This window comes from Tardiphaga sp. OK246 (assembly GCF_900188215.1).
In the GTDB taxonomy this organism is placed as follows: domain Bacteria; phylum Pseudomonadota; class Alphaproteobacteria; order Rhizobiales; family Xanthobacteraceae; genus Tardiphaga; species Tardiphaga robiniae.
This window is the reverse complement of sequence record NZ_FZOX01000001.1, coordinates 508209-562374: the sequence shown is the minus strand read 5'-3', so window position 1 is coordinate 562374 and position 54166 is coordinate 508209. Positions and strand designations below refer to the sequence as shown.

Here is a 54166-nt window from a genome sequence, read left to right as displayed (position 1 = left end):
TGTGATGATTGCCGCCATTCAGGCGAAGATGATCGCGCTGGGCGGCGGCGAGCACGATCATGACGACGACGTTCCACCGCCGGTGGCGGTGCCCAAGACCCGAACCGGCGTGGTCAATGTCGCCGCCAGCGATTTCCTCGTCGTGCGCGATGAAGCAAGCGGAAAATCGCCTGAAACGCGTCGGCTCCGCAAGGGCGACAAGGTCCAAATCACAGGCGAGGCCAAGAACGGCGACACCGCGTGGTTCAGAATCGTCGGCGACGATTACGTCGCTGCCAAATACGTCACCCTGACCTAATTCCGCCGCGCGACAACATCGGACTCGCGGCTTATTTGATGATCGACGCGATGGCTTCGAAAGAGATTCCGGCGAGCAAAACTGCCCCGTAAATCGCGATCATCGCCCGTTCAAGTTTTCTGCGCATCGGCTTTCTTCTGATTTCCAGCGCAGTCCGTACCGCGCTCGGCGGCCTCCGAGCAAATTGAAACCCTCAAAGGTGAAACTATGAAGCGCTTTGTTCTGGCGGCCCTGGCGGCTGCCCTCTTTGTCGTGGCTGCTCCGATGCTGGCATTCGCCGCCGACGGTGCCGCGCCGGAAACAGTGGCTCAATCAATCTCCGAGACCACCAAGGTGACGTGGGCTTGGGGCGCGACCGTCTCCCAGGCCGGGCAGGCGATCGCTTGGCTGCTGGCATCGGTGGCGATGGTGATGCTCCGGAAGCTGCCGGCGAACATCGTGGCGATCTTCGGCAATGCCCGGGTCGAGCTCTTGCTGAACAACGCCATCGGCTACGGCCTGAACGCCGTGCAGGGTGCAGTGAAGGACAAAACGCTGACCGTCGAAGTCGGGAACGAGGTGCTCGCCAAGGCGCTGCAGTATGCCGTCGATAACGCCCCGGGCTGGCTTCAGTCGTGGGCCGGTGGTCCCGAAGGCTTGGCCAAGAAGATCTGGGCTCGGCTGAACCTCGGCGAGGGCGCCAGTGACGCGGCGCTCCCGGCCGCCGTCAGCTCCGTCTCGGCAGGCTGATGTTCAGCGGGCTCGCAGGAGCCGCGCTGCTGAAGGTCCTGGAGGCGTTGTTCAACGCCTTCGGTACTTCGCTGAATACGTGGCTGGAAAAGCAGCGCACCGAGCAGGCGCTCAAGGACCTGGGCCGGGTCACGGCCGAGCGGGATCAGCAGACCGAAGCCCGTGAGGCGACGGAGCGCGAGCTCGAAGCTTCTCAAAACGCACCGCAGACGGTGGATGAAGCCATCGCGCGGCTTGAGGAGGGCTCGGCATGACGTTCACCTGCACGGGGTGGGTGCTGATCTATGCCCAACTGACCTGCACGACGCCGACGCCAGCGCCGGCCGTCGTCTGTCCGCCGGTTCGGACATGGTCGAAGGACTTTCAAAAACAGGTGGCGACCGAGTTGCGGGCCGCTCCCAATAGCGCGTTGGCCAAGATCGCCGTTCAGTCGATCGGCGATCGCGACATCGCGCGAGCGTGTCGGAGAAAGAAGTGAAGGCGGGAAATGACCACAAGGCCAGTCGACCTGACCGAGCCGCAGCGCGTGCTTCTGACGACGCTGACCGACCAGCGGGTGGCGAACCTGCTCAGCCTGGCAGACATCATCGGCGACATGAACGCCGACGGGCTGGAGTTTCTACGGCGCCTCGGCGATCCGCGGTTTGAAGCGCTCACGAATTTCCTGTCGCACACCAAGCCCGAGACGCTGACCTTCCTGACCGAGGCGCGGCCGGAGGAAGTCGCCAATCTTCAGGAGGGAATCCGCCTAGTCGTGGCGTTGCAACTGCTCGGGCGGATCAGCAAGTGGGGCGCGGTTACATTCTTCGGGGTCTTCGTCAGCATGGTTCTCATTTGGGAAAAGGTGTCGGCATGGCTCAAGGCACGGTGACATATCGGCTCGTGTTCTTCTTCGCGATCCTGTTCGCGGCCGTCATTGGCGGCGGGGCAGGGGTCTGGGTTATCGATCGCGAGATACCGACTATCATCATCGCGGCCGAGCCGGTGACGCCGGTGGTCGCAGCCGGCGGCGAACTGAGGATCGATTATGTTGTGCGCCGACACCGGTCGTGCGCCGTGTCCATCGACCGCTTCATTATCGACCGCTTCAACACTCGCTACGAGCTCGAAGACCTGAACGTGAACGCGGGCCTTCCGCTTGGCGAAGACCGCTTCGTTCAGCCGGTCAAGGTTCCTCAAGGCGTCGAGCCTGGCCCCGCGAAATATCGCACGGCGTCGACCTATACCTGCAACCCGCTGCAGAAGCTGTGGCCGATCACCGGTGGCACGCGGGACATCAACTTTCTTGTGAAGTAGACGGCCCGACGTCATTGGGGTGCCGTCGGGCCTGACCGGATGTTCTTGGACCTTGGAGGATCGGGCTATCCGGCTCTTCAAATAATCTAATCTGGTCGACAACGTTCCAGCCAGCATCCGCATGGCGGCGAATAGTGGGGCCGCCTGTGTGTACATCTGACATCAAGCGGCCCCGTGCCGCACGGTTGCAATGTCGGTACCCGAAATGACGGACCCGGCAACCTCGCGCGACGACCCGACGTATTAATGGGGAGCTCGGCGGCGTTGAGTTGGGGACAGGGAGACCGCCGAGCCAGCCAACAGCCTCTGCAAAAGATGCTGACCGGCGGGAAAAGAGACAATAACGATTCTCGTTCCAGCAGGCCTGGCAAATGAAACGGCCCGACGCTCAACCGAATCCATGAGCGCCGGGCCAAGCCCTGGCGTGCCTTCCGGGGTCACGCCGGCCATCGACGTCTAGCATCACAACCAAAGGAAACTCAATGATCCGCCTGTTCTCGGCGTGCGTTTTGCTGTGCGCATTTTACATTTCACCGACCTCTGCCCAGAACTTTCTCGAAGGCGTCGTCTCGATCAACGTCACCATGACCAAGGAGGAAACCTGCATCGCCAGCCAGTACGGCGTGGGTGACGGCTACCACGGGCGCCGGACGGCGTCGGGCGAACGGTTCAACACCTACGCATTGACGGCCGCGCACCGCACCAGGCGCTTCGGTAGCCACGTCACGGTGACGAACAAGGCCAACGGTCGATCGGTGAGGGTTCGGATCACTGACCGTGGACCGTTTATCAAAGGACGTTGCGTCGATCTGTCTCGAGCAGCAGCCAACGCAATCGGCATGGGCGGCATCGCGCGCGTCACCGTCCAATAATTCGAGCCGGGCTCGTCACCAGGCCCGAGGGCTTCCGCCCAAGACTTAGCCGCCGGTGTCCAATTGGATGCCGGCGGTTTTCTGCTTTGGGCTTATTGCTGCGCGCCCCGCATACAACGATTCACAAAGCGCTTGCGGCCGCCGTATTTTTCGGCAGCCATAAAGCCCCGTTGGTCCGCCATTTGAGTGCAGGCCTCGTATGTCCGCTGCTGTTTCGGCGCGGCCTGAGCGTTTGCGGAAAGCGCAACGACGGCTGATAAAAAGGCGCAAACAGTAAGCACGTTTTTCATGGATAATCCTTTGCTATGGAATAGGCACGAGGATCGAACTGCGAAACAATGCCGCCTTACCGAGCTTTCCCAACTATCAACTTGCTGAAAATAATGCCCTGCTCGGGTGTATAGATAATCACCGATTGCGGATTTTGGGAATTGCCCGATTTTTCAGTCCGGCGCGTTCCTCGACCCTCCGAGCTTTTTCCTGGTATTTTAGCGCCAGTGCATTTAGCTGATCGGACACTGATCGATACCCGACGAACCTCGCATACTCTTTGCACCTTCGAGATATCGCTCTCAGTCGAGCAGCTGTTGCGACCGCTTCTCGTTGGGGCTTCGTCAGTGCCATCGAGGCACCCGGCACAGCGCGACTAACCGATCCACCATCCCGAAAGTGGTTTTTTGCGCAGTTCGATACGCTCTCCACCTCAAAACGAAAAATATGATTGAACCGCTGTGTTGCGGTGCATAATATTTTCTTGCCGGGAAAGTCGCGTTGGCGTGGAGGATGGAAATGCCGCACGGATATCGGGCGTGGACAGATGATGATGTTGAAAAGTTAAAAGCTCTCGCCGGGAGCAAATCCCCGGACGACATTTCCCGAGAGTTGGGACGGACGCTCGCGGCAACGGTGTGCAAAGCCCACCTACTTGGTATTTCAATGCGTAGACCTGCAAATGCTGGACTTCCACGAAATTGGTATAAGCAGCCGCAGGAACGTTCACCTAGACTTTAGTTCACGATCGCCGGACTCGTCCTGAGTGACAGCCGGCGATTTTTATTTCACCAACCTCAATTCCCCATAGCCCTTCTGCAAGCGCTCCTGCGCGGCGACCACGTCTTCGTGGTCCAGTATCTCAAGCATGCGCTGAAGAACGAATTGCGGGCCCCGCGGACCCGGTCTGATGTAAGTGTGCAGCACCGCCCGAGCGTCTTCCATCGCCTTGTTGATGATGTCGATGTCGCGCATCACCGATCCCTCGCGAGCTTGGTACGGTTGCGCCACTGTGTATCCTTGTCGACTGAATGATAGACAGGCGTTCCTTTTGGGAAGAGTGCTTGCAGCATACCGAGCCGCGCGAACTCGATCGGCCCCTCGTACTCGGCGGCTTGAATCAAGACGTGCATCGCGTTTTGCCACGGTCGTGCATCGTGCGTCTGCTTTGGCAGGCGGGTGATATATTCGCCAGCATCCTGCAGGGTCGCAAGTTTACCGCCGTCGGGCAGGGCAATAGGATCTGGAAACGGGGTTGACCAGGACACAACGCAACTCCGCAACTGAACGGTGGATTCAAGCGGCGATAGGGCGATTTGTTCCTATCTTCTGCGAGCGGTAGCTGGCTCCGAGAACATGCCTTCTATCGGGGTTTCGAGCGCCTCACAAATTGCGAACAGCGTGCTGGCGCTGATCCGGTTCGTGGCCTTCTCGTACTTTTGGATCTGCTGGAATGATACGCCAGCTGCCTGCCCAAGGTCCGCTTGGCTCAGCTTCTTGGCGACGCGAGCTTCGCGGATACGTCGGCCAATGACGACGTCGACTTTCTTTGCACTGCGAGGGCTCAGAGGTTTTTTCATGCTTCAGAGAGTATCCCATGATCGGGGCTCTTCCACATGATGAAACCGCCGCACTCGTGCATCACGATGACCCCATCGGCGATCAGCTTGTCACGGCCGAGCGTGTATTCGGCGACATTGCCGCCGCCCTTCAGGAAGCTCCCGTTCCAGTCGCCGACCGACATGCGGCCTTCGTCGATACGGAGCGTCTTGGCGATCTCAAGCAGTCGGGCTGCTGCGGCGTCAGGCTGGGCGTAGGGGCGGGCTTGGACGTATTTTTCGGGCGGCTTGCTCATGCTGCCGTTCGATCCGATTCCAAACTCGGCGGTCAAGACTTGACGATGTTCTCTAAACGTCGGCTACGTGCCGCGGGAATTTGAGTAAGAGTGTTAACCTTTTGTTAACCAGATCATCCCAGCCTTGCCTCATGCGGTGGACTGGAGATCTTGGGGAACTGGTGACCGCATAGAGAAGCCGCCCGGCCCGGACCCGGGCGGCTTCTTGCCCAAGCCCCAGTGCGATGGTGTCTCTCACGCAGCAAAAAGCCCGCCGGGTGAGGGCGGGCTATTTCAGGCTCGGGTGCAGGGCGCGGGAGCAAACCACTCATTCGGTCGGTTTGGTCCATGTTTGCCGGAGAAATGCATAGACGATCGGAGCTATTGTTCCGCTACCGATAACCGTAGCGGCCCACGGCTGGTCAAAGAAGATTGCCAAGGCGGAGACACCTAGCCCGCTGAGCGCGAAGAGGCCCGCCAACAGCTGACCGATATGCACGTCCCGCACCACGAATTTAGATTCGCGACGCTCCATCTCGCGACGGTGGGCACCCTCAGCCTCGAATTGAGCAAAGATGCGCTCGGCGCCTCCAGGCACAATGCGATTGAATTCATCAAGCGCGGCGGGAGGCGGCAATGGTCCGCTCCATCCGGCAGACACTATCTGCCGCTGGACTTCGTGTTGATTCTGTTGAGGCTGGTGGCGTTCAACCGACCCTTGCCGGTTAGCCCTTGGCTTTTTCACCGCGGACCTTCGTCATGCCGCGCTTCATATCGCCACCCACGCGCTGCCAATCGTTTTTCATGGCTTCAGCGGAGTTCGATTTGGGGTAGCTGGTGATCGGTCCGGCGGACGCAAAAGACCCCATCTGCGCCAACCCGTGCACGAAGCCGGTGACGAATAACCCTGTCTGCGATCGGGTCAGCAATCGACGAAATTTGCTGTTGCGGGTCATCGGATCTTTCACTCTCATACGCAGGCAACACAGTTATTGCGTATTTTGTTCCAAAAATCAAGTGTCATTTCAGTGACTTAGGCTATGCGCAGTGCGGGAAAACCCGAACAAAATCAATAGTTATCCCCGGAACGCACATCAAGGCCAATCTCGCTGTTCCTCCCTTGGAAAACCTAGCCGCCTTGGTTTTTGGCCTGCCGTTTGGCGCCCTGCTCATTGCCGAGCCCGATCCTCGGCTCGTCCAAAATCTTGTCGAGCGGCGAAGCGGGCTTCTTGGACGCAGGCATGGTCTTCGCTGGTCGAGCAGATGACGGCACCTTTGCGATGATAGCCTCGGCCTCCTTCAGATTTCGATGGATCGCATCAACGTCGTCGATCTGAGCTGCTGCTCGGATGAGCGTTCGGACGTGCTTGAGGGCTTCGATCGGGTCCATTTCGAGGCTCCAGTGGTTCGAGCGTTTAACGTTGGGTCGTATCGAAAAATTCGCGCCAAGTCCGATATGACCGCTCACCCGTGGCCGCCGTCCAGGCATGCACCTTTCCATTCTTTTCGACGCGATAGCGCCAACCGTTAGCCTCGTTGGGGAAGCGTTCTGCGGTGGATGCCAAATCAACGTCGTCAACCACTGTGTCGCCGTCAACCGCCGCTCGAAACTGTTCGACGCTGCGGAAATTGACCAACCCGCCTGGCATCATCGCAGCAATGCGGCCGTTGGCTTGCACCGCATATGGCACTCCAGCATAGACGCCGTCTGGATTGAAGGCGCCGGCAGCTACGCGGTCGATCGTCACTGTCGACGACTTTCCGCCCAGACCAGCGCGACGGCCTTGGGGCCCGGCTAGGGTCCGCAGCAAATCCTCATGGCGCAAATTCGGAAGCACCAGAACGAACAATAGGCCCAGCAATGGCGAAAGTATTACGGAAAGAATGAACCATCCAAGGCCGCTCCGGCCCCGCGCGCTGGCCGCCACGCCGACGAGCACCGCAAATACCAACCAAACAAGAAAGATTTCCATCGCAGCAATCGTCCCCCAAGCCACAATGATCGAAGCGCAACTTACGGGTGAGGGCAACCCCAGCAATCGTCAAGGCATCTCTTAGGACGGCTTCCAACCTTTTAGATCTTCAATAATCTGCCGGAAGACCATTTTTACTTCCGAAACTTGTGCCATGTTTGGCAGTATGGTCTCGCCGGGTAGATCACCGCTGCCAGCGCTCCCGTACACTGCGAGAATGCTGTTATCGAAGCCGCCGATGTCGGCGTCTCCAGCAAGAAACTCGTGTTGGGGAAAGGCGGCGTCTAACTCTGCAATGACGCGTTCGACAGCGGATGCGGACGCGTCCGGCGTGAGCGTGAAGATGAACGTACCCATTTAGTTGATCTTCCGGTATCCCGCTTCTGTCAGTTTGACCTGGTCGTTCACGATCTCGACCAGACCCATCTCCAGGAGCTCGCTCAATTGGTCTTCCGTGATCGGCGACATCTTTAGCCGGTTGGCGTAGATATCGCGGAGCGTCCAGTCGAGATCGATATTGTCTTTCCAGTTTCGCATCCCTCACCACATCTTTCCGAAATCGCCCGCCGCATTCTGTCAGCTGCTTACATCCCGCATTTTACCCGATGGCGGGGAGAGCGTCATCGAGGATGCGTTGCCTAATTCAATTTTGATGCTGCCGCAGCTGGCTGCTGAGGTTGCTCCAACATGGAAAGCGAGTTCTGCAGGGCATTAATCAGGGCTTGGGCTGCCGCCGGGCTGCATCGCAAACGTCCACTCGTGGCGAACTTGACGTTTACGTCGTTACTGTCTGCTACCGGCACCAATATCCTTTGAGCAAGCTCGACCTGAACGGCACCGTTCATTACGCCATTGGCACCAACGACGTCGAAGTAAACCACGGGAGCGCTTGGGACATCTTCGTAAGGCGGCGAGGCAGGTGCGGTCGTTGGGTCTGTCATTATATCCTCCCGGTTTTTTCGATTATCAACCGCTTGCCAAGGTTAGTCCTTTTGCATCTCGTCATCTGCGTTTAGGTGACGCACGCGATCTCGCATGCTACTGTTAGCATACGGGAGACCTTACCGGGGCCGGTAAGATGGCATGCCAACCTATCTCGTTCGAATTATCGAGACCCGCGATCTCGTCGGGGTCTTCTCCGCCGACAATATTCATCAGCTCATCATCATCGTCGACGAATGCACCGAGCCAGACGACTGTGAATATACGCGCATGGGCCCGGGCGGCATCATGTGGACGAGCCCGGCGATACCAATTCCGATCGCGATCCCTGAGGATGCAGACGGTGGGGAGCCAGATCCTATGCCGTGGGGTGACGCCAGCGTCACTGAGTCCTGGTGGGACTACTTCTACGGATACGCTGCCTATCGCTGGAAGCGATTCTTTCCTGACGATCCGCCAAAGCCTAAACAGCCAGTGCCGCCCCAGCGTCCGGGGCCAGGGCATGTGGTGCCGTTTAAGAAGAAGCGAGAATGACGTTCATTGAAAGGCTGTGTCCATGACCGGCGACCAATCGAGAAAATTGAAAATCGGCGATCGCGTCCACTGGAAGAACGACGTAGGCGACGCCGGCACCGTTACTAATAACGCCTGGAGCGGTGTCGTGATCAAATGGGACAACCGCGGGCCTCAGACGATCATGCATAACGACATGGTCGATGTATCGCTGGGCGGTTGAGTCCGAAGCTACCGGACCAGCCGTCGGCCGCCCGGAAAGCACTTGTAGTCGGGTCCGTGTTCTTGCCTGCATGAGGTGTAGGTATCAGCCACGAAGAAGCCGGCCATCAGTACAATCAAGATCAGACAAGCGATGGCTATTCGAGGACTCATCGTAGGGCTGGACCCGGCTGCGTTTTGCTGAAGATTTTCCGCCAGCTGTTGCTGCGCGCTGCGGTTCAATGGGGTGGGCTCGCGAGGATCCAACCACAACCAGCCACATACTTCTACGACGGCAGCCAGAACGACAGTCGCGGCGGGGCCCAGTAGAAGGACGCTTAGGCTCAGGCCGACCAGCACCGCGCAGATGATCGCCGCCGCGGCTGCAGGGCTACCCCATCGACCTTCTTGCCGGATCAACCATGCAATCATCGAGATCTCTGAGTCTGAAAGCGGGCAACGAATTGGCAATGAAATGGCTATTCTGACCGTGAACAAAACGTGCCGAACTGGAAAGGTAAGTCAATAAGATCAATGCCTTGAGATTAATGCACTGCGTTCGGGACGCAGGGGTCGCAGGTTCGAATCCTGCCACTCCGACCATGATTTCAATGACTTAGTGTCATTTTGCGGCGCCGCCGCAGATCAAGAATCTCCCGATTTTCATCTGAGAACAACCACCCCCGGGCGCGCGAGCCATGCGGCGCGCAGCTATCCGCCCTCAAAAACGCGCTTGCGGGCATTCTCGATATGCGACCGCATGGCTTCGCGAGCTCCGGCTTCATCTCTGGAGGCGATCGCATCGAACACGGCCCGGTGCTCCTCTTGCCCACGCAGAAGTCGGTCGCGAGGCTGGATCAAGGAGAGGTTTCGATTGAGCGTGATACCCACGCTCACCTGAGACTGGATCGCGGCGAGAGTCGCGGCGAAGAAGCGATTGCCGGTGGCCTCTGCGACCGAACGGTGGAACGCAATGTCTTCCTCCACGCCCAGCGCGGCATCTGCGATCACTTGATCAAGTGCCACGATAGCGTCGCGGATCCGGCGCAGACCTTCCGGGTCGTGATCGCGCGCGGCAAGCGCGGCGGCTTCTCCTTCGATGCCGATCCGAAATACGAAACAGCGCTGGATATCGGCAATGCTTCCCACGGGAGCGTAGTTGTAAACGTCTGCCGCGGGACGTCGCATCACGAACGAACCGGCGCCCTGCCGCGATGCGACGACGCCGTCATCGCGCAGCCGCATCAGTGCTTCACGGACAACCGGGCGCGAAACGCCAAGCTGATCTGCCAGGCGTGTCTCAGGAGGGAGCCGCGCATTGACCGGATAGATTCCGACCGTGATCTGGCTGAGGACATGGTCGTAGACGCGGTCGCTAAGCTTTCCCGTCACAGCCGGGCGCTCCGGAATGTCGTCCCGTTTGACCGTTGAGCCCATGTTCACCCCGTCCTTGCTCCGAACATGCTCCAGTCTTTGGCAACATTACATCTTTTTGACAAGTCGGTGCACTGCCGCTGACAATCCGGGATTGCAGCGCTGGCCAAACTGCTTGGGCGCGAGCGGTCGTGAGAGCGTCGGTCAGGCGCGGGCGGCGGCGTCTGACAGCCAGGCTTCGATCAGCCGCTGCACGTGAAGGGCGGAGCGCACGCTATTGTACGGCTCGCGGCCCTGTTCGATTGCATCCAGCATCTCGGTGATCACGCCTCGATGCGGGCCGTGATCGAACGCCATTGGATCGGCGCCACCGCCGCCGGATTGCGCAGTCCCGACCGTCTCTGGCGGGCCTTCGTGGCGATGGATGACCAACTGGAACGTCTCGAGATAGGCCGAGCCGCGCGTGCCAGCGATTTCGATACGCTCCGGATAGCCGGGCCGCGCAACGCTGGTGGCATCGAGTACGCCGATGGCACCGCTTTGGAAGCGCACGGCCGCCGCCGTCACGTCTTCAGTATCGATCGTTCGGAGCGGTGAGGTCGATGCAAAACCGGCGACGTCCTTGTGCGGTCCCACGAAATGCAGAAGCAGATCGAGCGTATGGATGGCCTGTGTGAGCAATACGCCGCCGCCATCGCGAGCCTTCATGCCGCGGCCCGGTTGACGGAAATAGGCGTCATCACGCCACCAGCGGATCGATGCACTCGCCGACAAGATATCGCCCAGATCTCCCTGATGCAGCACGGCCTTCAGGCGTAGTGCTGCAGGACGAAAGCGATGTTGCAGGCACACACCGCACCGCACGCCGGCAGCCTCCGTGACGGCCGCGAGTTCCTCACCCCTGGCAACCGATATCTCGACGGGCTTCTCGACCAGAATGTGCTTTCCTGCTGCGGCTGCAGCCTGCACGGTCGCCAGATGCGTTCCAGGGGGTGTCAGTATCAGGACGAGATCGAGATCCGAGCGCGACAGCAAATCCTCTTGGCTATCGAAAACCGGAACGCCCCACTGCTGTGAAAACGCTGACCGCCGGTCCGCTGACGGCGCAAATCCGCCGACGATCGTAATCCGTCCCTGCGCCTGCAATTCAAGCAACGAAAGAATATGCGGCTTCACCGCCATTCCTAGCCCAATCAGGCCGACTCCAATTGGCATGCGTCTCTCCCGATGGCCGACCTTCTCAAGGCGCCGACTTGTCGGCTCTTAGGGTCGGTAATGACGTCACAGATTGATATGCGAACGAGCAAGACGGGCAAGGTGCGACATCGCGACATCAGCAAGTCCTGCTCATGATCGGCCGATTGCGATCCCCCAATGCTTGACAGATGTCGCCCAACTCGTCGATGCTGTGTTTACAAATAAATGACAACCGCGCGCGACGCGGGTGCATATGCCAGGGAGGAATCGGAAATGCGGATCTGTCCGAATGCATTATTGCGCCCGTTTGCCGGCGCCGTGGCTGTCCTCGCCGTGACGGCCTTCGCTGGTGAACCCCTGAGGGCCGCCGAGCCGATCGTTCTCTCGATCATCGATACCGGTGGCGATCTCGCATCTACCCAGGTCATCATCGAGAACTACAAGAAGGCCAATCCCGACAAGATCAAGGAGATCAGGATTCAGCGCGCGCCGGCGCCGGAGCTGCCGGCCAAGATCAAGGCTCAACAGGATGCCGGACGGCTGGACATCAACCTTGTGCTGACCGGACAGGACGGTGGCGCGTTTCTCGCGGCCAACAACCAATTGATCAAGATCCCCGATTTTGAGAAGCAGTTTCCGCGCGATGAGATGACGCCTGCCGGCAAGGCGCTGTACGACGAGGGCCGCGACTACATGGTGCCGTCGGTGGGCAACGCCGGCGGGCCGGTGTTCGTCTACAATCCCAGCAAGGTCCCCAACCCGCCGAAAACCGCCGAAGAATTGCTGGCCTGGGCAAAGGCAAATCCGGGACGGCTGATGTATGCGCGTCCGGCAAATAGCGGACCGGGACGGTCGATCGTACTGGGCATGGCCCACATCCTGAATGACTCGAAGCCACTCGATCCCGACAAGGGGTGGGACAAGACCTGGGCCTATCTGAAGGAGCTTGGGCAATACGTCGAATACTATCCGACGGGCACCGCGATCACATTGAAGGAATTCGCCCAGGGGCAACGCTGGATCATCGCCGGCATCATGGAATGGGACATGAAGCCCCGTGCCCAGAGCGTCATCCCGCCGGACTCCAAGATCACCATCCTTCAGAACACGACCTTCGTCGTCGACGGACATTACTGGTGCATCCCCACAGGCGTGCCGAAAGAGCAGGTCGACGTCATTCTCGATCTCATGAAGTTCATGCGCCGGCCCGAGCAGCAGGTGCTTTCCTGGCCGGGCTTCATTGGGCCGACGATCACCGCGGCCACCATGGAAAAGGCACCCAAGGAGATCCAGGAACTGGTGAAGGAGTTCTGGCGGCCCGAATACGACGAGGTCGGCACCAAATGGAAAGTATCCCCGCCGCTCGGCGTGAAGGAATTGAGCTACGCGATGGATCGTTGGGACCGGGAAGTGGGCGCAAACCAGGTCAAGAAGTAATCAATTCGATGAGCGTGCGGGTCCGCATGTACGGACCCGCAGGTGGCTGTGTTGCTTCTTACTCAGAAACGGGACGACATGAACGGGCCGGGAGATACGTTGGACTCGCTGAAGCTTGGAATCACCAAGCGCTACGGCAACAAGACCGTGCTGGACAACCTCGAGCTCGATATCCGAAAGGGCGAGTTCGTCACCTTCCTCGGACCGAGCGGATGCGGAAAGTCGACGGCCTTGTCGATCGTCGCTGGCCTGATTGCGGCGACCGAGGGCGAGATCAGGCTCAATGGAGCGCGGGTCGATCATCTGCCGCCCGAGAAGCGTGCGTTCGGAATGGTGTTCCAGAACTACGCACTTTTTCCCCACATGACGGTCTTCGACAACGTCTCGTTCGGGCTCACCTTGAAGCCATTGTCCAAGGAGGAGATCAAGAAGCGCACCGATGCGATGCTCAAACTGGTGCAATTGACCGGCTATGAGGAGCGCTATCCGGGCCAGCTCTCCGGCGGTCAGCAGCAACGCGTTGCGATTGCGCGTGCCCTCGTGTTGCATCCGCGCCTGATGCTGTTCGACGAGCCGCTATCAAATCTCGATGCCAAGCTGAGGGTCGAGATGCGGGCGGAGATCAAGCAGATTCACGCCGCGCTGGGGCTGACGTCGATCTACGTGACTCACGACCAGGCCGAAGCACTGTCGCTGTCGGACAGGATTGTGGTGTTGCGCAATGGCGTCCTGATGCAGTCGGGTACCCCACAGGAAATCCACGACCGACCGAAGAATGTCTTCGTGGCGGATTTCATGGGTTTCCGGAATTTCTTCAAGGTCAGGATCGCGTCGGTGTCGGACGGGATCGCCGAGGGCGTTGGTGACGGAATCCGGATTCGGGCGCGGGCAGGGGCCGATGTGCGAGCGGATGTCGATATGGTCATGGCGATCCGCCCGGACGATATCCGGGCGGGCGGTGAGGTGGTTTCCGGTGCCGAAGATGTTAGTGGCCGTGTCGAAGTGGTCGAGTATCTCGGTCGGGAACAGGAAGCCGCCATACGCATCAATGACAACACGCGAGTCTGGTTACGCACCGCCGAGGCGATACGAACCGCCGACACGATTGGCCTTCAGTTTCCGATCGACAAGGTCGTCTTGCTTCCTGCGGAATAGGCGAGAAAATAATGCGCGCCGTAGCCAACGATGAGAAGAGCGAATTCGACGCGCTGGCATTCTTCTGTTTGCTGCCGTCCTTGCTCTACGTTCTATGCATGTTCGTCTATCCGTTTTTGTATGGTGTCTATCTCAGCCTTCAGCCGCAAAAGGTTGGCGGCTTCAGCCTCGCGAACTATCTTACCTTCTTCAGCGATCCCTATCAGTATGGTACGATCTGGATCACCTTCAGTCTGGCGATTCCCACTACGATCGTTGTCCTTCTGCTCGCTCTTTGGCTGGCTTACGGCATGCGCCGGGGCATTTTCATGGAACGGACCGTGACGACGATCTTGATCATGCCTATTTCGCTGGGCGTGATCCTGCTGTCGGAAGGTATCTTGGGCTTCTATGGTTCCCAGGGTTGGTTCAATCAGGTCCTTCTCGGATTAGGGTTTATCAAAGAGCCGTTCATTCTGACCCATAACTACGCTGGCGTTATGCTGGCGTTGTTCATGCAGCAGTTTCCGTTCTGCTTCCTGATGCTGCTCGGATACATATCCGGCATCGACCCCAGCCTTGAACGCTCGGCGCGGATGCTTGGTGCGACACCTTCGATTGTCTTCCGACGCGTGATGCTGCCGCTCATCGCGCCCGGTCTTGCCATCGCATTCGCACTGGTGTTCGTCATGAGCTTCGCGGTCTTTCCGTCCGCCATCATGCTCGGGCAGCCGGCGGGTACCACGCGCACGATCTCCATTGCGGCCTATCAGAAGGCCTTCGAACAATATGACATGTCGGCTGCTTCCGCGATCGCGGTGGTTATGGGCCTGTGTCAGCTGGCAGCGCTGCTGGTCATCATCCTGTTCCGTCGCCGGTTGTCGCCGGCAGCGACCATGGGCGTCGGAAAAAGATAGGGCCGCACAATGCGAAGCAGAATGTGGAAGCTCTCGCTCTATCTGTTCATTGTGGGTTTCATCCTCAACATGCTTGGGATCGTGTCGCATGTTGTCGTGAGCTCGTTCGCTAAGCGTTGGTTCGGCGGTCTGCTGCCGCCGGCTTATACAACTGACTGGTTCGCTTATGCGTGGAAGAATTTCGATCTGGGGCAGGTGTTGGGTGTCACGCTGCTGATCGTGGTCGTTGTTGTCTTCCTTGCATTGGCCATTGGATTTCCGGCCGCTTACATTCTTGCACGACGAAATTTCCGATTCAAATCGGTCATTCTGCTGCTGTATTTTCTGCCGCTTGTAATCCCACAGATGACTTACGGGATTCCGCTGGCGACTACTCTCTACCGATATGGGGTCGGCGGATCAGTCGTCGGCGTGATGCTGGCAGTGTTGGTGCCGATGGTGCCGCTGGCCGTCTTCGTGTTGATGCCGTTTTTCGAGCAGATCAGCGTCAATCTGGAATGGAGCGGGTCAATGCTTGGCGCAAGCCGGGCTCAGATTTTCAGGCGGATTCTGTTTCCCCTGATGGTACCGGGAATACTGACCGCCGGCGTCCTCGTGCTGGTCAATACGATATCGAATTTCGAGCTCGCATTTCTTCTCGGCGGCGGTGGATCGCAGACGCTCGTCGTCGCGCTATTCTACAACATGTTTGCCGGTGGTGTTCGCCCCGTCTATTCCATCGATGCCATGGCCGTGATCTACATGGTGATGGTCATGACGCTGCTTCTGATTGCATTGCGGTTCGTGCGCCCGACACAGATGGTGTTCAAGCTCGACAAGTAAATTCATATTTGAGGCTGCGCGTGCTTGGTCATCGCCAGGGTTGGCTCATGGTACAAGGCGGACAGGAACCACCTGCTGAAGCATGGCGTCGGACCTAGTAACTGGCATCGACTTTTGTCACGATCTTGAACCTGCCGTTCGAGGCGCGCAGATGTATGGAACGTTGAGCAGTCCGATGACGAGTAGCCGGTTGGGTTCTCGTTCGCATATTAGTTCATGGGCATCAGCGCGGTCCTGCGGGCGCCTGTTTCCAAATTGAATTTCGTGACTTTGCGGGTACCTTGTATTTTGCGCCATACTAGTTTGGACTTCATCCGCTAACCGACGAGGTAACGGTGCAGATCATCTTCGCGCCGATCACTTTGACCGCTGATGCGCCTGGTCAGACTCCGACTGGTGATCGGAAGCTGTTGTCGGTTGTTTCAGCGCTGAGATGGGTTCAGCGCTACGTCGGACCTGAAACCCGCGCGTCCCCTCAATGGATTGATGTCGTCAGCAGGCTAGCTGCTGCGAGCGAAGATCCGGTCAGCACTGTTGACGCTAGGAATGCACTTCACGATGCAATGGTCGCCTATGGTTGGGCCAAGCGGAGCATCCATTGATTTCGTTTTGGCAAGGGGCCGCGCTGTGTCAGCCGCCGACATAGATATTGCCAGTATGACGGATTCAATCTGGTGCTGCGCGCGGCTGATGCGGTGTTGATTGTCGAGTCTACTCGCGCCTCATTTCGTCGGATCGGCGCCACGATTATCGGAAGGCGCGTGCCGTCGCCAATCGCATCCGCGCAGGGTGTGTTTACCTCAACGGCGCTGCATTCGACCGCAGCCTTCCGTTTGGCGGATACAAGCAGTCCGGTAATGGGCGCGAGTTCGGGGTTTTCGTCTTCGAAGAATATCTGGAGGTCAAAGCGATCATCGGGTAGCGAAGCCGGCTTCACCCTCAGAACACGATAGCCGTTCGCCGCAACTAGTCCGCCATGAGGCTGTCGTAGCTCTCGCGGCGCGACGGCCGCGCGCTTCCTCCAAGTTGGCGCGCGGCCGCGACCCATTCTATCGGATTGCCCGCTCAGATTTCGTCGCCATAGCGAAGCCAGCGATATCGATAGTTCGACGAAGGTGCTCTGCATTCGGGGCGCGGGGGCACAGGTTCGAGGTCTGCCACTTTTTCCCTGATTTCAATGGCTTAGTGTAGGGCCGGAAGCCACTTGAAGGCAGTTTTGCACCCAGCTGCATTTTTACCCGTCCTTCACGTAATCGGGCTTTACCCGGTTAGGCACCTGCAGATTCCACTTCTTGGTGGGGGGGGTGGCTGCAGCTGGTTGGGCGTTCCTGCATCCAGGGCGCGCAAAAACGCCGTGTCAGCCTCGGTAATACCGCGCCGGGGACCTCCAGTGTCCAAGACATCGGGGCGACATGTAGCGCTTGTCGCAAGTGATCATCGCGCTTAGTCATAGGCGATGTTGTCGAGTGGTTCGAATCCGGCACTGGTGTCGTTCCCGCGTCGCTCTCATGGGCATCTTTATTTATGGCTGTGCAATACGAGCAAATTGCCGAAAGACTGCGGGCATATCGCATCGGGAGGGGCCTCTCCACGGAGGAGATGGCGGCCCAACTCGGAATTTCCAGAGCGGCGGTCTACCGGCTGGAAAAAGGCGGATTGATCAAGCTTGAGATACTGGAGCGGATTTCCGAATTGCTCGGCGTCTCACTGGCTTCGCTGCTGGACGCGGGCGTCGAATATCATAGCAACGCTGTCAGCTTCTTCGAGCGCATGCGCCAGATCGAGCTGACCTCGGAGCGCGTGCTGGCGCACTATGAGCCGATCTCGTTCATTCTAGCATCCGAAGACTACAACGATCATCTGCGCCAGATGCTCATCGAGACGCTGCCGGCGAACGGAGCGAAGGCCGATCTCAAGCGACAGATTGACGATGTGATTCGAATTCTGTCGGAACGGAAATCGCTGCTACGTCAGAAGCAGCCCAATGTGGCCAGCATCATCGGCGTGTTGGAGATCGAACGGTTTTTGCGTCTTGGACTGGTGGGACGCCTGGATCTTCCTGCCGCCGTGCAGAAGAAGCGGCGGCTGGCTGCTGCGGTCGAAGTGGAACGGATCGCGCAGTTGATGGAACAGGAGCCGGTTGGAATCCAGATCGGCCTGGTCGAGTGCGTCATGCCAAGTCAGACATTCCAGATATTTCGACGCAGCGAGGGCTCGCTGGTGTCGGTCAGTCCGTATCGTCTGGGTGAATTGCCGAACATCCTGACGGGCGTTGCCATTGTCACGGCCGCTGCGGAGGCCGTCCAATTGCACGAAGCGATGTTCAAGAAATTGTGGAACGGGTCCGTCCGGGGGGCCGCCGGCGCAATGCTGTTGCGAAAGCTGATGAAGCGCACGCTGGCATAGCTGTGCGAGTCGGAAGTCGCGGCGGATAAATTTTGAGACAGCGCGGATTTCCAGTCGAATCTATTCGTTGTGCAGATGGTGGCGTTATTTGCGTCATTTCGCGTGATATTTGCTGCCAACCTATGCAGTGCGAAAGCGGTTCGTTGACGTGTTCGGCGGGCTGTCTCAATTTTGATATTTTTGTTGACTTTTGATCTGCGGCCCAACAATTTTGATCACGTCGAAATGGGGGATTGCGTGCAGGCTCGTCGTCAGGCCGGTCGCCGATCCAGTCAATCCCGGTCGAGACGTCATTCGAACCTGCAAGCTGCGACAGGAGACATCAATGCTAGGCCAGCCGACCCAGAGCAACCTCGCGGCTTTCGATGAAATTCCGATCGTCGATATCTCAGGTGCAAATGATCCGTCCAAGCGGGCGGCTCTGGCCCGCGAGGTCGTCGCGGTAGCCGAGCAGGTCGGGTTCATGTACATCGTCGGCCACGGCATCGGCGACGATATCCTGGACGGCGTGTTCGACATGAGCCGGAAATTCTTCGACCTGCCGGATGCCGAGAAGCGCAAGATTCACATCTCCAAGTCGCGTCAATACCGCGGCTATCTCGGCCTTCGCGAGAAGGGCGATACCGACCCGAGCTTCAAGGGCAATAATCTGGAAGCGTTTCATTGCGCGGCGGAACTCGACGAAAGTCACCCTGATGTCAAAGCCAATCTGCCGCTGCGAGGTCCAAACTTGTGGCCGTCCGGGCCGGACGGTTTCCGCGATATCGTCTACTCATATTATGAGCGGACCTACCAGGTGGGGACCACGCTGCTCGAATTGCTCGCGGAGGGTCTCGGCGAGCCCACCGACAAGTTCACGAAATACTATGCCCACGATGTGTCGCAGTTGCGGTTGCTGCGCTATGCGCAGATCGAAGATCCTACCGTCGAGCTGTTGGCGCGCGCGCATTGCGACACCGGCGTCATCACCATCCTCTCGCAGGACCAGACCGGCGGCCTGGAAGTGCAGAACAAGAGCGGCGACTGGATCGCGGCGCCTCCGTTAAAGGGCTCTTACATCATCAATATCGGCAACACGCTGCAGTTCTGGACCAAGGGCAGGTTTTCCTCGACCAATCATCGTGTCGCCAACCGCGGCAGCGGTGCGCCGCGCTTTTCGATCCCGTTCTTCATGACGCCGGATTTCGACGCCGTGGTGAAGCCGCTGGGGTCGGAGAATGAGCCCGAGGCGCCGACCTTCAGCGTCGGTGAAGAGATGCTGACCACCTACAAGCGCATCTGGCCGTCGCCGGTCGTCTGATCGGTGCGCAGGGTGCGGCACGACGATTGCATCTGTGAACACGGGCCGTGGAGCGCTTACGGAATATCAGATTGACCCCACGGACCTGCCTGCCTCTTCAGGACAATTGACGTTGAACCACTATCGGAATTGCCAACCAAGGAACTGACATGAGGTCTACCTCGATCGCCGCTGTCGTCGGCGTACTTCTGGTCGCCACCGGTGTGCAGGGGGCGGAGTTGCCGGAGGCGATCAAGAAGGCCGGCGAGTTGAAGCTGACTGTCAGCTCGACTTACGCGCCGATGGAATATCGCGATCCCGCCACCAATGAACTTGTCGGGCTGGACATCGATCTCGGCACTGAGATCGGCAAGCGGCTCGGACTCAAGGTGGTCTGGAGTGAGACCAAATTCGCCGAGATCATCCCGGCGCTGCAGACCAAACGCGCTGATTTCGTCATCAGTGGCATTTCGGATCGGCTGTCGCGCCGCGAGACCGCCGACTTTGTCGATTATCTGAAGACCGGCCCGCAATTCTTCCTTCTGTCTGAGAGCCCCGTTCAGGCCGCCATCGACCTCTGCGGCAAGAAGGTCGGAACTACCCGCAGCACGATCTATCCCCAGGACATCGAGCGCTGGAGCAAGGCCAATTGCGAGACCGCCGGCAAGCCCGCGGTGCAGTTCACCCCCGGTGAGAATGCGGTCGATGTCCGCAATCAGCTGAAGCAGGGCCGCATCGATGCTGCGGTGCAGGGCAGCGAGACACTGCCTTATGCCCAGCAGCAGGAGCCGGGCAAATACCGCGTCGTCGGCGAGCCGATCGGCAGCGGCTATCAGGGCATCATGTTCCGCAAGGAAGACACCGTGCTGCGCGACGCCGTGTTCGAGGCGCTGGGTGCGATGATCACCGACGGCACCTACAAGACCATCCTCACCAAATGGGGAATCCCGGGCAACGCGATCGAAAAGCCTATGATCAACGCGGCCGCGCAATGAACGCAGCGGAACGACTTGCTGGCGATTTCCCCGATCTGTCGGGGATGCCGATCGCGCGGCAGCTGCACTGGCAACGCTGGATCACTGCGGCCGCGATCCTTGTGCTGCTGGCGGCTATCGGTCGTGCTTTCGCCAACGGTCAGATCGAATGGTCCTATGTCGGCCGTTTCCTGACCGTACCGGTAATTTTGCAGGGCATCGCCAACACCATGATCATGGCGGTGCTTGCGATGTTGCTCGGCATCGTGCTCGGGGTCGTCATCGCCATCATGCGGCTGTCGTCCAATCCGGTGCTGAAGACGGTGGCAGCCGGCTACACCTGGCTGTTCCGTGGCACGCCTTTGATCTTGCAGTTGCTGCTCTGGTTCAACATCGCGCTGGTGTTTCCGACCATCGGCATTCCCGGCCTTTGGTCGGCGCGGGCGGTCGACGTCATGACGCCGTTCCTGTCGGCGCTGCTTGGCCTCGGCATCAATCAGGGCGCCTACACCTCCGAGGTCATGCGCGCCGGGATTCTGTCGGTGGATACAGGGCAATACGAGGCCGCGCAGGCGATCGGCATGAGCCGGCTGCAGGCGCTGCGCCGGATCATCTTTCCGCAGGCGATGCGCGTCGTGACGCCACCGCTCAGCAACGAGTTCATCGGCATGGTCAAGGCAACGTCGCTGGCCAGCGTGATCCAGTATCCGGAAGTGCTTCATAACGCCGAAAATATCTATTACGCCAATTCGCGCGTCATCGAACTCCTGATCGTGGCCGGGCTCTGGTACCTGCTGGTGGTGTCGATTCTGACTCCGCTACAGATGTTGATCGAGAAGCGCTTCGCCCGCGGTTCAGTACAGACGCTGCGATGAACAGACCCCTCGTTGCGATCCGCTCGGTCAGCAAGACCTTTGGCGACTTTCAGGCGCTGAAGCAGGTCTCGCTGGATGTGCATGCCGGCGAAGTGATGTGTCTGGTCGGCGCGTCCGGCTCGGGCAAGACGACGCTGCTGCGCTGTGTCAACCAGCTCACGGAGATCGACAGCGGCGCCATCTGGCTCGATGGCGAACTGCTCGGCCTACGCGAGGAGGGCGGGCGGTTGCATCGCCTGAATGAGAAGCAAATTGCGAAGCAGCGGCTGAAAACCGGCATGGTGTTCCAGCGCTTCAATCTGTTCCCGCACAAGACCGCACTTGAGAATATCATCGAGGGACCGATGCAGGTGCAGTCGCGCAATGCCGCGGAGGTCATTGCCGAGGCGATGGAATTGCTGCGCCGTGTCGGGCTGGCGGAAAAGGCCGGGTCCTATCCCTCGCAACTGTCTGGTGGCCAGCAGCAGCGCGTAGCGATTGCGCGCGCGCTGGCGATGAAGCCGATGCTGATGCTGTTCGACGAGCCGACCAGCGCGCTGGACCCGGAACTGGTCGGAGAGGTACTCGCGGTCATGAAGGAGCTCGCGCGCAGCGGCATGACCATGATGGTGGTGACGCACGAGCTCGGATTTGCGCGCGAGGTCGCCGACAAGGTGGTCTACATGGATCGGGGCGTGATCGTGGAATCCGGAACGGCGGCCGAAGTCCTCGGCGCGCCGCGTGAAGCGCGAACGCAACTCTTTCTCTCGGCAGTGATCCGATGATGCTGGGAAACGACGACCTGAAAAAGGTGATGACCGATGCAGGACAGTAAAGCGCTCAACAGTATTCCCCTGGTTCCCGCCAACAGCGCCGCGCCGGCACCTGAATTTCCGTGGCCGAAGTCCTATACGTCCGCCATGTTCCTGGCCTTCGACGTTGACGCGGAAAGCGCCTGGACGGGCAAGGATGCCGCGCATGCGCAGCGCCTGGTGACCTTGAGCTATGGCGGTTACGAAGCGCGCGTCGGCGTGCCGAAGCTGCTGCAACTGCTCGACCAGCTCGATCTGAAGGCGACGTTCTTCGTGACCGGCTGGACGGTGGACGCGCATCCGGCGATGGCGGAATCGATCCTGAAGGCCGGCCACGAGATCGGCCATCATGGCTATCATCATCTCGTCGTGGAGCCGGGCGACCCTGTCGAGGAGGAGCTGGAACGGGGTCTCGACGCCCTGAAGCGCCGTCTCGGCGTGATACCGAAGGGATACCGCGCGCCAGTCGGCGAATTTTCCGAAGCGCTCCGCGTGGCGCTGGCGCAACGTGGTTTCATCTACAGCTCATCGTTCCGCGACGATGTCCGGCCATATCGCCACCGCCTCGCCAATGGCCAGCCGGGCACGATCGAACTGCCGGTGACGGCAAGTTATGACGACTGGATGCACGGGCTGTCGAATCGCTTCAGCCCGCGCTCGATCTTTCCCAAGGAACATGTGCTGTCGATCTGGAAGGACGAACTGGACGAGATTCGCGACTGGGGCGCCATGGTCACCACCGTGCTGCATCCGCAATGCAGCGGCCGGCCCATGCGGCTGCGTCTGCTGCGCGAGTTTCTGACTTACGCGAAATCCTGTCCCGATCTGTGGATCGCGAATGGCGCGGCGATCGCAGCGCATTATCAGATGCACGAGTTGGACGCCGGCCTGCGCTCGGCATGAGATCATGACCACGCTCTCCCGACATCACGTTCGGCATGAGATCGGCCGCTCCATGCCGCGGGGCGCGACGCGGTGCTTCGCTGCCGGCGATGGCCGCTGTCTCGACGACGTGTCGGTGAAGGGCGAACTGCACGCGGCATTCTTGCGCAGCCCGCGCGGGCAGTCTGCATGAGCCAGGTGCAGAGAACCCTCATTACAGGTGGCCGGATACTCGATCCGGATGGCGAACTCGACCGGCCTCCCGTCGCCGACGTTCTGATTATCGATGGGCGAATTGTGGCGATAGGTCCCGAGGGGAAGCTCGATGCAGGCGAGGATGCCCGTGTCATCGACGCGCGCGGCAAGTTGGTGACGCCTGGCTTCATCAATGCGCATTACCATTCCCATGATGTCCTGCTGCGCGGGATGTTCGAGCAGATGCCGCTTGAGGTCTGGGGGCTCTACAGCTTTCCGTCGAACTATCCCCGTCGCAGCGACGAAGAGGTCCGTGTCAGGACGTTGCTTGGCGCCGTGGAGAATCTGCGCTGCGGCGTGACTACCGTGCAGGACATGGTATCCATCGTGGGGCCGGATCAGCGCCATATGGACGCGGTGCTGTCCGCCTATCAGGAGGCGGGCATTCGCGCCGTCCTGGCGCTTCAGCTTGGCGACAAGGCTGCGGCTGATACGGTACCATTCTGGCGTGAAGAACTCTCTGCCGATGCGCTTCGGGAGCTTGGCGGAAGCCTCGATCCCCGTCCGATGCAACATTTCGTCGCTTCGCTGCTGGATGCGCCGCGATCCGAACGCGTGAGCTGGGCGCTCGCGCCATCCGCGCCACAGCGCTGCTCGGAACAGTTGTTGCAATGGACGGCGCAAATGGCCGCAGACCGGGCTCTGCGCGTGTTTACACATCTCTACGAGACGCGCTCGCAGGCATTGCTCGCCCGCCTCGCATATGAAGGAGATCATCGCTCACTGGTGTCTTTTCTCGATCGTCTGGGTCTGCTTAGCGATCGCCTGACGATTGCGCACGGCGTGTGGATTTCCGATCATGAGATCGCGCAGTTGGGCGCGGCAGGTGTGAATCTCGCGTTCAACCCCATCAGTAATTTGAAATTGCTGAACGGCATCGCACCGATCCGGCGTTATGCAGAAGTCGGGGTGAACGTCGCACTTGGATGCGACAACTGCAGCGGCAGCGATTCCCAGAATATCTTTGAATCGATGAAGGCGTTCGCTCTGTATTGGGCGCTGCAAGGGGAAGCCGGCGAAGCCGGCGCCGCGCGGGCCGCGTTTCGGGCTGCGACGATAGGTGGCGCCAAGGCGCTCGGATGCGAGGCCGATCTTGGAGCGATCAGGCCAGGCGCGAAGGCGGATCTCGTGCTCATCAGTCTCGATGATCCCGCTTTCGTACCGCTGAACAGTGCGGTCCGCCAATTGGTATATGCCGGCACGCCGCGCGCCATCGACACGGTCCTCGTCGCGGGCGAACCGGTCGTCGTTGATGGCCGCACCACGCGTATGACCCAGCAGAGCGTGATGGCAGCGGCCGCCGGGGTGCAGGCCTGCCTGTGTGAGGAATACCACGCGGTCAGCGCCCGACTGGATCCGGTGGCGCGCGAGATTCTCGGCGTTCATCGCAAGATAGAGTGCCAGCCGATCGATATCGACCGGCTGCGGCTGAGAGACAGCAAGGCGCCCGGTCTGATGATCAGGGCCGGGAAGACGTAACAGTCATCGTTGCGCGGGTGTGCACTGCCAGTTGCCGCTGCGACCTTCGCCGAGATACTCAGCAACAGCGTGAGCGAACTGAAACGAGGGCCGTGATGCGGTCTTCTCCGCGGGGGATCGAAGATCGGTCTCGGAAGGTTCTTCAGCGTGCGACCGGTTGATCGAATAAGCACTCGGGATCGAGCGCAGTGGAATCTCAAAATTCTACCCCCATATATCTGGCTCGATATGCCGTGTCCGCGCGCGCCTGGCATTGTTTCGCGTCAAGAGATAGTCGTTCCCCTATGACCCCACCCAATGTCCTCCGCGACTTCGTCGATCGCCATGAGCGCCTGTTTGTCTTGACCGGCGCCGGCTGCAGCACCAATTCGGGCATTCCCGATTATCGCGACACCGACGGCAACTGGAAGCGGACGCAGCCTGTGACCTTTCAGGCCTTCATGGGCGAGGAACTGACGCGGCAGCGCTACTGGGCACGCAGTCTCATTGGCTGGCGTCGGTTCGGTCAGGCGCGGCCGAACGATGCACATCATGCGCTGGCGCGGCTCGAACAGTTCGGCAGATGCGAGGTGCTGCTCACGCAGAATGTCGACCGGTTACATCAGGCGGCCGGCAGCAAGAAGGTTATCGACCTCCACGGCCGGCTCGACCTGGTGCGCTGCATGGGCTGCGAACGCCGGATTCGGCGAGACGAGTTTCAGCACGAGATGGGTCGCTTGAACACAGGATGGCTGGACCTCGATGCGGCTGTTGCGCCCGATGGCGATGCCGATCTGGAGGGCGTCGATTTCGCGTCCTTTGTCGTGCCGGCTTGCGAGATCTGCGGCGGCATCCTCAAGCCGGATGTCGTGTTCTTCGGCGAGAACGTGCCGCGCGAATTCGTCGATGCCGCGCTCGGCCACTTGCAGAAGGCCGATGCCATGCTGATCGCCGGTTCGTCGCTGATGGTCTATTCCGGGTTTCGCTTCGTTCAGGCGGCTATGCGCGCGGGGATCCCCATTGCGGCGGTCAATCTCGGCCGCACGCGGGCTGACGAGTTTCTCAGCTTCAAGGTCGAAGATCGCTGCGAGGACGCGCTCGCGTTCCTGCTTCAACCAGCGGACGCGCCGTAAAACGGCATGCCTCGGCTCAGGCTGCCAGATCCCACAGTCGCGGACAGCCGCGCAGAACCACGGCGCGGCCCATCGGCGTGAGCGCCGGGTGAGTGTCCGATAGCGCAACCAGTCCCATCGCAACCAGCTGATCGAGCACGTAACGGTTCAGCTTGGCCGGTGGCAGGATCGCGGGGCGAAGCATCCGCAATGTGTCCCACTGGTTTTCGGTGAGCTGATATTCGGTCTCGGTCGACATGGTGTCCTGCTTGGATGAATCAGTGCATTCAGTGCGCATGGCTTACGGAACCCGCATGACCTTGATGCGACATGGCGGGGGCGAAATCTGGAAATCACCGGATTGTTGGGCGGCGCCAAAACGCTGCTTTTGCGCAGCTGTCACATGGACGTGCAACAGAACGCGCGAACACATGCGCGAATCACGGCGTGCTCAGACCTAATGAAAAGTAGAACAATGTGCCACCCGCATTGAAAAATATCATGCAGCTGATGCGTACGCGCCTCAGCTGGAGGTGGCTTGGCGCGCTCCTTAGCATAGCAATTGCTACGATTGCGTTTATGGCGCTGTCCAAGGCGCTTAAGGGCGTGGATTTCGCCCACGTGCTGTCTGCCATGCACATGGTACCGCCAGGCAGCATCGCGCTGGCGCTGGTGCTGGTGGCGATCTCCTATGGCAGCCTAACGCTGTACGACTGGCTGGCCTTGCAGATGATCGGGCGGCGGGACATTCCCTTCAGGATTGCAGCGCTGGCCAATTTTTCCAGCTACCCCATCTCGCACGGAACCGGTGCCGTGCTGCTGGTGTCATCGGCGGTGCGCTACCGGATCTATGCACCGCATGGCATCGGCCCCGCCGGCGTCGCGCGCATCTGCTTCCTGACCGGGCTCACCTTCTGGCTCGGCAATCTCACCGCGCTGGCGCTCAGCACCTTGCATGAGCCGGGTGCCATCAGCCGGATCGATCAGCTCTCGCCCGAGATCAACCGCTTCATCGCGGTCGCAATTCTCGCGGGTATCATCGCTTATGTCGCCTGGACGTGGAACGGTATCCGGACGCTCGGTGGCCGCAACTGGTCGGTGCCGGTGCCGAGCGGGCGCAACGTGTTCTTCCAGATCGGCATCGGGCTCGTCGATCTCGGAGCTGCGGCGCTGGCGATGTATGTACTGATCCCCGAGACGATGGATGTCGGGGTCGCGCAGGTGATCGTCGTCTTCATCGCTGCGACGCTGTTGGGATTCGCCAGCCACGCACCCGCGGGTATTGGCGTGTTCGACGCCACGATCCTCGTCGGGCTTGGCGGCGAACATACCGAACAGCTACTGGCCGTGCTGCTGCTATTCCGGCTGTTCTATCACCTGATTCCGTTCGTGCTGTCGCTGACGCTGTTCGGCGCCGTTGAAGCCTACCGGAATGTGAATAGACGCAAGCTGGCCTGAATTTACTTCGGCAATGTCAGCACCGCCGATTGCGCATAGCCGCGGAACGGACGATTGAAATCGAGATTGGCGTGATGACGCTCGGCGAGTGTCTTCAGCACATCGAGAAGCTCGCGGCGCGGCGTCACGTCGAACAATGTCAGCCAGTGCAACAGCAGCTTGCTCGCGATCTTTGGCAACCGTTCCTGATGGCCGAAATCGACGATGTGTAGTCGCCCGCCAGGCTTGAGCTGCGATACGGCGTGGTCGAGCACATCCTGCCAGCTCGGGATCATCGAGAGGCTGTAGGAAATCATGATGTGATCGAATGACGGAACGGTGAAAATGCGCGCCGGATCGAAATTCGTTGCATCGCCATGGGCGACACGGACGGTATCCGTGAGCTCGTTGCGCGTAATTGATGCGATGGCCGTGGTCAGCATCTCGGTCGAAATATCGATGCCGTAGAATACCGCTTGCGGATATCTGCGGGCGGCCTGAACCAGATTGCGACCGGTGCCGCAGCCGATCTCCAGCACCGTCGCGTCCGGCGCAGGCGCGAGTTCTGCGATGAGCTGATCGCGGCCGAGAAGATAGTACCGGCGCGTGGCGTCATAGATGAAGCGCTGCCAGCGATACATCCGGTTCATGCGATGCGTAGCTTCGTTCGACCATGCGGGCTGACCGCCGTCTTCGTATTCGGAGACAATCGTCATGGCGCACCTCATCGCATCCGGATGAGCGATCCATTTCATCGCAACACGACAGCGGTGTGACAGTGGTTTCGTCACGGGAATCGGCCGAAATTTAGAATGACTGTCGCAAAACCGCAGTCTGCGCTTGATAAAAATTTCAGATTGTCGATTCGAAGGGTTCAAGAAACCGATGAATACGCATCTGATCGCCGACGCCGTTCGCAATAGCCGTGGTCGCGAGGAAACGACGATCTGGGACAGGCTGTTTGCCTTCTGGTTCCGTCGGCTGGTCTATACGCAGATCTGGGAAGATCCCGAGGCGGACATGGCGGCGCTGAAACTGGCGCCCGGTTCGACGATTGTCACTATCTCCAGCGGCGGCTGCAACGCGCTGTCCTATCTGTCGGCGAAGCCCGAGCATGTCTATGCGGTCGATCTGAATGAAGCGCATCTGTCGCTGCTGAAGCTGAAGCTCGCCGGCCTGCGCGCACTGCCGAACTATCAGGACTTCTGGAAATTCTTCGGCGAAGGCGCCTCGGATACCAATGTCGGCCTGTATCGCGAGCGCCTGCGGCCGCTGCTCGATGCCGAAGCGCGCGGCTATTGGGACGAGCGCGATATCCAGGGCCGCCCCCGTTACGGTTACTTCAGTGACGGCTTCTATCGTCATGGCGCGCTCGGCCGCTTTATCGGCTTCGCGCATACGCTGGCGAAGCTCGCCCGCATCGATCTCAAGGCGTTGTTGCACGAGGACAAGCAGTCCCCGGCGCGCAAGCGCGCGCTGGAACGCCTGCACTGGCTGTTCCACTCCCGGCTCGCTCGTATGATGACGAAGACGCCGGCGCTGTTGTTCAGTCTCGGCATCCCGCCGCAGCAGCGTACATTGCTGGGCGGCAATCAGCCGCTCAACGAAGTGCTGCATCAGCGTCTGCTCGCTCTGATCGACGTGCATCCGAACGCCAACAACTATTTTGCCTGGCAGGCGCTGAGCCGCAGCTATGTCGGCCCCGGTGACAAGTGCTTGCCGCTCTATCTGCAGCAGAGCCGCTACGCGGACACCGCCAGCCGCGCCGCTCTGGTCACGCCGGTGCATGCCAATCTACGAGTGTTCCTGGAGAGCCTTCCGGCCCGCCAGATCGACGCGGTCGTGCTGCTGGATTCGCAGGACTGGATGGCGCCGGATGAAATCCGTGCATTGTGGGACGCGATCGACCGCGCCGGCAAGGACGGCATCCGAGTGATCTTCCGCACCGCCGGTGCCGAGTCACCGCTGGACGATCCGGAACATGCATCGCTGCGTGAGACGTGGCAGCGCGATGAGGCACGCAGTGCCGAAGGTCTGGCTGCGGATCGTTCGGGCATCTATGGCGGGTTTCATCTGTATACGCGGAAGGCGTAAGGCGTTGCTGTCTTAACCTCTCCCCGCTTGCGGGGAGAGGTCGACTGTAACGCGCGAAGCGCGTGGAAGTCGGGTGAGGGGGAGCTGGTGTTTTACTCGCTGCCTCCCCCTCACCCGAAGCCTCGCTGGCGCTCGGCTCCGACCTCTCCCCGCAAGCGGGGCGAGGTAAGAAGCGAGCACGTGAACGTCACACCCCCAGATAAATCTGCTGGATATACTTGTCGCCAGCGATCTCCGCCGACGTCCCCTCGCGGATCGTCCGCCCATGTTCCAGCACATAGACCCGATCCGCAATCCGCAGCGTCGATGTCGCGTCCTGTTCGACGATCAGGATCGCGGTGCCGTCTCTCCGGATTTGCTGGATCGAGTCGAAAATCAGCCCCTTCAGCCGCGGCGCGATGCCGACCGAGGGCTCGTCCAGCAGCAGCAGTTCCGGGCGGCCCATCAGCGCGCGGCCGATGGCCACCATCTGCTGTTCGCCGCCGGACAATGTACTGGACTGCTGCCATTGCCGTTCGCGCAGCACCGGGAATAGCGTGAAGACGCGTTCCAGGTCTTTCTCGACATCGGCATTGTTCTTGCGGAGGTAAGCACCAAGCTGCAGGTTCTTCAGCACAGAGAGTTCCGAGAACAGCTTGCGCCCTTCCGGGCAATGGCAGATGCCCTTGGCAACGACGTTATAGGGCTCGATCGGATGCAAGGACGCATCCTTGAAATTCAGCGTGCCCTGCGAGGCGATGCTGCGCGAGATGGCCTTCAGCAGCGTGGTCTTGCCGGCACCATTGGGGCCGAGCACGCCAATCAGTTCACCCTTCTCGACCCTGATCGAGACGGACTCGATGGCCAGCGCCTTGCCATAACTGACCTTGAGATCGGCGACTTCAAGCAGAGGCATGGGCTTCCTCCGTCTTGCCGATATAGGCCTCGATCACCTTCTCGTTCTTCACGATTTCTTCCGGTGGGCCGACGGCGATGATCTCGCCGAAATTCATCGCGATCACGCGCGACACCAGCGCCATGAATTCGCGCAGCTTGTGTTCGATCAGAAGGATGGTCAGGTTTTCCTCGCGGTGCAGCCGGCGGATCAATTGTGCGAGCTGTTCGATCTCGCTGCTGCCAAGCCCTGCGAAGGGCTCATCAAGCAGCAGCAGGTCCGGGCGCGTCGCCAATGCGCGGGCGATCTCCAATCGCCGGAGGTCGCCGTAAGGCAGCGTCTCGACCGGCTCCTTGTCGCGACCGCCAAGGCCGACCTGCGAGAGCAGGTAGCTGGCGCGCGCCTCCTTGTCCTCACTGGCGCGGGGCGACATGCAGGCGACCAGCACGTTTTCCAACAGGTTCATGCCGACAAAGGGACGCGTGAGCTGGAAGGTGCGCGCCATGCCGCGATTGACCACCTTGTAGGGGGCGAGTTCGCGCACCAGTTCGCCGTTGAAGTGGATGGTGCCAGTGGTCGGCTGCATGAAGCCGGTGAGGATGTTGAACAGCGTGGTCTTGCCGGCGCCGTTGGGGCCGAGAATGCCGGTGAACTCGCCTTTCTTCAGCGTAAAACTCGCATTCTTCACGGCGGTGAGGCCGCCGAAGCGCTTGGTCACGCCGTTGACTTCGAGCAGGTCGGTCATCGCAGGCGCTCCGTCAGCCGGCGCCAGAGCGGCGCGATCAGTCCATTGGGCAGGAAGAACAGGATCAGCATCAGGGTCAGTGTGTAGATCCAGAGGCGGTATTCGCCGAAGCCGCGCAGCATCTCGGTGAGCAACGTCAGGAGGATTGCGGCGATGGCGGCGCCATAGATCGAGCCGATGCCGCCGACATAGACCATGATGATCACGGTGATCGACACGACCACCGAGAACAGCGGCGGCGACACCTGCAGCTGGTAATGCGCATAGAGCGCGCCGCCCAGACCGGCGAAACCGGCCGAGATCATCAGCGACACGATCTTGTAGAAGGTGACGTTGATGCCGGCTGCCTGACAGGTCGCCTCGTCGCCGCGGATCGCGCGGAGTAGTAATCCCCAATGCGACTGCGCCAGCAGCGTCAGCGCGATCACTGTGACCGCGAGAATCGCCAGCACGAACCAGTAGTAATGCAGCGGATTCTTCATCAAGGGATCGAGGCCGTAGATGCCTTCCTCGCCGCCAGTATATTCCCAGAAAATCAGACACAGCCGCTGCAGGATCGCGGAGGCGGAGAGCATCGCCAGCGCGAAATACGGCCCGCGCAACCGCAATGTCGGGAAACCGACCAGCAGGCTGAAGGCGATGGCGATCACCACGCCGAGCGGCAGGCTGACCCACGGATTTGTCGACCAGATCGAAGACAGGAAGCCGGCGGTATAGGCGCCCGCGCCGATGAACAGCGAGTGGCCGAAGTTCTCGCGTCCGGTGAGGCCGGACATGAAATCCCAGCTCGATGCCCAGATGCCGTAGATCACGCAGACCGTGAGCACGCCGGTGAGGTAGTTGCTGGCGGCGAACATGGGCAGCAGCGCGAGAAAGGCGACGACGAGGATGCCGCCTGCGATGTCGATGGGGGCGATGCGTTTCATGTCAGAATGCCGCCCGTCGCCCGAGGAGTCCTGATGGGCGTATCATCAGCGTGACGACGACCGCGACCAGCGAGACCAGCTCCGTCCATGATGTCGAAATCAGATAGGCGACGATGGTCTCGGAATAGCCGAGGATCAGCGACGCGATGATGCTGCCGGGGATCGAGCCGAGGCCGCCGACGATGACGATGGCGAAGGCCTTCACCATCGGCAGCAGGCCCATGGTCGGCTGTACCGTGAGGAAGGGCGACACCAGTACGCCAGCGAGCGCCGCGGTGCCGGCGGAGATCGCCATCACGATGGAGAAAATGCGGTTGGTCGGGATGCCCATATATTGCGCGGCTTCCGGATCCTGCGATACCGCGAGGATGGCTGCGCCGAGCCGTGTGCGCTGGATGAACAGCCAGAGGCCGAGCAGCACGAGGACACCGGCGACAAGGGCGAGCAAACGCTGGCCGGAAATATCCACGCCTCCGATCGAGAGCTTGTCAGCCACGAAGGAAGGTACGTTGCGATATTCGGAGCCGAAAGTGATGAATAGCGCCTGTTCGACCGCGAGCGAGACGGCGAGGGTAATCATCAGCACCGCGAGCTGCGACGAGCGCAGCGGGCGCACCAGAAAGCGCTCCATCACCACGCCGAAGCCCGCGACGATCAATACCGCCAGCGGGGCTGCGATGAAGAGCGGAACGCCGAGTAGCGAGGTGAGGACATAGGCCGCATAGGCGCCAAGTGCGTAGAACGAGCCATGGGCGAGATTGAGGATACGGGCGACGCCGAAGATCAGGGTGAAACCAACGGCCAGCATCGCATAGATGGCGCTGGAGACCGCGCCGTAGATCAGAATCTGAAGCATGAGAACCCGCTGTTGAGGACCGGACAATAGGCTCCTCGTCATTGCGAGGAACCACTTGGCGACGAAGCAATCCAGTTCTCGCTTGTGGCTTCTGGATTGCTTCGCTCAGGGGAGGCCGCGAAGGACGGCCTCCCCTGGCTCGCAATGACGGCCGTTAGGGTACGGCTTGGTCCGACGCTTTAGTTGCTCATCCAGGGCGGCGCGATCATCGGGCCGGTTGCGGCTTCCTTCGGCCAGACCACGACGCGGGCGCCGTCCTTCTGCCACTGCACGAACAGCAGGTTCTGCAGTCCCGGGCCGGTCTTCACATCGTGTACTTCGTCGAACACCAGCTTGCCGGCGATGCCGACATGGTCGGTCTTCTCCAGCTCCTTGATGACGGCATCGGGCTCGATGGAGTTGGCGCGCTTCACGGCATCGGTATAGACATAGACCGCGTCATAGGCGCCGATGCCTGTATAAACAGGTGCGGTGCCGAAGCGCTTCACGAATTCATCCCAGAACGGAATGGTCTTCGGGGTAAGCGGCGCGCGGATGGCGAACATGCCGACGGTTTCGGCATTTGCCTTGCCGCTAACGCGGGTGAAGAAGTCGGCGTCCTGGCTCTTGACGTCGATGCCGCCGATCGGGATCGGCACCTGCGCGTCATGCCACTGCTTGACGAAGATGTCCGATGAGGCATGCGAGAGCACGACGATCAGATACTGCGCGCCGGAATTCTTCACCTTGGCGAACAGCGGCGAGAAATCCGAGGTCGAAGTGTCGAAGAATTCGGCCAGCGTCACGTCGGTGCCGCCGTCGGTGGCGCCCTTTTTAAGGATCGGCACGAGATCCTGCACCCATTTCGCGTTCTCGCCGACGATGGCGATCTTCTTCAGGCCCATCTCGCCTTTCAGCTTGCCGTTGATGAAGTCGACCAGCGCGCGCGCCTGATGCGCCGCGTTGATGGGGAAGGCGCGGAAGATATATTTGTAGTTCTCATAGTCTGTTTTCACCTTTGCGGTGATGGCCGGGGAGGCCGCGCCGACGCCGATATAGATCGTCTTGGCGTTGGAAATATGCGGCAGCTGGGCCAGTGTGACGCCTGACGTATAGCCGCCGATCAGCACGTTGACCTTGTCGTCGGCGGTGAGCTTCTTGATTGCAGCAATGCCCTGTTCGGGATTCTCGGTCTCGTCGGCGACAACCATTTCGAGCTTGCGGCCGAGCAATCCGCCCTTGGCGTTGATCTCTTCGATGGCCAGCTTGGCGGCGTTCTGGGTGTCGCGACCGACCTGCAGCTGGACCGACGTCGGAATGCCGATCTTGATCGGCGCTTGCTGGGCAGATGCTGGAGCAGTGGAAGCAAGGGCGCCAGCAACAATCATACTCGCAGCCGCAAGCGGCCTCAGAAATGAGTCCATGGTGTCTCTCCCTAGAGGCATCTGGGTCGTTGCCCGATGCTTTTTTGTGTGATCACAGATTGCCAAGTGCGGCGAGAGCAAGTCAAGGAAGATTGCGCACAGCAACACTGTGTCGCGGATTAAATTGCGAGCATTCACAACGTGTACTTCTGTTGCGTTGCGATGACGCGCATGCGCGGTGTGCCCTGCAGTTGTAGACGCGCAGCCAGCCGTGCGAGCTTTGACGCTGATGGATCGTCTCGCCGGATGAGCATGGAGAAGCCGGGATGAATGAACAGGGTGCAGGCACCAGCTCAGCCTTTCAAGCCATTCGCGCCATCGACTACACAGTCATCTTCGTCCGCGACATGGACGCGATGCGGCACTTCTACGAGACGCTGCTCGGCTTTTCGCTGCAGCGCGTGCTGTCGTCCGGCTGGATAGAATTTCGTATCGGCAGCAACACGTTAGCTCTGGCGATACCAAGCCGCACCGCGTCGGATCATCCGATCCCGGTTGGCAGCGCAGCACTTCAGCTCGCCTTCAAGGTTTCCGTGGCGGAGGTCGATGCGTGTGCCGAGGAATTAGTGCGAAAAGGTATCAGCCTCGTGTCACCGCCGACCGATCAGGTCTTTCGACACCGCACGCTGTTCTTTCGCGATCCCGACGGGAATTTGCTGGAGGTGTTCGCTGATATTCAGGCGCCACCGATGCTCTGCACGTGATCGGACGCACGCAGTCACAGCATGACGCAGGTCGGGTGATGGGTAACGGCTGCGTGTTTGGGTGGTCAGGATTGTCGGCCAAGGGGTGGGACCGCCGACGCAGGTAATAACGGCGGTCCCGTGCCGTGCATTGAAATTCGGGGTTGGAAAGCGACTTCCGCACCCCACTGCGCGACGCGATCGACGCTATCCCAGCCGGGGTTTGTCGCAACTTAAACCAAATCTTAACCTAACCGATTAGGCTTACCTGGCCGGCTTTTCGAGCATTTTTAGTAAAGGTGGAGAATAATCTACTCCGCAGCCCGGGCCAGCAGCGTGATGTCGTTGGCATTGGCGCAATAGTTCTCGTAGTTCGCCGCCGCCGTCTTGGCTGCGAGGTCGGCGCCGCAGGCCCGTTTGTGTGCGCAACTGGCGCAGGCGTGGCGCATCTCCATCATGTCAGGCGGCCGGATCTTGGCAATGGCGGCCTCGTCAAAACCGAGCGCGCGGAGCATCTGCGGCAATTCCTCCGCACCGTTCACGCCTCTGCGCACGATCGTATCGAGATCGCTTGGCGCAAGGCCAAGCTCATGGGCCATGCGTTTGAACTCGCCGCTGTCGAGCGCACCGAGTTCGTTGAGCTGGCGACGCTGGATCAACCAGTCGCCAATGCGTTCGATGAGATTGCTGACGACGGGATAGGGCTGGACGGATGTCATGGCGGTCTCCGCTGCTGAGAGTGATTGAGCGAAGGGTCTGCGCAGCAGCGCGGAGTCGCATTGCGCTGGATCAATCGGTGGGTGCGGCATGGACGGTTAGTCTTACCGCCAGAAATGCCTGCGCCGCAGGCACTTTCCGGGGAAACTCGGGGCTGGATTCAACGTTATCCATGCTTAACTTAGAGACATGTTAGTCCAGAAGCCGGGAACCGGCCTCAGGAGGCGTAAATGAGTTGCAAGCGTTTGAGTATGATTGCGGCCGGCGTCAGTCTGCTGGCGTGCGTCGGTGCCGCGCAAGCGGACACATACAAGCCCGGCGAATTCTTGCTGCTCGACCTGCAGAAGGCCGTGCTGTCGCCGAAACTGCTGGGCCCGCCCGCGTCATTCGAGCAGGTGCAGATCCAGGCCAAGGCCGATGCGAAGGCGAATGTGAAAGCTGATCCGGCGAAGGGAGCACCGCGTCTTGTGCGCGCGCAGTCTGCGAAGCCGGTGGCACAGCGCGCCGCTGCGCAAAAGAAGGTAGCTCGCCGCGGCAATCCGCTGGATTCCAATGCGGCGGACACGCGGGTGCAGGTCTGGCCGTGTCGCACGGGCGGCATCTGCAGCTGGCAGAAATGAGCCGCCTGCTTTCTTAACCTCGCCCCGTTCTTTACGGGGAGAGGTCGGCGCGTAGCGCCGGGTGAGGGGCCTTGTATGGCGCCAACTACACACGAGGGTTATCGGGTCGATAAATACGCGGACCTACTCACTCCGAAATTTGACGAGACGCCGTACCCGGCCCCTCACCCCAACCCTCTCCCCGCGCAGAGCGGGGAGAGGGAGCAGTCTCAGGCCTTGATCTCTTCCACGCCGCACCATTCGGCGATGAACAGCGCCAGCGCCGTCGTCGTCTTCTTCAAGGAGGGCAGGTTGACGCCTTCGTCGAAGCCGTGGACGCCGCGCGAGATGCAGCCGTAGTTCAGCGTCGGCACATTGTCGAACAGCGCATAGACGCGGCTGTCGAGATAGGCCAGCGAGATTTCCGGCTTCGGCTTCTGGCCGAACACCGCTTCATGCGCCGCGGCCAGCGTGGCTTCTGCATCCGAGCCCGGCTTAAGTTCGTAGCCTTCGGCCTGGAAGCCGTTGAAGGTCACCGTCGGCGGGATGTTCGACAGGAACGGATCCTGATGCGCGAAGGCGGCGACGCAGTCGGTGATCTCCTTCTTCGCAGCTTCGGCCGTCTTGCCGGGCAGCAGCGAGATACGGAAGTCCACCTTGCACCATGCCGGGACCGATGAGGCCCAGTCGCCGCCGGCGATCTTGCCGATATTCAGATTGACCGGCTTTTCGATGTTCTTGAAGTGCTCGTGCTGGTCCTTGGTCGCATTCCACTTCGCTTCGAGCTTGCGCAATTCACCGATGATCCGATAGGCGCCGTCGATAGCGTTGGCGCCGGTGCCCATGCGCTGCACGTGTACCGGCACGCCGCGGACCTCGACCTGGAACCAGACCACGCCGATATTGGCGCGGGTGATCGTCTCATGCGACGGCTCCGACACCACCACGGCATCGGCCTTGTAGCCGCGCAGATGCGTCATCAGCGCGCCGTCGCCGGTGGATTCTTCTTCCACCACGGACTGCAGATAGACCGTCGCTGCCGGCTGCAGGCCGAGGCTCTTCAAGGCGTCGAGCGCGAAGATGTTGGAGGCGCAGCCAGCCTTCATGTCGCCGGCGCCGCGGCCCTGCATCCAGTCGCCCTGGATCACGGGGTCGTAAGGCGGCGTGGTCCACATGTCGTGCGGGCCTTCCGGCACCACGTCGACATGACCCTGCATGATTAGCGAGCGGCCTTTTTCCTCGCGCGGATAATGCGTGCCGACCACGATCGGCGCGGTCGAATGCAATTCGTCCCAGGCACCGGCGCCGGGATGATGGCCGAGCGCGGCGCGATCCATCTCGAAGCGCTCCATCTTGTAGCCGCGCGTTTTCATGGCGCGGAACATGAAGTCCTGCATCGTGTGTTCGTTGCCGCGCGTGGAGACGTGGCGCACCATGTCCTGGGTGAACTTCACCTGGGCATCGAAGCCCTTGTCGACGGCGGCGATGATCTTGTCGCGGAGGGCGGGATCGAGAGCCATGTTGTTTTTCCTTTTCTTGTGAGAGGGCTCAGGCGGTCAGCGCGCGCTCGAGCTTTTCCATGCCTTCGTCGAGGATTTCGTCCTGGGCGGTCAGCGGCACCAGCACGCGGATGGTGTTGAAGTTAACGCCGCAGGACAGCAGGATCAGGCCTTCCTCGGTGGCCTTCTGCGTCACCTTCTTGGTCACTTCGGCGTCCGGCGTATCAGAGCCGCGCTCCTTGACGATGTCGAAGGCGATCATGGCGCCGACATTGCGGATGCTGGCGATCGGCACGAGGTCGTTTCGCTGCTGCATCTTCTTCAGGCGCGTGGTGATGCGCTCGCCGATATGGTTGGCGCGCTCCACCAGCTTCTCTTTCTCGAACACGTCGAGCACGGCCATCGCTGCGGCAATCGCCAGCGGGTTGCCGGCATAGGTGCCGCCGAGGCCGCCCGGATCGGCTGCGTCCATGATCTTGGCCTTGCCGATCACGCCCGACAGCGGGAAGCCGCCGGCGAGGCTCTTCGCCACGGTGATGAGGTCGGGCTTCACGTCGTAATGTTCCATCGCGAACATCTTGCCGGTGCGGCCGTAACCGGTCTGCACTTCGTCGGCGATGAAGACGATTCCGTTCTCGTCGCAGATCTTGCGCAGCGCACGCATCAATTCCGGCGGCGCCTGATGGAAGCCGCCTTCGCCCTGCACCGGCTCGATGATGATGGCCGCGACGCGGGCCGGATCGATGTCGGCCTTGAACAGGAAGCTGAGATACTTGAGCGATTCCTCGACCGTGACATCGAGCGGCGCGGCCGGGAACGGCACGTGCCAGACTTCTGGCATGGCGCCGCCAAAGCCCTTCTTGTACGGGAACACCTTGCCCGTCATGGTCATGGTCATGTGGGTGCGACCATGGAAGCCGCCGGTGAAGGCGATCACACCGGCGCGGCCGGTGGATGCGCGGGCCATCTTGATGGCGTTCTCGGTGGCTTCGGCGCCGGTGGTGAAGAATGCGGTCTTGGTGGCGCCGTCGATCGGCGCCAGCTTGTTCAGGCGCTCGGCGAGGGTCACGTAGGATTCATACAGCAGCACCTGGAAGCAGGTGTGGGTGAAGTTCTCCATCTGCGCGCGCACGGCGGCCATGATGGTCGGGTGGCAGTGGCCGGTGTTGAGCACGGCGATGCCGCCGGCGAAGTCGACATAGCGCTTGCCTTCGACGTCCCAGACTTCCGCATTCAGCGCGCGCTGCGCCGAGATCGGAGTGGAATGGCCGATGCCGCGGGGAACGGCGGCTTCGCGGCGCGCGAAGATTTCTGCATTGGTCGACATTCGAGTTTGTCCTTCGAGTTTTCTTGGATGTTGTTGGGTGTGGATCAGTGGATGGAGCAGGCTGCTGCGCCGGGCGCTGTAGGCTCCCTCGCCCCGCTCTTGCGGGGAGAGGGGTGGGGTGAGGGGCTCTTGCGATCCGCAAGTGCAGTGCGTGCGATGAGCGCCGTGCCATGCCCCTCACCCGCCGCGAAGACGCGGCGACCTCTCCCCGCGCAGAGCGGGGAGAGGTTAAGAGAGCGCGGCGTGCTGGTGTTCACTCGATAAGTCCAATCACCGCGCGGCTTCGAAACCGGCGAGGGTCGAGGTGAGGTTGGCGCCGAGGATGTCGGAGAGATATCCGCCTTCCTGAACGAGAACGGTGGGCAGGCCCATGCGCGCAACGGCTTCACCGATGCGCTTGAAGCCCGGGGTGGTGACTTTCAGGGCCGCCAGCGGATCGTGCTCGGATGCATCGAGGCCGAGAGCGAGAACCAGAGCCGTCGGTGCAAACGACTTGATGGTCTTCTCGGCGACAGCAAGCGCGTCGATGAAACCGTCATCGCCGGTGCCAAGCGCGAGCGGAATATTGAGATTGGTGCCGAGACCGTTGCCTTCGCCCTTCTCATGGGCATAGCCCCAGACGAAGGGGTAGTAACCGACGGGATCGGCATGGATCGACACCGTCAGCACGTCTGGACGCGCATAGAAGATGCCCTGTGTGCCGTTGCCGTGATGCACGTCGACATCGAGGATCGCGACGCGCTCGTGCTTGGTGCGCAGATGCTCGGCGGCGATGGCCGAATTGTTCATGAAGCAGAAGCCGCCGGCCATGTCGCGATAGGCGTGGTGGCCGGGTGGGCGACACAGCGCGTAGACGGCGTCCTCACCGTCCATCACCATCTGCGCCGCGGTGACGGCGACGTCGGTGGAGGCGCAGGCACCAAGCCAGGTGCCAGGACCGATCGGTGCTGCGGTATCCGCGGTGTGCCAGCCGAGCTTGCCGGTGATGTGGGTGGGATAGCTGCCCGCCACGCGGTTCGGGTGGATATTGGCGATCATCTCCGGGCCGTAATCCGGCAGCTTGATCCATTCCTCCCAGGCGCCTTCGAGGAAGCGCAGATATTCCGGCGAGTGCACGCGGGCGCGTGGGCCCTGGCCGAATTCGGTCGGCGCGACCAGCGTGTGCTTGCCGTCGGCGAGGCCTTTCAGCAAGCGCTCGGCGCGCTCCGGCTGCTCGGTGGTTTTACGGACCTGACCGCGCACCAGGAAGAACTGCGGATCATGGCTCTTGTGCTTGTCGGAATACACTGCCTTCACGTAGCGGCTCCATTCGTTGAGGAGGGAAGTTCGCGGACCAGCTTGCCGACTTCGCGCCAGGCAGCGCCGATGTGATAGTCGATCCGCGCGATGATGATATCGGGATGCCCTTGTTCGAGGACTTCGAGCAGTGCCTCATGGGTCTGCGCAATACGGTGCGGATCGTCATAGAGCCGGCCGATCAGGCCGATCGTCATACGCAGTTCCGAAGCGAGATCGTCGAACAATCGCAACAGGCGCTTGCTGCCGGCGATTTCGCAGATCATGCGATGAAATTTGTAGTCTTCCTCGATCTGTCGCGCATGATCGTCGATCGCTGCGGTCTCGTGCATGACGTCGATCTGCCGGCGCAGCATGTCGCGATTGGCAGGCGTCATGTTCTTGGAGGCGAGCACGCCGGCATGACATTCGACGCAAATGCGCAGGTCGTAGATCTCGTCGATATCCGTCGCTTCAAGCTTGCGGACGAAGAAGCCGCGGCGCGGATGCGAGACCAGCAGGCCTTGCTGCTCGAGCAGCCGTGCAGCTTCACGGACAGGGGCGCGGCTGACGCCGAGCTCGCGGGCGATGCCGGCTTCGACGACTTTGGCGCCAGGCAGCAGCTGCCCCTTGATGATGGCCTGGGTCAGGATGCGTGCGACCTGCCCGACAAGATCGGTGTCGGCGAGGGCGGTCAGACCAACTGGAGGAGACATCAAACGCATGCGGGGGACCCGTTTCTTCCCCTGTACAAGAATTAATCGTCGATTGTCGACAGTTTAATCTTGCGAGCTGCCATGCGATTGTGTTTCCTGCCCGCACCTTAAAAAAAGCCGGGAACCGCGCCTGTGAACATGCATGCAAACATTACGCCGACCCTCGATGCCGCCAAGCAGGTCCGTATCGACCTCGCCGCGGCCTATCGCCTAATCCATCGCCTCGGCCTCGATGACAGCATTTACACGCATATTTCGGTGCGCGTCCCCGGCACGCAGGACCGCTTTCTGATCAATCCCTATGGCATGCGCTTCGAGGAAGTGACGGCGGGTAACCTCGTCACCGTTGATGTCGACGGTAAAGTTGTCGACGATCCGCTCGGCCTCGGTATCAATCCGGCCGGCTTCACCATTCACAGCGCCGTTCACGCCGCCCGTCACGATGCGCAGTGCGTGCTGCACACGCATACCGTTGCCGGCGTCGCAGTGTCGTGCCTGAAGGATGGTCTGCAGCCGCTGAACCAGTGGTCGATGCAGTTCACCGACCGCGTCGCCTATCATGACTTCGAAGGCATCGCGCTGGACCTGTCCGAGCGTGAGCGCCTGGTCGCCGATCTCGGCGACAAGATGGTTCTCATCCTGCGCAACCACGGCCTGCTCACCTGCGGCCGCTCGGTTGGTGAGGCCTTCAAGCTGATGTTCAACATGGAGCGCTCCTGCCGCGCGCAGCTCGCGATTCTTTCAACCGGCGCGGAAGTCATTCGCCCGTCCCACGCCATTGCCGCACACACCGCCGGCCAGTATGACCGCGGTTACGACAAGGTGCATGGCACCGAAGGCGGCAAGCCGGACAGCGAGTGGGAGGCCTTCAAGCGCATGCTCGAGCGCACGGACGCCGATTACAAGAATTGACCCGACTTCCGCTACACATCGTCAACTGATCTGGGTTACGTGCCAGCCGGCACTAAGGGGAAAGATATGTTGAAGAAATTTGTATTGGCTTTGGCACTGGCCAGCGTGAGCCCGCTCGTCTTCACGAGCACGATGGCGCTCGCGCAGGAGCCGAAGATGGGCGGCACCATCAATGCGGTGATCCAGCCAGAGCCACCGGGCCTGATGCTGGCACTCGTCCAGAACGGCCCGACCCAGATGGTCTCGGGCAATATCTATGAAGGCCTGCTGCGCTACAGCAAAACACTGGAGCCGCAGCCCGGTCTCGCCGAGAGCTGGACCATCAGCCCGGATGCGAAAACCTACACGTTCAAGCTCAAGCAGGGCGTGACTTGGCACGACGGCAAGCCGTTCACCGCTGCCGACGTGCTGTTCTCCATCGAGACGCTGAAGGTGACCCACGCGCGTGCGCGCAACAACCTCGTGCAGCTCGACAAGGTCGAAGCGCCGGATGATTACACCGTCGTCTTCACGCTGAAGCAGCCCTTTGGCCCCTTCATCGGCATCTTCGAAGTCGGCTCGATGCCGATCATCCCGAAGCACATCTATGAGGGCAGCGATGTCAAGACCAATCCGGCGAACAATACGCCGATCGGTACCGGTCCGTTCATGTTCAAGGAATGGAAGAAGGGCTCGTTCATCCAGCTGGTGAAGAACCCGAACTACCACGTCAAGGGCAAGCCCTATATCGACGGCATCTACTGGCAGATCATTCCGGACGCCGCTGCGCGTTCGGTGGCCTACGAGACCGGCAAGGTCGATGTGCTGCCCGGCGGTTCGATCGAGAACTTCGACGTGCCGCGCGTCAGCAAGCTGCCGAACACCTGCGTCACGGGCGACGGCTGGGAGTTCTTCTCGCCGATGGCCTGGATGTGGCTCAATAACCGCACGCCTGTGCTCGCCAACAAGAAGGTGCGTCAGGCGATCATGTACGCGGTGGATCGCGAATTCGCGCGCGACGTGATCTGGAACGGTCTCGGAAAAGTCGCTACCGGCCCGTCCTCGTCGGCGATCAAGTTCTACACTGACAACGTGCAGAAGTACCCGTACGATCCGGCCAAGGCCAAGGCCTTGCTGAAGGAAGCCGGCTACAAGGGCGAGAAGGTCCGCCTGATGCCGCTGCCTTACGGCGAAACCTGGTCGCGCTGGGGTGAAGCTGTGAAGCAGAACCTCGTCGACGTCGGCATGAATATCGAGACCATTGCCACCGACGTGCCGGGCTCGAACCAGAAGAACATGGAGTGGGATTACGATATCTCCTTCACCTATCTGTATCAGTATGGCGATCCCGCCCTCGGCGTTGGCCGCAACTATGTGACGAGCGCGATCCAGAAGGGCCAGCTGTTCAACAATCTCGAGGGATACTCCAATCCCGAGGTCGACAAGCTGTTCGATGAGGGCGCCGTCGCAACGCCGGATTCGAAGCGCAAGGAAATCTACGAGAAGGTCCAGAAGATTCTCGTCGAGGATGTGCCTGTTGCCTGGCAGCTTGAACTGCAGTTCCCGACCATCACGAACTGCAAGATCAAGAACCTGATCACGACCGGTATCGGCGTCAATGACGGCTTCCGCGACGCCTGGATCGACAAGTAAGCTTTCAGCCTGATGCCCGTGACGATCCCTGCGATCGTCACGGGTTTTCTTTGTGTACTCTGACCTGAATGCGATGGACCTCTGATGCTGTCATTCGTTGCCCAGAGGATCGTGAAGGGCGTGTTCGTCCTGCTTGCGATCATCGTGATGAACTTCTTCCTGATCCGCCTTGCGCCCGGCGATCCCGCAGCGGTGATGGCCGGCGAGGCCGGCGCCAGCGATGCGCAATTCGTCCAGCAGCTGCGCGAAAAGTTCTCACTGGATAAGCCGCTGCCAGAGCAGCTGTTCATTTACGTGAAGGGTGTCGTCACCCTCGACCTCGGTTTCTCGTTCCGCCAGCAGATGCCGGTCGCGAAGTTGATCGCCGAGCGTCTGCCGGCGACGCTGCTACTGACGCTGACGGCGTTCGGCATATCGCTAATCCTGGGCATCACCTTCGGCACGCTGGCCGCGAGATTTGCGGGGACATGGGCGGACACCGCCATCACTGTCTCGGCGCTGCTGTTCTATGCCACGCCGATCTTCTGGGTCGCGCTGATGTCGATCCTGCTGTTCTCGGTCTATCTCGGTTGGCTGCCGAGCTTCGGCTACGAGACCGTCGGTGGAAACTTTACCGGATGGGCACATGTGAAAGACGTGGCTCTGCATTTGGTGATGCCGGCCATGACCATCGGCCTGTTCTTCATGGCGACCTATACGCGCATGACGCGGGCGTCGATGCTCGAGGTCAAGCGTCTAGATTTTGTCAAGACGGCCCGCGCCAAGGGCCTGCGCGACAACATCATCCAGCGCCGTCACGTGCTGCGCAACGCGCTGCTGCCGGTGGTGACGCTGGCCGGCGTCCACTCCGGTACGCTGGTCGGCGGCGCCGTGCTCACCGAGACGGTGTTTGCATGGCCCGGCATCGGCCGGTTGCTTTATGAGGCGCTCTTGCAACGCGATTATAACCTTCTGCTCGGCGTCTTCGTGGTCTGCTCGGCGATGGTCCTGATCTTCAATCTCGTCACCGACCTCGTTTATCGGCTGGTCGATCCACGCATCGAGTTTGCATCATGAAGAAGTTCTGGAAATTGATGCTGCGCAATCCCGGCGGCGTTATCGGTCTGGTCATCATCACGATTGCGATCTTCATCGCGCTGTTCGGGCAGATGATCTTTCCGACCTCGCCCTGGCGGATGGTGCAGCGGCCGTTCTTGCCGCCCTTCACCAATCCCATGGTGACCCTCGGCACCGATGCGCTGGGCCGCGATGTGTTTGCCGGCCTGATCTATGGCGCCCGCGTGTCGCTGCTGGTCGGTCTCGTTTCGACCACCGTGGCGCTCACCATCGGCGTGCCGCTCGGCGCCATCGCCGGCTATTTCGGCGGCAAGGTCGACGACGCACTGATGCGCTTCACCGAGTTCTTCCAGACCATTCCGAGCTTCCCGCTGGCCATTGTGCTGGTGGCGATCCTGCAGCCGTCGATCTATTCCATCGTTGGTTCCATCGCCATCGTCTCGTGGCCGCCGGTGGCGCGTCTGGTGCGCGGCGAGGTGCTGTCGCTGCGCACGCGCGAATATGTTCAGGCGGCCATCGTGACCGGCCAGAGCAATACCTGGATCATCTCGCGCGAGATTTTGCCGAATGCGCTGTCGCCGGTGATCGTGCTGGCGTCGCTGATGGTGGCCAATGCGATCCTGCTGGAGTCCTCGCTGTCGTTCCTCGGCCTCGGCGATCCCAACCTGATGTCGTGGGGCTACATGGTCGGAGCAGGCCGGACGGTGATCCGTCAGGCCTGGTGGATCACGGTCTTCCCCGGCGTTGCCATCCTGATCTCGGTGCTCGGCATGAACCTGATCGGCGAAGGCCTCAACGACGCGCTCAATCCGCGCCTGGCGAAGGATAGCCGCTGATGACCCAAGTGCTATCTAAAGCCCCCGCGGTTTCCATCAAGAATCTCAGGATCGCCCTGCCGAAGAGCGCCGAACGTCCTTATGCGGTTGATGGCGTGTCCATCGATCTCATTCCTGGTGAGATCGTCTGCGTCGTCGGCGAATCCGGTTCGGGCAAGTCCATGTGCGCCCATGCACTGATGGGTCTGCTGCCGGATACGGTGAAGACCGAGACCGGCGAAGTTCTGTTCGAGGGCCAGAATCTCCTGAAGCTCGACGAAAGCGGCTGGCGCGAAGTGCGCGGCCGCGGCATCGCCATGGTGTTCCAGGAGCCGATGACCGCGCTCAATCCGCTGATGCGGATTGGCGAGCAGATGATGGAAATGTTCGAGGCGCATAATCTTTTGACGCCGAAGGAGCGCCGCGCCAAGGCCCTCAGCCTCGCCAAGGAAGTCGGTCTGCCCGATCCCGAGCGCATCATCCGCGCCTATCCGCACCAGCTCTCCGGCGGCCAGCGCCAGCGCGCGATGATCGCCATGGCACTTGCGCTGGAGCCTTCGGTGCTCGTCGCCGACGAGCCGACCACGGCACTCGACGTCACCACCCAGGCGCAGATCCTCAAGCTGATCCGCAATCTGCAGCGCAGCCGCAACATGGCCGTGATGTTCATCACCCACGACTTCGGCGTCGTCGCCGATATCGCCGACCGCGTCGTGGTGTTGCGCCATGGCAAGATCGTCGAGGAAGGCTCAATCGACGCCGTCTTCAGGAATCCGCAGCACGATTACACCAAGGCGCTGCTGGCTGCCGTGCCGTCGATGCACCCGCCGGTGCGCGCGCCGCTGGATGATAATGCGAAGGCTGTCGAGGTCATCGGCCTCGACAAGACCTATGTGACCTCGGGCGGCTGGTTCAAGCCGGATCGTCGCGTGCAGGCAGCGAACGAAGTCACGTTCTCGATCATGCAGGGCGAGACTGTCGGCCTGGTCGGCGAGTCCGGTTCGGGCAAATCGTCAGTGGCGCGTCTGGTGATGCGCCTGATCGAGGCCGATCGCGGCACCGTGCGCATCGGCGATGTCGACCTCACGGCACTCGAAGGCAAGGCGCTGCGGGCGCAGCGCCACCGCATCCAGATGATCTTCCAGGACCCGTTCGCCTCGCTCAATCCGCGGCGCCGGGTCGGCCAGATCATCACCGATGGCCCGATCGCTCGCGGCACCGATCCCAAGGTCGCGATGCAGCGTGCGCGTGATCTGCTGGGGATGGTCGGCCTCGATGCCGGCTCGCTCGATCGTTATCCGCACGAGTTCTCCGGCGGCCAGCGCCAGCGCCTCGGCATCGCCCGCGCGCTTGCGATGGATCCGGAGATCATCGTCGCCGACGAAGCTGTCTCCGCGCTCGACGTCTCGGTGCAGGCGCAGGTGCTGAAGCTGCTGGAAGACCTCAAGGCCCGCCTTGGTCTCTCGATGCTCTTTATCACCCACGATCTGCGCGTCGCCGCGCAGATCTGCGATCGCATCGCCGTGATGCAGCGCGGCGTCATCGTCGAGCTGAAGCCGACGGCGCAACTGTTTGCGTCGCCGGAACATCCCTACACCCGCGAATTGCTCGGCGCCGTCCCCGGCCAGAGTTCGCCATCCCAGGCCGCCTGACCTTATGCCGACGTCTCCTGTGACTTGCGTTTTCCTGAGCAGGACCATCAACCTGCGCAAATACCTGACCAACGAAATCGCCCGGCTCGACGGCAAGGTGAATTTTGTCGACCATCTCGACGGCACCGATCCCGCCAAGATCGACATGGCGGTGAGCTGGCATCCGCATGCGGATGCGTTCGATCACTATCCGAACCTCAAGGCGGCGTGTTCGATCGGCGCCGGCGCCGACAGCATCCTGAACTGTCCGAGCCTGCGCGACGGCATCGACGTGGTGCGCGTGGTCGAGCCGGCACAGGCGCAGATGATGTCCGGCTTCGTGATCTGGAACGTGATCTATCACCAGCGCCAGTTCGGGACTTACCTGCAGAACCAGCGCGATCACGTCTGGAAGCGCCTCGGCGGCGGACGCCGCCCGTCCGAGGTTCCGATCGGCATTCTCGGCTACGGCGCTATCGGTGCACGCGTCGCCTCGGATCTGGCGATGCTGGGCTTTCCCGTCCGGGTCTGGAGCCGTTCGGGCAAGCCGACGACGCCCGGCGTGACCGGCTTCCACGGCAGCGACGGACTCGACGCGATGCTCGCGGGCTCTGAGGTGCTGGTGAACCTGCTGCCGCTCACCGAGGAAACCCGCGGCATCCTCAATGCAAGCCTGTTCGCCAGGATGCCGCGCGGCAGCTATCTCATTCAGGTCGGCCGCGGTGAGCACTCCGTCGAGCAGGATATTCTCGATGCGCTCGCAAGCGGGCAGCTCTCCGGTGCGACACTCGATGTCTTCCACACCGAGCCGCTGTCGAAAGACCATGCGTTCTGGTCGCATCCGCAGATCGTGCTGACGCCGCATGACGCCTGCGAGGTCACCATGACCGCCATCGGCGACACGATTTTAGCGACGGCCGAAGCCGTGAAGCTGGGCGTGCAGCCGAAAGATTCGGTGGATCGCAGCCGGGGATATTGAGCGCGGCGAGATCGTCTCTCTCGGTTGTCGTCCCCGCGAAGGCGGGGACCCATAACCACGATGCGTGTAATAAAATCGCAGAGCTACAACGAGCACGTTTGACTTAGTTCTTCGGCGTTTATGGATCCCCGCCTTCGCGGGGATGACACCTGAGAGGGCAGATGTAGACTACTCCACCGCCAGCCCCGTCACGGCCGCCGACGCTTCCAGCCAGTGCAGGAAACTGCCGGTCATGCTGCGCGCGACGGCGATGTGAATCGTCGGCGCCTCGTCGACCTTCCACAGCGTCACGCCCGTATGCGCGATCTGCGTGACGGCAACGCTGCCGGCTGGAAACGCCGCGGCGCTGAGATCGATGGCGACGCCCTTGGCCAGCACGTCGAGCAGGGCCGGACCCGACAGCCGGAGCAGGCCAATGCTGTCGGACTGATCGACCACCGAGGCGAGGCCATCGAGCTGCTGCGCGAGACTGTCCACGAAACGCGGTGTGCCCGCATCGTGGGTCACCAGCCAGCGGCCGGGGCCGGTGCCGAGAAACGAGGTCGCATCGCTGCCGGAACCGTGCGGTCCCAGTGGCAGATTGATATCGAACTGTTCCTTCACGGCAGCAGCGAGCGCGGCATCCTGGCCTTTGCGCGTCATGACGGTGGCAATGGCGATGCCGCGACGCTCGCGTGCGATGACGCCGCGGCCATCGCCCATGGAGCGCAACTCAGCGAAGGCGGAGATGTGAGCGAGATCAAGCACGCAGCCGCGCTCCTTCTGCATCGACGAAGTCGGGATCGACGACCTCAAGTTCGAGATCGCCGGAGCGTACGGGGTCCCAGGCGCGGATGATCTCGCCATGCCGTTCCGGTCCGCGCGTCAGCAGGCCAAGGCCGATCCAGTGATTATTGCCCGGGCTGAAGGCCGTGGACGTGATGAATCCGGCATTGTTGTCCGGCGCAGGCGTCACGCCGCGCGCGAACAGCAGCGCGCCGTTGCGCAGGCGATGGCTGCGATCGACCGGCCGCAGGCCGACCAGCGTCGGCCGGTTGGAATCGATCAGCGCCTCGCGCGCCGCCATGGTGCGGCCGATATAGTCCTTCTTCACCGACATCATGCGTCCGAGCCCGAGATCGCGCGCCACGGTCTGGCCGTTGAGTTCGGAGCCGGCGACATGGCCCTTTTCGATCCGCATCACGCTGAGCGCCTCGGTACCATAGGGCGTGACGCCGAACGGCTTGCCGGCTTGCATCAATGCATTGAACAGCGCCTCGCCATAGCCCGCCGGCGCGGCGATCTCGTAAGCGAGTTCGCCGGAGAACGAGACGCGAAACAGCCGCAGCGGGATATTGCCGACATGGAATTCGGCACAGGCCAGATAGGGGAAGGCCTCGTTGGAGACATCGAAGGCATCGTCGAGCAATGCCTGCAGCAGCTCGCGCGACTTAGGCCCGGCGACGGCATACTGCGCCCATTGCTCGGTGACCGAGACCATCTGCACGTCGAGTTTGGGCCACAGCACCTGATGGCAGTATTCGAGATGCTGCATCACCTTGCCGGCATTCACCGTGGTGGTCGTCATCACCCAGTGATCGGCGGAGAGACGCCCGGTTGTTCCGTCATCCATGACGAAACCGTCTTCGCGCAGCATCACGCCGTAGCGCACCTTGCCGACGGGCAGGGTCGAGAAGGTGTTGATGTAGACGCGATCGAGGAAGGTGCCGACATCCGATCCGCACAGTGCGATCTTGCCGAGAGTCGAGACATCGCAGATGCCGACGCTGGAGCGCACGGTCTTCACCTCGCGGGTGACGCTCGTGAGCCAGTCAGTCTCACCGGGCGCGTTGAACCATTGCGCGCGCATCCATTGGCCGGCTTCGACGAAGGTGGCGTTCAACGCGGCGGAGGCGGCGTGGCTCGCCGTCAGCCGTGTCGGCTTGAAATGCTTGCCGCTGTGCAGACCCGCAAAGGCGCCGATGGCAACCGGCACATGCGGCGGTCGTGCCCGCGTCGCGCCGGTCTCGGCGATGGTCTTCCTGATCTCGCCGGCGAGGATTGCGAGGCCGTTGACGTTGGACGTCTTGCCTTGATCGGTCGCCATGCCCAAAGTCGTGTAGCGCTTGAGCTGCTCGACCGAGCGGAAGCCTTCTTGCGCGGCAAGGGCGACGTCGGTCGCGGTGACATCGTTCTGCAGATCGACGAAGGCCTTGCGGCGCGATCCCGCGAACAGCCAGACCGGATTGGTGCCGGATGCCTCGTCGCTGGCGGTGATGGGCTTCTGCGTCTGCAGGCCGAGGCCGACATACGAGGCCGCCTTCGCGCCGGCCAGTGCACCGCTCTCCAATGCCCGCGTCAGCGTCCATTGCGCCGCTGCGGCTCCCGCGATTTGCATGCCCGGTGGCGTGTCGCTGCAGAGAAATGCCGATCGCTCCTCCGACCAACTGCCCTTGCCGCCGAGATGCGTGGCAATGCCGATGCTCGGCGACCAGCCGCCGGAGACGCCAAGCGTGTCCACAGTGACGCTACGTGTCTTGCCGGTACTGTCGGTGATCTCGATCGTCGTCAGCCTGCGATAGCCTGACGTGTCGGAGACATGCGCGCCGAGAAACTGCGGTGCATTGCCTGCGAGTTTGCGCACCTCAGGCGAAACCTCCGTCCGTGCATCGACCACAACAGCGATCTCGGCGCCGGCCGCTTGCAAGTCGAACGCACTGCGCCAGCCGTCATCCGATGTCGTGAAGACGGCGATGCGCTTACCCGGCACCACGCCGAAGCGGTTGGCGTAAGCGCGCAATGCCGACGCCAGCATGATGCCGGGCCGGTCATTGCCGGGAAACACCAGTGGGCGTTCCTGCGCGCCAGCGGCGAGCACGCATTGTTTCGCAACGATCTTCCACAGCCGCTGCCGCGGCATGAATGGCGGCGGCACTGGCAGATGATCGCTGACGCGCTCGATGGCGCCATATTCGCCGTCATAGGCGCCGAATACGGCGGTGCGCTTGAGGATGCGGACATGAGGCAGGGTGCCGAGTTCGGCCTCCGCCAGCGCCGCCCATGAGGCTGCTGTGACGCCATCGATCTGCGCGGTGTCGCTGAGCAATCGTCCGCCGAGCACGAAATCTTCCTCGGCCACGATCACCCGCGCTCCGGCGCGTCCGGCGGCGAGCGCTGCGGCGAGGCCCGCAGGGCCGGCGCCGATCACCAGCAGGTCGCAGAAAGCGTGAGACTTCTCATACGTGTCGGGATCGTCGAGACCGCTGAGCGCGCCCAGACCTGCCGAGGCACGGATGGCGGGCTCGTAGAATTTCTCCCAGAACGCCGCCGGCCACATGAAGGTCTTGTAGTAGAAGCCGGCATTGAGCAGCGGGCCGGCGAGCTGGTGCACGGCGCGGAGATCGAAATTCGGCGACGGCCAGCAGTTCTGGCTCGAGGCGTCCAGGCTATCAAACAGCTGGACTGTGGTGGCCTTGGTGTTCGGCTCGGCGCGCGCTCCCGAGCGCAGCGTCACCAGCGCATTCGGCTCTTCCGGCCCGGCCGAGAAGATGCCGCGCGGCCGGTGATATTTGAACGACCGGCCGACCAGCATTGTGTCATTGGCGAGCAGCGCGGACGCCAGTGTGTCGCCGGCATAGCCGCCATAGGTCTTGCCGTCGAAACTGAAGCTGACCGGCTTCGATCGGTCGATCAGCCCACCGGATGCGAGACGACGCGAGATGCTCATGATGCAGCCTCATCATGGGCCAGCACGGCGTCGATCACCTCATGCGTCGAGACGTTGCGCGTGACCTTGAGCCAGGCATGGCAACCCGCCGCGTGGTACCAATATTCCTGGTGAACGCCGACTGGATTGTCGCGCAGATAGACATAGTCGAACATTGCATCGGCATTATCGGGCGCGGGCCGCGCCAGCGTCGCGTCGCCGGAATAGGAAAATTCCGAAGCGTCGCGGGATCCGCAATAAGGGCAGGGGATGCGCATGGGGCCTCAGTGCAGGTTCGGTTGGGCGCCCTGGCCCTTTTCATCGACGATATGGCCGGAGCGAAACCGGTCCAGCAGCAGGCGATTGGCGGCAGGGTGTGGTTCGTCCTTCGCCAGCAGATGCGCGAAGACGAAGCCCGAGCCCGGCGTCGCCTTGAAGCCGCCATAGCACCAGCCGGCATTGAGATAGAGCCCTTCGACGTGGGTGCGGTCGATGATCGGCGAGCCGTCCATCGACATGTCGACGAGGCCGCCCCAGTTGCGCAGCATGCGCGCGCGGCCGATCGCCGGCATCAGCGCCATGCCGCCTTCGCAGACGTCCTCGACCACGGGAAGATTGCCGCGCTGGGCATAGGAGTTGTAGCCGTCGATATCACCGCCGAACACCAGGCCGCCCTTGTCGGACTGGCTGATGTAAAAGTGCCCGGCGCCGAAAGTGATGACGCCGGGAATGATCGGCTTCAACCCTTCGGAGACAAAGGCCTGCAGCACGTGGCTCTCGATCGGCAGTCGCATCCCGGCCATCGCCGCGACGCGCGACGACGAGCCGGCGACCGCGAGGCCGATCTTCTTCGCTCTGATCGCGCCGCGCGAGGTCTGCACGCCCACCGCACGACCGTCGACGATGTCGATCCCTGTCACTTCGCAATTCTGGATCACGTCGACGCCGCGATCGCTGGCGCCGCGGGCGTAGCCCCACGCCACCGCATCATGGCGCACAGTGCCGCCGCGCTTCTGCAAGAGGCCGCCCTGGATCGGAAACCGCGCTGCGTCGAAATTCAGGAACGGATAGAGTTTGCGGACCCCCTCGCGGTCCAGCAACTCGCTGTCGGCGCCGTTCAGCCGCATCATGTTGCCGCGCCGCGCATAGGCATCGCGCTGGCCGTCGGAATGGTAGAGGTTCAACACGCCGCGCTGGCTGACCATGGCGTTGTAGTTGAAGTCCTGCTCGAGGCCTTCCCACAGTTTCAGCGACAGCTCATAGAGCGAGATGTTTTCCGAGAGCAGATAGTTGGACCGGATGATGGTAGTGTTGCGGCCGATATTGCCTGACCCGATCCAGCTCTTCTCCAGCACGGCGATATTCCTGACGCCGTACTCCTTCGCCAGATAATAGGCGGTCGCCAGCCCATGGCCGCCGCCGCCGACGATGATGATGTCGTATTCGGGCTTCGGCGCAGCATCGCGCCATTGCGGCGTCCAGCCTTTGTGGCCGGTGAGGGTCTGTTTGAGCAGCGACGTCAGCGAATAGCGCATGGAAAATCCGGGTGGCGATCAGGCCCGGAGTGTCGCGTATTTCGGGAAGCGGCACCAGTCCATGAGCGACATTAAGAAGCCCATCAGCGACATCGTGAGATGATGTCGTTTAGCGCGCCAGCCAGAAGCCGCCCACCACCAGGATCATGGCCAGCAGGCTGATGACCCCGAGCACGGCCGCAGTGATGGCCAGCAGGCCGTGGGAGTCGAGCCATCCGCGTAATGCCTTTTCCATGGTGCTGAAACTCTCCCGGTGATTTGAGTTTATCGTTGCAGGCAGGCACCGTATCAAACACTTCAGGCGCCGTCGTCTCGGACGGTTTCGCCATATTGAAGAATTGACATGCTTGAGGAAGTGACATGGACAATCTGAATACCCAGGGCATCAAGGTGCCGAAGCTCGGCCTCGGTACGTTCAAGCTCACGGGCGACGGCTGCGTAGCCGGCGTGGAAAGCGCTATCGGCCTCGGTTATCGGCACATCGACACCGCCGAAATGTATGGCAACGAGGCGGAAGTCGGCGCCGGCATCAAGGCCTCGGGCATCGCGCGCAAGGACCTGCATGTCACCACCAAGGTCTGGCACGAGAACCTCGCGCCGGATGCCATCAGGCGCGCCTTCGACACCAGCCTGAAGAAGCTCGGACTCGATGTCATCGATCTCTATCTGGTGCACTGGCCCTCGAAGGGCATGAATCTCCCGACGATCTTCGAGACGCTGTTGAAGCTGAAGGACGAGGGCCGCGTCCGCGCCATCGGCGTGGCGAATTTTCCGGTCAAGCTGATGAAGCAGGCCGTGGAGGAGATCGGCGCCCCGGTTGCCTGCAATCAGGTTGAATATCATGCACTGCTCGACCAGATGAAGCTGCTGACCTATCTGCGGTCGAAGTCGATCCCGCTGGTGGCCTATTGCCCGCTCGGTCAGGGCCG

65 protein-coding genes and 1 pseudogene (2 of these 66 only partly in view) are annotated in these 54166 nt (G+C 61.2%); 33 read left to right on the top strand and 33 right to left on the bottom strand.

Annotated elements, in window-relative coordinates; all coding sequences use genetic code 11:
- The 7 genes from CHC01_RS02775 to CHC01_RS02745 form a co-directional block, all read left to right on the top strand.
- On the top strand, positions 1-298 hold the final stretch of the coding sequence (locus CHC01_RS02775; protein ID WP_176454481.1) for an amidase. It extends 485 nt beyond the left edge of the window; 298 of the gene's 783 nt are visible here — the last part of the coding sequence; its start codon lies off the left edge, out of view; it ends in the stop codon at positions 296-298.
- A 207-nt stretch (positions 299-505) separates the two neighbouring features.
- Positions 506-1027 carry a hypothetical protein gene (locus CHC01_RS02770; protein WP_089262242.1) on the top strand — a complete coding sequence of 174 codons (522 nt, stop codon included), beginning with the start codon at positions 506-508 and terminating at the stop codon, positions 1025-1027.
- Positions 1027-1281 (top strand): hypothetical protein, encoded by a 255-nt coding sequence (locus tag CHC01_RS02765; protein ID WP_089262240.1) that lies wholly within the window; start codon positions 1027-1029, stop codon positions 1279-1281. Before CHC01_RS02770 ends, CHC01_RS02765 begins: the two co-directional genes overlap by 1 nt.
- A complete protein-coding gene (locus CHC01_RS02760; protein WP_089262238.1) occupies positions 1278-1505 on the top strand; it encodes a hypothetical protein in 228 nt (75 codons plus the stop codon). Before CHC01_RS02765 ends, CHC01_RS02760 begins: the two co-directional genes overlap by 4 nt.
- 48 nt (positions 1506-1553) lie before the next feature.
- On the top strand, positions 1554-1898 hold the full coding sequence (locus tag CHC01_RS02755) for a hypothetical protein (RefSeq protein WP_176454480.1): 345 nt from the start codon (positions 1554-1556) through the stop codon (positions 1896-1898).
- Between the two features lie 11 nt (positions 1899-1909).
- Positions 1910-2323, top strand: coding sequence for a hypothetical protein (locus CHC01_RS02750; RefSeq protein WP_141137026.1), 414 nt, complete (start codon positions 1910-1912; stop codon positions 2321-2323).
- Positions 2324-2907: 584 nt separating this feature from the next.
- Positions 2908-3195: a septal ring lytic transglycosylase RlpA family protein gene (locus tag CHC01_RS02745; RefSeq protein WP_210421656.1), complete on the top strand. Its 288-nt coding sequence runs from the start codon at positions 2908-2910 to the stop codon at positions 3193-3195.
- A gap of 92 nt (positions 3196-3287) precedes the next feature.
- On the opposite strand, the gene CHC01_RS02740 is transcribed toward CHC01_RS02745, so the two are convergent.
- From CHC01_RS02740 to CHC01_RS02685, 12 genes are all read right to left on the bottom strand, one after another.
- Positions 3288-3485: a hypothetical protein gene (locus CHC01_RS02740; RefSeq protein ID WP_089262230.1), complete on the bottom strand. Its 198-nt coding sequence runs from the start codon at positions 3483-3485 to the stop codon at positions 3288-3290.
- 763 nt (positions 3486-4248) lie between these two features.
- On the bottom strand, positions 4249-4440 hold the full coding sequence (locus CHC01_RS02735) for a hypothetical protein (RefSeq protein ID WP_089262228.1): 192 nt from the start codon (positions 4438-4440) through the stop codon (positions 4249-4251).
- Positions 4440-4733, bottom strand: coding sequence for a hypothetical protein (locus CHC01_RS02730; RefSeq protein WP_176454479.1), 294 nt, complete (start codon positions 4731-4733; stop codon positions 4440-4442). The genes CHC01_RS02735 and CHC01_RS02730 overlap by 1 nt, the downstream gene beginning before the upstream one ends.
- A 54-nt stretch (positions 4734-4787) precedes the next feature.
- The gene (locus CHC01_RS02725) at positions 4788-5045 is read right to left on the bottom strand and encodes a helix-turn-helix domain-containing protein (protein WP_089262227.1); all 258 of its coding nucleotides are present in this window, start codon (positions 5043-5045) and stop codon (positions 4788-4790) included.
- Positions 5042-5320 carry a hypothetical protein gene (locus CHC01_RS02720; protein ID WP_141137024.1) on the bottom strand — a complete coding sequence of 93 codons (279 nt, stop codon included), beginning with the start codon at positions 5318-5320 and terminating at the stop codon, positions 5042-5044. The genes CHC01_RS02725 and CHC01_RS02720 overlap by 4 nt, the downstream gene beginning before the upstream one ends.
- A 307-nt stretch (positions 5321-5627) precedes the next feature.
- On the bottom strand, positions 5628-5936 hold the full coding sequence (locus CHC01_RS02715) for a DUF2335 domain-containing protein (RefSeq protein ID WP_176454478.1): 309 nt from the start codon (positions 5934-5936) through the stop codon (positions 5628-5630).
- An 88-nt stretch (positions 5937-6024) separates the two neighbouring features.
- A complete protein-coding gene (locus CHC01_RS02710; protein ID WP_089262221.1) occupies positions 6025-6255 on the bottom strand; it encodes a hypothetical protein in 231 nt (76 codons plus the stop codon).
- A 173-nt stretch (positions 6256-6428) separates the two neighbouring features.
- Positions 6429-6689 carry a hypothetical protein gene (locus tag CHC01_RS02705; RefSeq protein WP_089262219.1) on the bottom strand — a complete coding sequence of 87 codons (261 nt, stop codon included), beginning with the start codon at positions 6687-6689 and terminating at the stop codon, positions 6429-6431.
- 25 nt (positions 6690-6714) lie between these two features.
- Entirely contained in the window at positions 6715-7272 is a 558-nt protein-coding gene (locus CHC01_RS32210; protein ID WP_089262217.1) for a hypothetical protein, read from the bottom strand.
- A gap of 81 nt (positions 7273-7353) precedes the next feature.
- Positions 7354-7629: a hypothetical protein gene (locus tag CHC01_RS02695; protein WP_089262215.1), complete on the bottom strand. Its 276-nt coding sequence runs from the start codon at positions 7627-7629 to the stop codon at positions 7354-7356.
- A complete protein-coding gene (locus tag CHC01_RS02690) occupies positions 7630-7809 on the bottom strand; it encodes a hypothetical protein (protein WP_089262213.1) in 180 nt (59 codons plus the stop codon).
- 101 nt (positions 7810-7910) lie between these two features.
- A complete protein-coding gene (locus CHC01_RS02685; RefSeq protein ID WP_089262211.1) occupies positions 7911-8213 on the bottom strand; it encodes a hypothetical protein in 303 nt (100 codons plus the stop codon).
- A 142-nt stretch (positions 8214-8355) separates the two neighbouring features.
- Here CHC01_RS02685 and CHC01_RS02680 point away from each other — a divergent pair, with 142 nt between their 5' ends.
- Together CHC01_RS02680 and CHC01_RS02675 are read left to right on the top strand one after the other, a co-directional pair.
- Positions 8356-8748, top strand: a complete 393-nt coding sequence (locus CHC01_RS02680; protein WP_089262209.1) for a hypothetical protein — start codon at positions 8356-8358, stop codon at positions 8746-8748.
- A 22-nt stretch (positions 8749-8770) separates the two neighbouring features.
- Entirely contained in the window at positions 8771-8950 is a 180-nt protein-coding gene (locus tag CHC01_RS02675) for a hypothetical protein (protein WP_089262207.1), read from the top strand.
- Between the two features lie 8 nt (positions 8951-8958).
- Here the strand turns inward: CHC01_RS02675 and CHC01_RS02670 are convergent, their stop codons facing one another.
- The 3 genes from CHC01_RS02670 to CHC01_RS02660 all read right to left on the bottom strand — a co-directional run bounded on the left by CHC01_RS02670 (position 8959) and on the right by CHC01_RS02660 (position 11517).
- On the bottom strand, positions 8959-9360 hold the full coding sequence (locus tag CHC01_RS02670) for a hypothetical protein (protein ID WP_089262205.1): 402 nt from the start codon (positions 9358-9360) through the stop codon (positions 8959-8961).
- A 279-nt stretch (positions 9361-9639) separates the two neighbouring features.
- The gene (locus CHC01_RS02665) at positions 9640-10365 is read right to left on the bottom strand and encodes a FadR/GntR family transcriptional regulator (RefSeq protein ID WP_089262203.1); all 726 of its coding nucleotides are present in this window, start codon (positions 10363-10365) and stop codon (positions 9640-9642) included.
- Positions 10366-10506: 141 nt separating this feature from the next.
- Positions 10507-11517 (bottom strand): Gfo/Idh/MocA family protein, encoded by a 1011-nt coding sequence (locus CHC01_RS02660; RefSeq protein ID WP_089262201.1) that lies wholly within the window; start codon positions 11515-11517, stop codon positions 10507-10509.
- A 255-nt stretch (positions 11518-11772) separates the two neighbouring features.
- Between CHC01_RS02660 and CHC01_RS02655 the strand changes: the two genes are divergently transcribed.
- The 11 genes and pseudogenes from CHC01_RS02655 to CHC01_RS02605 all read left to right on the top strand — a co-directional run bounded on the left by CHC01_RS02655 (position 11773) and on the right by CHC01_RS02605 (position 23037).
- Positions 11773-12936, top strand: a complete 1164-nt coding sequence (locus CHC01_RS02655) for an ABC transporter substrate-binding protein (protein WP_176454477.1) — start codon at positions 11773-11775, stop codon at positions 12934-12936.
- A 99-nt stretch (positions 12937-13035) separates the two neighbouring features.
- Entirely contained in the window at positions 13036-14091 is a 1056-nt protein-coding gene (locus CHC01_RS02650) for an ABC transporter ATP-binding protein (RefSeq protein WP_244558192.1), read from the top strand.
- Positions 14092-14102: 11 nt separating this feature from the next.
- On the top strand, positions 14103-14987 hold the full coding sequence (locus CHC01_RS02645; RefSeq protein ID WP_089262195.1) for an ABC transporter permease: 885 nt from the start codon (positions 14103-14105) through the stop codon (positions 14985-14987).
- Between the two features lie 21 nt (positions 14988-15008).
- Entirely contained in the window at positions 15009-15809 is an 801-nt protein-coding gene (locus CHC01_RS02640) for an ABC transporter permease (protein ID WP_244558191.1), read from the top strand.
- 757 nt (positions 15810-16566) lie between these two features.
- A pseudogene (locus tag CHC01_RS02635) lies at positions 16567-16731 on the top strand (aldehyde dehydrogenase family protein); the annotation flags it as partial.
- 602 nt (positions 16732-17333) lie between these two features.
- Positions 17334-18215 (top strand): helix-turn-helix domain-containing protein, encoded by an 882-nt coding sequence (locus tag CHC01_RS02630; RefSeq protein WP_210185343.1) that lies wholly within the window; start codon positions 17334-17336, stop codon positions 18213-18215.
- Positions 18216-18540: 325 nt separating this feature from the next.
- A complete protein-coding gene (locus CHC01_RS02625) occupies positions 18541-19515 on the top strand; it encodes an isopenicillin N synthase family dioxygenase (protein ID WP_089262191.1) in 975 nt (324 codons plus the stop codon).
- A 149-nt stretch (positions 19516-19664) separates the two neighbouring features.
- Complete coding sequence (locus CHC01_RS02620; protein WP_089262189.1) at positions 19665-20489, top strand: ABC transporter substrate-binding protein; 825 nt, start codon at positions 19665-19667, stop codon at positions 20487-20489.
- Positions 20486-21343 carry an amino acid ABC transporter permease gene (locus CHC01_RS02615; protein ID WP_176454476.1) on the top strand — a complete coding sequence of 286 codons (858 nt, stop codon included), beginning with the start codon at positions 20486-20488 and terminating at the stop codon, positions 21341-21343. Before CHC01_RS02620 ends, CHC01_RS02615 begins: the two co-directional genes overlap by 4 nt.
- Positions 21340-22107 (top strand): amino acid ABC transporter ATP-binding protein, encoded by a 768-nt coding sequence (locus tag CHC01_RS02610; RefSeq protein WP_089262185.1) that lies wholly within the window; start codon positions 21340-21342, stop codon positions 22105-22107. Before CHC01_RS02615 ends, CHC01_RS02610 begins: the two co-directional genes overlap by 4 nt.
- A 36-nt stretch (positions 22108-22143) precedes the next feature.
- Complete coding sequence (locus CHC01_RS02605; RefSeq protein ID WP_089262183.1) at positions 22144-23037, top strand: polysaccharide deacetylase family protein; 894 nt, start codon at positions 22144-22146, stop codon at positions 23035-23037.
- Between the two features lie 24 nt (positions 23038-23061).
- On the opposite strand, the gene CHC01_RS32905 is transcribed toward CHC01_RS02605, so the two are convergent.
- Positions 23062-23412 carry a hypothetical protein gene (locus CHC01_RS32905; RefSeq protein WP_244558190.1) on the bottom strand — a complete coding sequence of 117 codons (351 nt, stop codon included), beginning with the start codon at positions 23410-23412 and terminating at the stop codon, positions 23062-23064.
- Between the two features lie 30 nt (positions 23413-23442).
- Between CHC01_RS32905 and CHC01_RS02600 the strand changes: the two genes are divergently transcribed.
- Both CHC01_RS02600 and CHC01_RS02595 read left to right on the top strand, forming a co-directional pair.
- Positions 23443-24750, top strand: a complete 1308-nt coding sequence (locus CHC01_RS02600; RefSeq protein WP_244558189.1) for an amidohydrolase family protein — start codon at positions 23443-23445, stop codon at positions 24748-24750.
- Between the two features lie 284 nt (positions 24751-25034).
- Positions 25035-25862: an NAD-dependent protein deacetylase gene (locus CHC01_RS02595; RefSeq protein ID WP_089262179.1), complete on the top strand. Its 828-nt coding sequence runs from the start codon at positions 25035-25037 to the stop codon at positions 25860-25862.
- A gap of 16 nt (positions 25863-25878) precedes the next feature.
- Here the strand turns inward: CHC01_RS02595 and CHC01_RS02590 are convergent, their stop codons facing one another.
- Positions 25879-26100 carry a hypothetical protein gene (locus CHC01_RS02590; RefSeq protein ID WP_139285875.1) on the bottom strand — a complete coding sequence of 74 codons (222 nt, stop codon included), beginning with the start codon at positions 26098-26100 and terminating at the stop codon, positions 25879-25881.
- Between the two features lie 320 nt (positions 26101-26420).
- On the opposite strand from CHC01_RS02590, the gene CHC01_RS02585 reads away from it, so the two are divergent.
- Positions 26421-27299, top strand: a complete 879-nt coding sequence (locus CHC01_RS02585; RefSeq protein WP_089262175.1) for a putative bifunctional lysylphosphatidylglycerol flippase/synthetase — start codon at positions 26421-26423, stop codon at positions 27297-27299.
- A gap of 2 nt (positions 27300-27301) precedes the next feature.
- Here CHC01_RS02585 and CHC01_RS02580 read toward each other — a convergent pair whose 3' ends face one another.
- Complete coding sequence (locus CHC01_RS02580; RefSeq protein ID WP_244558188.1) at positions 27302-27994, bottom strand: class I SAM-dependent methyltransferase; 693 nt, start codon at positions 27992-27994, stop codon at positions 27302-27304.
- A gap of 169 nt (positions 27995-28163) precedes the next feature.
- On the opposite strand from CHC01_RS02580, the gene CHC01_RS02575 reads away from it, so the two are divergent.
- Positions 28164-29372, top strand: coding sequence for a BtaA family protein (locus CHC01_RS02575; protein WP_089262173.1), 1209 nt, complete (start codon positions 28164-28166; stop codon positions 29370-29372).
- 187 nt (positions 29373-29559) lie between these two features.
- Here the strand turns inward: CHC01_RS02575 and CHC01_RS02570 are convergent, their stop codons facing one another.
- From CHC01_RS02570 to CHC01_RS02550, 5 genes are all read right to left on the bottom strand, one after another.
- On the bottom strand, positions 29560-30267 hold the full coding sequence (locus CHC01_RS02570) for an ABC transporter ATP-binding protein (RefSeq protein ID WP_089262171.1): 708 nt from the start codon (positions 30265-30267) through the stop codon (positions 29560-29562).
- Positions 30254-30991, bottom strand: coding sequence for an ABC transporter ATP-binding protein (locus CHC01_RS02565; RefSeq protein WP_089262169.1), 738 nt, complete (start codon positions 30989-30991; stop codon positions 30254-30256). Before CHC01_RS02565 ends, CHC01_RS02570 begins: the two co-directional genes overlap by 14 nt.
- Entirely contained in the window at positions 30988-31917 is a 930-nt protein-coding gene (locus CHC01_RS02560) for a branched-chain amino acid ABC transporter permease (RefSeq protein WP_089262167.1), read from the bottom strand. The genes CHC01_RS02565 and CHC01_RS02560 overlap by 4 nt, the downstream gene beginning before the upstream one ends.
- A gap of 1 nt (position 31918) precedes the next feature.
- Positions 31919-32773, bottom strand: a complete 855-nt coding sequence (locus CHC01_RS02555; RefSeq protein ID WP_068733337.1) for a branched-chain amino acid ABC transporter permease — start codon at positions 32771-32773, stop codon at positions 31919-31921.
- A gap of 179 nt (positions 32774-32952) precedes the next feature.
- On the bottom strand, positions 32953-34176 hold the full coding sequence (locus CHC01_RS02550) for an ABC transporter substrate-binding protein (protein WP_089262165.1): 1224 nt from the start codon (positions 34174-34176) through the stop codon (positions 32953-32955).
- A gap of 266 nt (positions 34177-34442) precedes the next feature.
- Between CHC01_RS02550 and CHC01_RS02545 the strand changes: the two genes are divergently transcribed.
- Complete coding sequence (locus CHC01_RS02545) at positions 34443-34880, top strand: VOC family protein (protein WP_089262163.1); 438 nt, start codon at positions 34443-34445, stop codon at positions 34878-34880.
- Between the two features lie 290 nt (positions 34881-35170).
- Here CHC01_RS02545 and CHC01_RS02540 read toward each other — a convergent pair whose 3' ends face one another.
- On the bottom strand, positions 35171-35578 hold the full coding sequence (locus CHC01_RS02540) for a hypothetical protein (RefSeq protein ID WP_089262161.1): 408 nt from the start codon (positions 35576-35578) through the stop codon (positions 35171-35173).
- A gap of 228 nt (positions 35579-35806) precedes the next feature.
- Here CHC01_RS02540 and CHC01_RS02535 point away from each other — a divergent pair, with 228 nt between their 5' ends.
- The gene (locus CHC01_RS02535; RefSeq protein WP_244558187.1) at positions 35807-36196 is read left to right on the top strand and encodes a hypothetical protein; all 390 of its coding nucleotides are present in this window, start codon (positions 35807-35809) and stop codon (positions 36194-36196) included.
- Between the two features lie 209 nt (positions 36197-36405).
- Here CHC01_RS02535 and CHC01_RS02530 read toward each other — a convergent pair whose 3' ends face one another.
- From CHC01_RS02530 to CHC01_RS02510, 4 genes are all read right to left on the bottom strand, one after another.
- Entirely contained in the window at positions 36406-37695 is a 1290-nt protein-coding gene (locus CHC01_RS02530; RefSeq protein WP_089262157.1) for an ArgE/DapE family deacylase, read from the bottom strand.
- Between the two features lie 28 nt (positions 37696-37723).
- On the bottom strand, positions 37724-39001 hold the full coding sequence (gabT, locus tag CHC01_RS02525) for a 4-aminobutyrate--2-oxoglutarate transaminase (RefSeq protein ID WP_089262155.1): 1278 nt from the start codon (positions 38999-39001) through the stop codon (positions 37724-37726).
- Positions 39002-39271: 270 nt separating this feature from the next.
- Complete coding sequence (locus tag CHC01_RS02515) at positions 39272-40297, bottom strand: histone deacetylase family protein (protein WP_089262151.1); 1026 nt, start codon at positions 40295-40297, stop codon at positions 39272-39274.
- Positions 40294-40992, bottom strand: a complete 699-nt coding sequence (locus CHC01_RS02510; protein WP_244558186.1) for a GntR family transcriptional regulator — start codon at positions 40990-40992, stop codon at positions 40294-40296. The genes CHC01_RS02515 and CHC01_RS02510 overlap by 4 nt, the downstream gene beginning before the upstream one ends.
- A 138-nt stretch (positions 40993-41130) precedes the next feature.
- Here CHC01_RS02510 and CHC01_RS02505 point away from each other — a divergent pair, with 138 nt between their 5' ends.
- From CHC01_RS02505 to CHC01_RS02480, 6 genes are all read left to right on the top strand, one after another.
- Positions 41131-41904, top strand: a complete 774-nt coding sequence (locus tag CHC01_RS02505; protein WP_089262147.1) for a class II aldolase/adducin family protein — start codon at positions 41131-41133, stop codon at positions 41902-41904.
- Positions 41905-41970: 66 nt separating this feature from the next.
- A complete protein-coding gene (locus tag CHC01_RS02500; protein WP_089262145.1) occupies positions 41971-43536 on the top strand; it encodes an ABC transporter substrate-binding protein in 1566 nt (521 codons plus the stop codon).
- An 84-nt stretch (positions 43537-43620) separates the two neighbouring features.
- Entirely contained in the window at positions 43621-44592 is a 972-nt protein-coding gene (locus CHC01_RS02495) for an ABC transporter permease (RefSeq protein ID WP_089262143.1), read from the top strand.
- The gene (locus CHC01_RS02490) at positions 44589-45428 is read left to right on the top strand and encodes an ABC transporter permease (protein WP_089262141.1); all 840 of its coding nucleotides are present in this window, start codon (positions 44589-44591) and stop codon (positions 45426-45428) included. Before CHC01_RS02495 ends, CHC01_RS02490 begins: the two co-directional genes overlap by 4 nt.
- Positions 45428-47059, top strand: a complete 1632-nt coding sequence (locus CHC01_RS02485; protein WP_089262139.1) for an ABC transporter ATP-binding protein — start codon at positions 45428-45430, stop codon at positions 47057-47059. The genes CHC01_RS02490 and CHC01_RS02485 overlap by 1 nt, the downstream gene beginning before the upstream one ends.
- 19 nt (positions 47060-47078) lie before the next feature.
- Complete coding sequence (locus tag CHC01_RS02480) at positions 47079-48017, top strand: 2-hydroxyacid dehydrogenase (protein ID WP_089263620.1); 939 nt, start codon at positions 47079-47081, stop codon at positions 48015-48017.
- 168 nt (positions 48018-48185) lie between these two features.
- On the opposite strand, the gene CHC01_RS02475 is transcribed toward CHC01_RS02480, so the two are convergent.
- The 5 genes from CHC01_RS02475 to CHC01_RS33275 form a co-directional block, all read right to left on the bottom strand.
- Positions 48186-48764, bottom strand: a complete 579-nt coding sequence (locus CHC01_RS02475; RefSeq protein WP_176454474.1) for a sarcosine oxidase subunit gamma — start codon at positions 48762-48764, stop codon at positions 48186-48188.
- Positions 48757-51723, bottom strand: a complete 2967-nt coding sequence (locus CHC01_RS02470; protein WP_089262135.1) for a sarcosine oxidase subunit alpha family protein — start codon at positions 51721-51723, stop codon at positions 48757-48759. The genes CHC01_RS02475 and CHC01_RS02470 overlap by 8 nt, the downstream gene beginning before the upstream one ends.
- Positions 51720-51980, bottom strand: coding sequence for a sarcosine oxidase subunit delta (locus CHC01_RS02465; protein ID WP_089262133.1), 261 nt, complete (start codon positions 51978-51980; stop codon positions 51720-51722). The genes CHC01_RS02470 and CHC01_RS02465 overlap by 4 nt, the downstream gene beginning before the upstream one ends.
- Before the next feature lie 6 nt (positions 51981-51986).
- The gene (locus tag CHC01_RS02460; protein ID WP_089262131.1) at positions 51987-53237 is read right to left on the bottom strand and encodes a sarcosine oxidase subunit beta family protein; all 1251 of its coding nucleotides are present in this window, start codon (positions 53235-53237) and stop codon (positions 51987-51989) included.
- A 109-nt stretch (positions 53238-53346) separates the two neighbouring features.
- Positions 53347-53472 carry a hypothetical protein gene (locus CHC01_RS33275; protein WP_256461202.1) on the bottom strand — a complete coding sequence of 42 codons (126 nt, stop codon included), beginning with the start codon at positions 53470-53472 and terminating at the stop codon, positions 53347-53349.
- Positions 53473-53597: 125 nt separating this feature from the next.
- Between CHC01_RS33275 and CHC01_RS02455 the strand changes: the two genes are divergently transcribed.
- Positions 53598-54166 carry the 5' portion of an aldo/keto reductase gene (locus CHC01_RS02455; protein ID WP_089262129.1) on the top strand. 250 nt of this gene lie beyond the right edge of the window, so only the first 569 of its 819 coding nucleotides appear in the window; its start codon is at positions 53598-53600; its stop codon lies beyond the right edge, outside the window.

Coding starts and splice junctions, on each gene's coding strand:
- CHC01_RS02770 (WP_089262242.1), top strand. CDS start 506: ATGAAGCGCTTTGTTCTGGCGGCCCTGGCGGCTGCCCTCTTTGTCGTG.
- CHC01_RS02765 (WP_089262240.1), top strand. CDS start 1,027: ATGTTCAGCGGGCTCGCAGGAGCCGCGCTGCTGAAGGTCCTGGAGGCG.
- CHC01_RS02760 (WP_089262238.1), top strand. CDS start 1,278: ATGACGTTCACCTGCACGGGGTGGGTGCTGATCTATGCCCAACTGACC.
- CHC01_RS02745 (WP_210421656.1), top strand. CDS start 2,908: ATGACCAAGGAGGAAACCTGCATCGCCAGCCAGTACGGCGTGGGTGAC.
- CHC01_RS02740 (WP_089262230.1), bottom strand. CDS start 3,485: ATGAAAAACGTGCTTACTGTTTGCGCCTTTTTATCAGCCGTCGTTGCG.
- CHC01_RS02735 (WP_089262228.1), bottom strand. CDS start 4,440: ATGCGCGACATCGACATCATCAACAAGGCGATGGAAGACGCTCGGGCG.
- CHC01_RS02725 (WP_089262227.1), bottom strand. CDS start 5,045: ATGAAAAAACCTCTGAGCCCTCGCAGTGCAAAGAAAGTCGACGTCGTC.
- CHC01_RS02720 (WP_141137024.1), bottom strand. CDS start 5,320: ATGAGCAAGCCGCCCGAAAAATACGTCCAAGCCCGCCCCTACGCCCAG.
- CHC01_RS02710 (WP_089262221.1), bottom strand. CDS start 6,255: ATGACCCGCAACAGCAAATTTCGTCGATTGCTGACCCGATCGCAGACA.
- CHC01_RS02705 (WP_089262219.1), bottom strand. CDS start 6,689: ATGGACCCGATCGAAGCCCTCAAGCACGTCCGAACGCTCATCCGAGCA.
- CHC01_RS32210 (WP_089262217.1), bottom strand. CDS start 7,272: ATGGAAATCTTTCTTGTTTGGTTGGTATTTGCGGTGCTCGTCGGCGTG.
- CHC01_RS02695 (WP_089262215.1), bottom strand. CDS start 7,629: ATGGGTACGTTCATCTTCACGCTCACGCCGGACGCGTCCGCATCCGCT.
- CHC01_RS02690 (WP_089262213.1), bottom strand. CDS start 7,809: ATGCGAAACTGGAAAGACAATATCGATCTCGACTGGACGCTCCGCGAT.
- CHC01_RS02685 (WP_089262211.1), bottom strand. CDS start 8,213: ATGACAGACCCAACGACCGCACCTGCCTCGCCGCCTTACGAAGATGTC.
- CHC01_RS02680 (WP_089262209.1), top strand. CDS start 8,356: ATGCCAACCTATCTCGTTCGAATTATCGAGACCCGCGATCTCGTCGGG.
- CHC01_RS02675 (WP_089262207.1), top strand. CDS start 8,771: ATGACCGGCGACCAATCGAGAAAATTGAAAATCGGCGATCGCGTCCAC.
- CHC01_RS02670 (WP_089262205.1), bottom strand. CDS start 9,360: ATGATTGCATGGTTGATCCGGCAAGAAGGTCGATGGGGTAGCCCTGCA.
- CHC01_RS02665 (WP_089262203.1), bottom strand. CDS start 10,365: ATGGGCTCAACGGTCAAACGGGACGACATTCCGGAGCGCCCGGCTGTG.
- CHC01_RS02660 (WP_089262201.1), bottom strand. CDS start 11,517: ATGCCAATTGGAGTCGGCCTGATTGGGCTAGGAATGGCGGTGAAGCCG.
- CHC01_RS02655 (WP_176454477.1), top strand. CDS start 11,773: ATGCGGATCTGTCCGAATGCATTATTGCGCCCGTTTGCCGGCGCCGTG.
- CHC01_RS02645 (WP_089262195.1), top strand. CDS start 14,103: ATGCGCGCCGTAGCCAACGATGAGAAGAGCGAATTCGACGCGCTGGCA.
- CHC01_RS02640 (WP_244558191.1), top strand. CDS start 15,009: ATGTGGAAGCTCTCGCTCTATCTGTTCATTGTGGGTTTCATCCTCAAC.
- CHC01_RS02630 (WP_210185343.1), top strand. CDS start 17,334: ATGGCTGTGCAATACGAGCAAATTGCCGAAAGACTGCGGGCATATCGC.
- CHC01_RS02625 (WP_089262191.1), top strand. CDS start 18,541: ATGCTAGGCCAGCCGACCCAGAGCAACCTCGCGGCTTTCGATGAAATT.
- CHC01_RS02620 (WP_089262189.1), top strand. CDS start 19,665: ATGAGGTCTACCTCGATCGCCGCTGTCGTCGGCGTACTTCTGGTCGCC.
- CHC01_RS02615 (WP_176454476.1), top strand. CDS start 20,486: ATGAACGCAGCGGAACGACTTGCTGGCGATTTCCCCGATCTGTCGGGG.
- CHC01_RS02610 (WP_089262185.1), top strand. CDS start 21,340: ATGAACAGACCCCTCGTTGCGATCCGCTCGGTCAGCAAGACCTTTGGC.
- CHC01_RS02605 (WP_089262183.1), top strand. CDS start 22,144: ATGCAGGACAGTAAAGCGCTCAACAGTATTCCCCTGGTTCCCGCCAAC.
- CHC01_RS32905 (WP_244558190.1), bottom strand. CDS start 23,412: ATGCGCATTGATGAAGCCAGGCGTCACCAACTTGCCGCGCGCGTCGAT.
- CHC01_RS02600 (WP_244558189.1), top strand. CDS start 23,443: ATGTTCGAGCAGATGCCGCTTGAGGTCTGGGGGCTCTACAGCTTTCCG.
- CHC01_RS02595 (WP_089262179.1), top strand. CDS start 25,035: ATGACCCCACCCAATGTCCTCCGCGACTTCGTCGATCGCCATGAGCGC.
- CHC01_RS02590 (WP_139285875.1), bottom strand. CDS start 26,100: ATGTCGACCGAGACCGAATATCAGCTCACCGAAAACCAGTGGGACACA.
- CHC01_RS02585 (WP_089262175.1), top strand. CDS start 26,421: ATGGCGCTGTCCAAGGCGCTTAAGGGCGTGGATTTCGCCCACGTGCTG.
- CHC01_RS02580 (WP_244558188.1), bottom strand. CDS start 27,994: ATGACGATTGTCTCCGAATACGAAGACGGCGGTCAGCCCGCATGGTCG.
- CHC01_RS02575 (WP_089262173.1), top strand. CDS start 28,164: ATGAATACGCATCTGATCGCCGACGCCGTTCGCAATAGCCGTGGTCGC.
- CHC01_RS02570 (WP_089262171.1), bottom strand. CDS start 30,267: ATGCCTCTGCTTGAAGTCGCCGATCTCAAGGTCAGTTATGGCAAGGCG.
- CHC01_RS02565 (WP_089262169.1), bottom strand. CDS start 30,991: ATGACCGACCTGCTCGAAGTCAACGGCGTGACCAAGCGCTTCGGCGGC.
- CHC01_RS02560 (WP_089262167.1), bottom strand. CDS start 31,917: ATGAAACGCATCGCCCCCATCGACATCGCAGGCGGCATCCTCGTCGTC.
- CHC01_RS02555 (WP_068733337.1), bottom strand. CDS start 32,773: ATGCTTCAGATTCTGATCTACGGCGCGGTCTCCAGCGCCATCTATGCG.
- CHC01_RS02550 (WP_089262165.1), bottom strand. CDS start 34,176: ATGGACTCATTTCTGAGGCCGCTTGCGGCTGCGAGTATGATTGTTGCT.
- CHC01_RS02545 (WP_089262163.1), top strand. CDS start 34,443: ATGAATGAACAGGGTGCAGGCACCAGCTCAGCCTTTCAAGCCATTCGC.
- CHC01_RS02540 (WP_089262161.1), bottom strand. CDS start 35,578: ATGACATCCGTCCAGCCCTATCCCGTCGTCAGCAATCTCATCGAACGC.
- CHC01_RS02535 (WP_244558187.1), top strand. CDS start 35,807: ATGAGTTGCAAGCGTTTGAGTATGATTGCGGCCGGCGTCAGTCTGCTG.
- CHC01_RS02530 (WP_089262157.1), bottom strand. CDS start 37,695: ATGGCTCTCGATCCCGCCCTCCGCGACAAGATCATCGCCGCCGTCGAC.
- gabT (WP_089262155.1), bottom strand. CDS start 39,001: ATGTCGACCAATGCAGAAATCTTCGCGCGCCGCGAAGCCGCCGTTCCC.
- CHC01_RS02510 (WP_244558186.1), bottom strand. CDS start 40,992: ATGTCTCCTCCAGTTGGTCTGACCGCCCTCGCCGACACCGATCTTGTC.
- CHC01_RS02505 (WP_089262147.1), top strand. CDS start 41,131: ATGCATGCAAACATTACGCCGACCCTCGATGCCGCCAAGCAGGTCCGT.
- CHC01_RS02500 (WP_089262145.1), top strand. CDS start 41,971: ATGTTGAAGAAATTTGTATTGGCTTTGGCACTGGCCAGCGTGAGCCCG.
- CHC01_RS02495 (WP_089262143.1), top strand. CDS start 43,621: ATGCTGTCATTCGTTGCCCAGAGGATCGTGAAGGGCGTGTTCGTCCTG.
- CHC01_RS02490 (WP_089262141.1), top strand. CDS start 44,589: ATGAAGAAGTTCTGGAAATTGATGCTGCGCAATCCCGGCGGCGTTATC.
- CHC01_RS02485 (WP_089262139.1), top strand. CDS start 45,428: ATGACCCAAGTGCTATCTAAAGCCCCCGCGGTTTCCATCAAGAATCTC.
- CHC01_RS02470 (WP_089262135.1), bottom strand. CDS start 51,723: ATGAGCATCTCGCGTCGTCTCGCATCCGGTGGGCTGATCGACCGATCG.
- CHC01_RS02465 (WP_089262133.1), bottom strand. CDS start 51,980: ATGCGCATCCCCTGCCCTTATTGCGGATCCCGCGACGCTTCGGAATTT.
- CHC01_RS02460 (WP_089262131.1), bottom strand. CDS start 53,237: ATGCGCTATTCGCTGACGTCGCTGCTCAAACAGACCCTCACCGGCCAC.
- CHC01_RS33275 (WP_256461202.1), bottom strand. CDS start 53,472: ATGGAAAAGGCATTACGCGGATGGCTCGACTCCCACGGCCTGCTGGCC.